The 55641-nt window shown below is 69.4% G+C and carries 60 protein-coding genes, 1 tRNA gene and 1 pseudogene (1 of these 62 only partly in view); 35 read left to right on the top strand and 27 right to left on the bottom strand.

Annotation, left to right across the window (positions count from 1 at the left end; all coding sequences use genetic code 11):
• The 9 genes and pseudogenes from P0W64_RS05325 to P0W64_RS05285 all read left to right on the top strand — a co-directional run.
• Positions 1 to 605: the 3' portion of an acyl-CoA dehydrogenase family protein gene (locus tag P0W64_RS05325; protein WP_275479035.1), read on the top strand. The gene continues 565 nt to the left of window position 1, outside the view; the window shows 605 of its 1170 coding nt (coding positions 566–1170); the start codon falls outside the window, past its left edge; the stop codon is at positions 603 to 605.
• Complete coding sequence (locus P0W64_RS05320; RefSeq protein WP_275479034.1) at positions 602 to 1390, top strand: SDR family oxidoreductase; 789 nt, start codon at positions 602 to 604, stop codon at positions 1388 to 1390. Before P0W64_RS05325 ends, P0W64_RS05320 begins: the two co-directional genes overlap by 4 nt.
• 16 nt (positions 1391 to 1406) lie before the next feature.
• Positions 1407 to 2558: an acetyl-CoA C-acetyltransferase gene (locus P0W64_RS05315; protein ID WP_275479033.1), complete on the top strand. Its 1152-nt coding sequence runs from the start codon at positions 1407 to 1409 to the stop codon at positions 2556 to 2558.
• 21 nt (positions 2559 to 2579) lie between these two features.
• Positions 2580 to 3485, top strand: a complete 906-nt coding sequence (locus tag P0W64_RS05310) for an SDR family oxidoreductase (RefSeq protein WP_275479032.1) — start codon at positions 2580 to 2582, stop codon at positions 3483 to 3485.
• The gene (locus P0W64_RS05305) at positions 3482 to 4366 is read left to right on the top strand and encodes a MaoC/PaaZ C-terminal domain-containing protein (RefSeq protein WP_275479031.1); all 885 of its coding nucleotides are present in this window, start codon (positions 3482 to 3484) and stop codon (positions 4364 to 4366) included. Before P0W64_RS05310 ends, P0W64_RS05305 begins: the two co-directional genes overlap by 4 nt.
• A complete protein-coding gene (locus P0W64_RS05300) occupies positions 4363 to 5118 on the top strand; it encodes an enoyl-CoA hydratase family protein (RefSeq protein WP_275479030.1) in 756 nt (251 codons plus the stop codon). Before P0W64_RS05305 ends, P0W64_RS05300 begins: the two co-directional genes overlap by 4 nt.
• Positions 5119 to 5142: 24 nt before the next feature.
• Positions 5143 to 6254 (top strand): annotated as a pseudogene (locus P0W64_RS05295) (nitronate monooxygenase).
• A gap of 13 nt (positions 6255 to 6267) precedes the next feature.
• A complete protein-coding gene (locus P0W64_RS05290) occupies positions 6268 to 6906 on the top strand; it encodes a TetR/AcrR family transcriptional regulator (RefSeq protein WP_275479029.1) in 639 nt (212 codons plus the stop codon).
• Positions 6903 to 8615 carry a serine hydrolase gene (locus P0W64_RS05285; RefSeq protein ID WP_275479028.1) on the top strand — a complete coding sequence of 571 codons (1713 nt, stop codon included), beginning with the start codon at positions 6903 to 6905 and terminating at the stop codon, positions 8613 to 8615. Before P0W64_RS05290 ends, P0W64_RS05285 begins: the two co-directional genes overlap by 4 nt.
• A gap of 88 nt (positions 8616 to 8703) precedes the next feature.
• On the opposite strand, the gene P0W64_RS05280 is transcribed toward P0W64_RS05285, so the two are convergent.
• From P0W64_RS05280 to P0W64_RS05270, 3 genes are all read right to left on the bottom strand, one after another.
• Positions 8704 to 9507, bottom strand: a complete 804-nt coding sequence (locus P0W64_RS05280) for a class I SAM-dependent methyltransferase (RefSeq protein ID WP_275479027.1) — start codon at positions 9505 to 9507, stop codon at positions 8704 to 8706.
• A gap of 38 nt (positions 9508 to 9545) precedes the next feature.
• Complete coding sequence (locus P0W64_RS05275) at positions 9546 to 10247, bottom strand: DUF2334 domain-containing protein (protein WP_275479026.1); 702 nt, start codon at positions 10245 to 10247, stop codon at positions 9546 to 9548.
• Positions 10248 to 10337: 90 nt separating this feature from the next.
• The gene (locus tag P0W64_RS05270; protein WP_275479025.1) at positions 10338 to 10829 is read right to left on the bottom strand and encodes a glutathione peroxidase; all 492 of its coding nucleotides are present in this window, start codon (positions 10827 to 10829) and stop codon (positions 10338 to 10340) included.
• Positions 10830 to 10958: 129 nt separating this feature from the next.
• Here P0W64_RS05270 and P0W64_RS05265 point away from each other — a divergent pair, with 129 nt between their 5' ends.
• Positions 10959 to 11447, top strand: coding sequence for a MarR family transcriptional regulator (locus P0W64_RS05265; RefSeq protein ID WP_275479024.1), 489 nt, complete (start codon positions 10959 to 10961; stop codon positions 11445 to 11447).
• Positions 11444 to 13057, top strand: coding sequence for a DHA2 family efflux MFS transporter permease subunit (locus P0W64_RS05260; RefSeq protein ID WP_275479023.1), 1614 nt, complete (start codon positions 11444 to 11446; stop codon positions 13055 to 13057). Before P0W64_RS05265 ends, P0W64_RS05260 begins: the two co-directional genes overlap by 4 nt.
• Before the next feature lie 143 nt (positions 13058 to 13200).
• Here P0W64_RS05260 and P0W64_RS05255 read toward each other — a convergent pair whose 3' ends face one another.
• Together P0W64_RS05255 and P0W64_RS05250 are read right to left on the bottom strand one after the other, a co-directional pair.
• On the bottom strand, positions 13201 to 14412 hold the full coding sequence (locus P0W64_RS05255) for a hypothetical protein (protein WP_275479022.1): 1212 nt from the start codon (positions 14410 to 14412) through the stop codon (positions 13201 to 13203).
• An 8-nt stretch (positions 14413 to 14420) separates the two neighbouring features.
• Complete coding sequence (locus tag P0W64_RS05250) at positions 14421 to 15605, bottom strand: hypothetical protein (protein ID WP_275479021.1); 1185 nt, start codon at positions 15603 to 15605, stop codon at positions 14421 to 14423.
• A 173-nt stretch (positions 15606 to 15778) separates the two neighbouring features.
• Between P0W64_RS05250 and P0W64_RS05245 the strand changes: the two genes are divergently transcribed.
• Entirely contained in the window at positions 15779 to 16621 is an 843-nt protein-coding gene (locus P0W64_RS05245) for a class I SAM-dependent methyltransferase (protein WP_275479020.1), read from the top strand.
• On the opposite strand, the gene P0W64_RS05240 is transcribed toward P0W64_RS05245, so the two are convergent.
• The gene (locus P0W64_RS05240; protein ID WP_275479019.1) at positions 16609 to 17217 is read right to left on the bottom strand and encodes a class I SAM-dependent methyltransferase; all 609 of its coding nucleotides are present in this window, start codon (positions 17215 to 17217) and stop codon (positions 16609 to 16611) included. The genes P0W64_RS05245 and P0W64_RS05240 overlap by 13 nt on opposite strands.
• A 74-nt stretch (positions 17218 to 17291) precedes the next feature.
• Here P0W64_RS05240 and P0W64_RS05235 point away from each other — a divergent pair, with 74 nt between their 5' ends.
• Positions 17292 to 18128, top strand: a complete 837-nt coding sequence (locus tag P0W64_RS05235) for an AraC family transcriptional regulator (protein WP_275479018.1) — start codon at positions 17292 to 17294, stop codon at positions 18126 to 18128.
• Positions 18129 to 18138: 10 nt separating this feature from the next.
• On the opposite strand, the gene P0W64_RS05230 is transcribed toward P0W64_RS05235, so the two are convergent.
• Genes P0W64_RS05230 through purD form a run of 5 tightly spaced genes read right to left on the bottom strand, consistent with a single transcriptional unit; the run spans position 18139 to position 24546 of the window.
• Positions 18139 to 20307, bottom strand: a complete 2169-nt coding sequence (locus tag P0W64_RS05230; RefSeq protein ID WP_275479017.1) for a S9 family peptidase — start codon at positions 20305 to 20307, stop codon at positions 18139 to 18141.
• The gene (locus tag P0W64_RS05225; protein ID WP_275479016.1) at positions 20304 to 21197 is read right to left on the bottom strand and encodes a phosphoribosylaminoimidazolesuccinocarboxamide synthase; all 894 of its coding nucleotides are present in this window, start codon (positions 21195 to 21197) and stop codon (positions 20304 to 20306) included. Before P0W64_RS05225 ends, P0W64_RS05230 begins: the two co-directional genes overlap by 4 nt.
• Positions 21198 to 21200: 3 nt before the next feature.
• Positions 21201 to 22622 (bottom strand): adenylosuccinate lyase, encoded by a 1422-nt coding sequence (purB, locus tag P0W64_RS05220; RefSeq protein WP_275479015.1) that lies wholly within the window; start codon positions 22620 to 22622, stop codon positions 21201 to 21203.
• A 28-nt stretch (positions 22623 to 22650) separates the two neighbouring features.
• Complete coding sequence (locus P0W64_RS05215) at positions 22651 to 23250, bottom strand: TetR family transcriptional regulator C-terminal domain-containing protein (RefSeq protein WP_275479014.1); 600 nt, start codon at positions 23248 to 23250, stop codon at positions 22651 to 22653.
• A 60-nt stretch (positions 23251 to 23310) separates the two neighbouring features.
• Positions 23311 to 24546 carry a phosphoribosylamine--glycine ligase gene (purD, locus tag P0W64_RS05210; protein ID WP_275479013.1) on the bottom strand — a complete coding sequence of 412 codons (1236 nt, stop codon included), beginning with the start codon at positions 24544 to 24546 and terminating at the stop codon, positions 23311 to 23313.
• 88 nt (positions 24547 to 24634) lie between these two features.
• Between purD and P0W64_RS05205 the strand changes: the two genes are divergently transcribed.
• The 3 genes from P0W64_RS05205 to P0W64_RS05195 are packed head-to-tail and all read left to right on the top strand — an operon-like array spanning position 24635 to position 26611.
• On the top strand, positions 24635 to 25639 hold the full coding sequence (locus P0W64_RS05205; protein ID WP_275479012.1) for a serine hydrolase: 1005 nt from the start codon (positions 24635 to 24637) through the stop codon (positions 25637 to 25639).
• Between the two features lie 19 nt (positions 25640 to 25658).
• On the top strand, positions 25659 to 26162 hold the full coding sequence (locus P0W64_RS05200) for a helix-turn-helix domain-containing protein (RefSeq protein WP_275479011.1): 504 nt from the start codon (positions 25659 to 25661) through the stop codon (positions 26160 to 26162).
• A gap of 41 nt (positions 26163 to 26203) precedes the next feature.
• Positions 26204 to 26611 (top strand): HIT family protein, encoded by a 408-nt coding sequence (locus P0W64_RS05195; protein ID WP_275479010.1) that lies wholly within the window; start codon positions 26204 to 26206, stop codon positions 26609 to 26611.
• Positions 26612 to 26665: 54 nt separating this feature from the next.
• Here P0W64_RS05195 and P0W64_RS05190 read toward each other — a convergent pair whose 3' ends face one another.
• Together P0W64_RS05190 and P0W64_RS05185 are read right to left on the bottom strand one after the other, a co-directional pair.
• Positions 26666 to 28168 (bottom strand): HAMP domain-containing sensor histidine kinase, encoded by a 1503-nt coding sequence (locus P0W64_RS05190; protein ID WP_343232838.1) that lies wholly within the window; start codon positions 28166 to 28168, stop codon positions 26666 to 26668.
• Positions 28169 to 28172: 4 nt separating this feature from the next.
• Entirely contained in the window at positions 28173 to 28877 is a 705-nt protein-coding gene (locus P0W64_RS05185) for a response regulator transcription factor (RefSeq protein WP_275479009.1), read from the bottom strand.
• A 251-nt stretch (positions 28878 to 29128) separates the two neighbouring features.
• Between P0W64_RS05185 and P0W64_RS05180 the strand changes: the two genes are divergently transcribed.
• Positions 29129 to 30067, top strand: coding sequence for a permease (locus P0W64_RS05180; protein WP_275479200.1), 939 nt, complete (start codon positions 29129 to 29131; stop codon positions 30065 to 30067).
• The gene (locus tag P0W64_RS05175; protein WP_275479008.1) at positions 30064 to 30810 is read left to right on the top strand and encodes a TIGR03943 family protein; all 747 of its coding nucleotides are present in this window, start codon (positions 30064 to 30066) and stop codon (positions 30808 to 30810) included. Before P0W64_RS05180 ends, P0W64_RS05175 begins: the two co-directional genes overlap by 4 nt.
• Here P0W64_RS05175 and P0W64_RS05170 read toward each other — a convergent pair.
• Both P0W64_RS05170 and P0W64_RS05165 read right to left on the bottom strand, forming a co-directional pair.
• Positions 30807 to 31124 carry a GNAT family N-acetyltransferase gene (locus P0W64_RS05170; protein WP_275479007.1) on the bottom strand — a complete coding sequence of 106 codons (318 nt, stop codon included), beginning with the start codon at positions 31122 to 31124 and terminating at the stop codon, positions 30807 to 30809. The genes P0W64_RS05175 and P0W64_RS05170 overlap by 4 nt on opposite strands.
• Positions 31121 to 32101 carry a pirin family protein gene (locus tag P0W64_RS05165; protein WP_275479006.1) on the bottom strand — a complete coding sequence of 327 codons (981 nt, stop codon included), beginning with the start codon at positions 32099 to 32101 and terminating at the stop codon, positions 31121 to 31123. The genes P0W64_RS05170 and P0W64_RS05165 overlap by 4 nt, the downstream gene beginning before the upstream one ends.
• Positions 32102 to 32120: 19 nt before the next feature.
• Between P0W64_RS05165 and P0W64_RS05160 the strand changes: the two genes are divergently transcribed.
• Positions 32121 to 32588: a carboxymuconolactone decarboxylase family protein gene (locus P0W64_RS05160; RefSeq protein ID WP_275479005.1), complete on the top strand. Its 468-nt coding sequence runs from the start codon at positions 32121 to 32123 to the stop codon at positions 32586 to 32588.
• A gap of 66 nt (positions 32589 to 32654) precedes the next feature.
• On the opposite strand, the gene P0W64_RS05155 is transcribed toward P0W64_RS05160, so the two are convergent.
• Genes P0W64_RS05155 through P0W64_RS05145 form a run of 3 tightly spaced genes read right to left on the bottom strand, consistent with a single transcriptional unit; the run spans position 32655 to position 34743 of the window.
• Positions 32655 to 33326, bottom strand: a complete 672-nt coding sequence (locus P0W64_RS05155) for an MBL fold metallo-hydrolase (RefSeq protein ID WP_275479004.1) — start codon at positions 33324 to 33326, stop codon at positions 32655 to 32657.
• Positions 33327 to 33347: 21 nt separating this feature from the next.
• Positions 33348 to 33836, bottom strand: coding sequence for a GNAT family N-acetyltransferase (locus tag P0W64_RS05150; RefSeq protein WP_275479003.1), 489 nt, complete (start codon positions 33834 to 33836; stop codon positions 33348 to 33350).
• A gap of 22 nt (positions 33837 to 33858) precedes the next feature.
• Positions 33859 to 34743 carry a crotonase/enoyl-CoA hydratase family protein gene (locus tag P0W64_RS05145; protein WP_275479002.1) on the bottom strand — a complete coding sequence of 295 codons (885 nt, stop codon included), beginning with the start codon at positions 34741 to 34743 and terminating at the stop codon, positions 33859 to 33861.
• Between the two features lie 109 nt (positions 34744 to 34852).
• Here P0W64_RS05145 and P0W64_RS05140 point away from each other — a divergent pair.
• Both P0W64_RS05140 and P0W64_RS05135 read left to right on the top strand, forming a co-directional pair.
• Positions 34853 to 34924, top strand: a tRNA-Thr gene (locus P0W64_RS05140).
• Positions 34925 to 34958: 34 nt separating this feature from the next.
• Positions 34959 to 35315: an S-adenosylmethionine decarboxylase gene (locus P0W64_RS05135; RefSeq protein WP_275479001.1), complete on the top strand. Its 357-nt coding sequence runs from the start codon at positions 34959 to 34961 to the stop codon at positions 35313 to 35315.
• Positions 35316 to 35322: 7 nt separating this feature from the next.
• Here the strand turns inward: P0W64_RS05135 and P0W64_RS05130 are convergent, their stop codons facing one another.
• Positions 35323 to 36195, bottom strand: a complete 873-nt coding sequence (locus P0W64_RS05130; RefSeq protein ID WP_275479000.1) for a LysR family transcriptional regulator — start codon at positions 36193 to 36195, stop codon at positions 35323 to 35325.
• Positions 36196 to 36316: 121 nt separating this feature from the next.
• On the opposite strand from P0W64_RS05130, the gene dmpI reads away from it, so the two are divergent.
• On the top strand, positions 36317 to 36499 hold the full coding sequence (dmpI, locus tag P0W64_RS05125) for a 4-oxalocrotonate tautomerase DmpI (protein WP_275478999.1): 183 nt from the start codon (positions 36317 to 36319) through the stop codon (positions 36497 to 36499).
• An 80-nt stretch (positions 36500 to 36579) separates the two neighbouring features.
• Here the strand turns inward: dmpI and trpS are convergent, their stop codons facing one another.
• Positions 36580 to 37599, bottom strand: a complete 1020-nt coding sequence (gene trpS, locus P0W64_RS05120) for a tryptophan--tRNA ligase (protein WP_343232840.1) — start codon at positions 37597 to 37599, stop codon at positions 36580 to 36582.
• Between the two features lie 240 nt (positions 37600 to 37839).
• On the opposite strand from trpS, the gene P0W64_RS05115 reads away from it, so the two are divergent.
• Positions 37840 to 38106, top strand: coding sequence for a F0F1 ATP synthase subunit C (locus P0W64_RS05115; protein ID WP_275478997.1), 267 nt, complete (start codon positions 37840 to 37842; stop codon positions 38104 to 38106).
• Between the two features lie 68 nt (positions 38107 to 38174).
• Positions 38175 to 39335 carry a glycerate kinase gene (locus P0W64_RS05110; protein WP_343232837.1) on the top strand — a complete coding sequence of 387 codons (1161 nt, stop codon included), beginning with the start codon at positions 38175 to 38177 and terminating at the stop codon, positions 39333 to 39335.
• Here P0W64_RS05110 and P0W64_RS05105 read toward each other — a convergent pair.
• Entirely contained in the window at positions 39325 to 40383 is a 1059-nt protein-coding gene (locus P0W64_RS05105) for an SLC13 family permease (protein ID WP_275478996.1), read from the bottom strand. The genes P0W64_RS05110 and P0W64_RS05105 overlap by 11 nt on opposite strands.
• 41 nt (positions 40384 to 40424) lie before the next feature.
• On the opposite strand from P0W64_RS05105, the gene P0W64_RS05100 reads away from it, so the two are divergent.
• The 4 genes from P0W64_RS05100 (at position 40425) to otsB (ending at position 44438) form a co-directional block, all read left to right on the top strand.
• Positions 40425 to 41903 (top strand): threonine/serine exporter family protein, encoded by a 1479-nt coding sequence (locus P0W64_RS05100; protein WP_275478995.1) that lies wholly within the window; start codon positions 40425 to 40427, stop codon positions 41901 to 41903.
• A 99-nt stretch (positions 41904 to 42002) separates the two neighbouring features.
• On the top strand, positions 42003 to 42164 hold the full coding sequence (locus P0W64_RS05095; protein WP_275478994.1) for a hypothetical protein: 162 nt from the start codon (positions 42003 to 42005) through the stop codon (positions 42162 to 42164).
• Complete coding sequence (locus P0W64_RS05090) at positions 42161 to 43663, top strand: trehalose-6-phosphate synthase (RefSeq protein WP_275478993.1); 1503 nt, start codon at positions 42161 to 42163, stop codon at positions 43661 to 43663. The genes P0W64_RS05095 and P0W64_RS05090 overlap by 4 nt, the downstream gene beginning before the upstream one ends.
• Positions 43664 to 43682: 19 nt before the next feature.
• The gene (gene otsB, locus P0W64_RS05085; RefSeq protein WP_275478992.1) at positions 43683 to 44438 is read left to right on the top strand and encodes a trehalose-phosphatase; all 756 of its coding nucleotides are present in this window, start codon (positions 43683 to 43685) and stop codon (positions 44436 to 44438) included.
• Between the two features lie 10 nt (positions 44439 to 44448).
• Here otsB and P0W64_RS05080 read toward each other — a convergent pair whose 3' ends face one another.
• The 3 genes from P0W64_RS05080 to P0W64_RS05070 are packed head-to-tail and all read right to left on the bottom strand — an operon-like array spanning position 44449 to position 47496.
• On the bottom strand, positions 44449 to 45282 hold the full coding sequence (locus P0W64_RS05080) for a transglutaminase-like domain-containing protein (RefSeq protein ID WP_275478991.1): 834 nt from the start codon (positions 45280 to 45282) through the stop codon (positions 44449 to 44451).
• Positions 45252 to 46445: an Ig-like domain-containing protein gene (locus tag P0W64_RS05075; protein WP_275478990.1), complete on the bottom strand. Its 1194-nt coding sequence runs from the start codon at positions 46443 to 46445 to the stop codon at positions 45252 to 45254. Before P0W64_RS05075 ends, P0W64_RS05080 begins: the two co-directional genes overlap by 31 nt.
• 10 nt (positions 46446 to 46455) lie before the next feature.
• Positions 46456 to 47496, bottom strand: a complete 1041-nt coding sequence (locus P0W64_RS05070) for a UDP-N-acetylmuramate dehydrogenase (RefSeq protein WP_275478989.1) — start codon at positions 47494 to 47496, stop codon at positions 46456 to 46458.
• Between the two features lie 24 nt (positions 47497 to 47520).
• Here P0W64_RS05070 and P0W64_RS05065 point away from each other — a divergent pair, with 24 nt between their 5' ends.
• The 6 genes from P0W64_RS05065 to P0W64_RS05040 all read left to right on the top strand — a co-directional run bounded on the left by P0W64_RS05065 (position 47521) and on the right by P0W64_RS05040 (position 52409).
• A complete protein-coding gene (locus P0W64_RS05065) occupies positions 47521 to 48024 on the top strand; it encodes a DUF2505 domain-containing protein (protein ID WP_275478988.1) in 504 nt (167 codons plus the stop codon).
• 67 nt (positions 48025 to 48091) lie between these two features.
• Positions 48092 to 48601 carry a DUF2505 domain-containing protein gene (locus P0W64_RS05060; protein WP_275478987.1) on the top strand — a complete coding sequence of 170 codons (510 nt, stop codon included), beginning with the start codon at positions 48092 to 48094 and terminating at the stop codon, positions 48599 to 48601.
• A 6-nt stretch (positions 48602 to 48607) separates the two neighbouring features.
• Entirely contained in the window at positions 48608 to 49378 is a 771-nt protein-coding gene (locus P0W64_RS05055) for a class I SAM-dependent methyltransferase (RefSeq protein ID WP_275478986.1), read from the top strand.
• A 105-nt stretch (positions 49379 to 49483) separates the two neighbouring features.
• Complete coding sequence (locus tag P0W64_RS05050) at positions 49484 to 50293, top strand: carbon-nitrogen hydrolase family protein (protein ID WP_275479198.1); 810 nt, start codon at positions 49484 to 49486, stop codon at positions 50291 to 50293.
• 17 nt (positions 50294 to 50310) lie between these two features.
• A complete protein-coding gene (locus P0W64_RS05045) occupies positions 50311 to 51108 on the top strand; it encodes a DUF2993 domain-containing protein (protein ID WP_275478985.1) in 798 nt (265 codons plus the stop codon).
• On the top strand, positions 51105 to 52409 hold the full coding sequence (locus P0W64_RS05040) for a cytochrome P450 (protein WP_275478984.1): 1305 nt from the start codon (positions 51105 to 51107) through the stop codon (positions 52407 to 52409). Before P0W64_RS05045 ends, P0W64_RS05040 begins: the two co-directional genes overlap by 4 nt.
• A gap of 57 nt (positions 52410 to 52466) precedes the next feature.
• Here the strand turns inward: P0W64_RS05040 and deoC are convergent, their stop codons facing one another.
• Positions 52467 to 53171 carry a deoxyribose-phosphate aldolase gene (gene deoC / locus P0W64_RS05035; protein ID WP_275478983.1) on the bottom strand — a complete coding sequence of 235 codons (705 nt, stop codon included), beginning with the start codon at positions 53169 to 53171 and terminating at the stop codon, positions 52467 to 52469.
• A gap of 89 nt (positions 53172 to 53260) precedes the next feature.
• On the opposite strand from deoC, the gene purU reads away from it, so the two are divergent.
• Entirely contained in the window at positions 53261 to 54142 is an 882-nt protein-coding gene (gene purU, locus P0W64_RS05030; RefSeq protein WP_275478982.1) for a formyltetrahydrofolate deformylase, read from the top strand.
• 4 nt (positions 54143 to 54146) lie between these two features.
• Here purU and P0W64_RS05025 read toward each other — a convergent pair whose 3' ends face one another.
• The gene (locus P0W64_RS05025; RefSeq protein ID WP_275478981.1) at positions 54147 to 55196 is read right to left on the bottom strand and encodes an alpha/beta hydrolase; all 1050 of its coding nucleotides are present in this window, start codon (positions 55194 to 55196) and stop codon (positions 54147 to 54149) included.
• A 73-nt stretch (positions 55197 to 55269) separates the two neighbouring features.
• Positions 55270 to 55569 (bottom strand): DUF2516 family protein, encoded by a 300-nt coding sequence (locus P0W64_RS05020; protein ID WP_275478980.1) that lies wholly within the window; start codon positions 55567 to 55569, stop codon positions 55270 to 55272.
• Positions 55570 to 55641: the final 72 nt, after the last annotated feature.

Here is a 55641-nt window from a genome sequence, read left to right as displayed (position 1 = left end):
GGCTCTCCTACCTCCTGGTCCCGATGGACCAGCCCGGCGTCGAGGTACGGCCCATAGTGCAGCTCACGGGCACGTCCGAGTTCAACGAGGTCTACTTCAGCGGTGCGCGCACCGAGGGGGGCCTCGTCGTGGGCGCTCCCGGCGACGGATGGCGTATCGCGATGGCCACGCTCGGTTACGAACGGGGCGTCTCGACCATCGGACAGCAGATCGGGTTCGCACGCGAACTCGCCGCCGTCGAGTCGCAGGCTCGCGCGAACGGGACGGCCGACGATCCCGTCGTGGCGGACCGGATCGCCCGGGCGACCGTCGGACTAGAGGTCATGCGCGCGCACGCGCTGCGCACCCTGGACTCCCAGGCCGGCGGTGCCGAGGTGTCGGTAGCCAAGCTCGTGTGGTCCCGCTGGCACCGTGACCTGGGTGAACTCGCGATGGCGGTCCGGGGGCCGTCCGCACTCACCACCGGCGACCACTACCGCCTCGACGACCAGCAGGCCATGTATCTGTTCAGCCGCGCCGACACCATCTATGGCGGCTCCGACGAGATCCAGCGCAACATCGTCGCCGAGCGAGTGCTCGGCATGCCCAAGGAGCCCCGCCCGTGAAACCCTCGGCACCCGAATGCCCGTCGCCCCACGGCCTGCTCGACGGCCGGGTCGCAGTCGTCACGGCCGCGGCTGGCGCAGGTATCGGCGTGGCCACCGCCAGGCGGTGCCTGGCGGAAGGGGCGCGGGCAGTGGTCGTCAGCGATACGCACCAGCGGCGCCTGGCCGAGACCGCGGCAGAACTGGGCGAGGAGTTCGGTGCGGACCGGGTCCCTTCCATCCGTTGCGACGTAACGGATCCGGAGCAGGTCGAGGCGCTGCTCGATGAGGCGGAGCCGTTCGGCGGCGTGGACCTGATGATCAACAACGCCGGTCTAGGCGGGACCGCCTCGATCCTCGATATGACCGACGAGCAGTGGTCGACGGTGCTGCGGGTGACACTGGACGGGACGTTCCACTGTGTCCGCGCCGCCGGGCGTCGCATGGCCACCTCCGAGAAACGCGGCGCGATCGTGAACAACGCGTCGGTGGTGGGCTGGCGAGCCCAGGCGGGGCAGGCGCACTACGCCGCGGCGAAGGCCGGCGTCATGGCCCTCACCCGCTGCGCGGCCATGGATCTCGCGGAGCACGGCATCCGGGTCAACGCGGTCGCACCCAGCCTCGCCATGCATCCCTTCCTGGCGAAGGTGACCTCCGAGGAGCTGTTGGCGGAGCTCGAGGCGCGGGAGGCGTTCGGCCGCGCCGCCGAGCCGTGGGAGGTCGCCGGCGTCATCGTGTTCCTCGCCAGCGGGTACTCGTCCTACATGACCGGCGAGGTCGTGTCGGTGAGCAGCCAGCACCCATAGACCTGAAAGGCCGACCATGTCAGAGGCGTTCATCATCGATGCAGTCCGAACCCCGACGGGGCGGCGCGGCGGCGCACTGGCCGGCATGCACTCGGCCGACCTCGGCGCGCACGCCCTCACCGCATTGATCGATCGCACCGGTGCGGATCCTGATGCCGTCGACGACGTGATACTCGGATGCTGCGACACGATCGGCCCGCAGGCCGGCAACATCGCCCGCACCGCGTGGCTCGCCGCGGGCCTGCCTCAGCACGTCCCCGGGATCACCGTCGATCGGCAGTGCGGATCCGCTCAGCAGGCAGTGCATTTCGCGGCGCAGGGCGTGCTGTCCGGGACCGCGGACCTGATCGTCGCGGGCGGCGTGCAGAACATGTCCGCCATCCCCATATCGGCAGCGATGTCGGCCGGACACGAGTACGGGTTCACGACTCCGTTCGCCGAGTCGGAGGGCTGGCGCGCTCGATACGGGGACGTCGAGGTCTCCCAGTTCCGGTCCGCGGAGCTGATCGCTGAGAGGTGGGGCATCACCCGCGAGGCCATGGAGGCGTTCGCGCTCCGCAGCCACCGACTAGCGGTCGCGGCCATCGACGAGGGTCGGTTCGATCGCGAGATCAGCCCCGTCGGAGGTTTTCTGGTGGACGAGGGCCCGCGCCGTGACACCTCGCTGGAGAAGATGGCTGCGCTGGCGCCACTGACCCAGGGCGGACGCGTGACGCCCGCAGTGGCGTCGCAGATCTCCGACGCGGCAAGCGCTCTGCTCGTGGCGTCCCCCCGCGCCGTCGCCGAGCACGCGCTCACCCCGCGCGCCCGCATCCACCACATCAGCGTCTACGCCGACGACCCGGTATGGATGCTGACCGCCCCGATCGCCGCCACCGAGCGCGCACTTCGACTGGCGGACATGAAGATCGACGACATCGACCTGTTCGAGGTCAACGAGGCCTTCGCGTCCGTGGTGCTCGCGTGGATCTCCGAGCTGCGCGCGGATCCGGAGCGCGTCAACGTCAACGGCGGCGGCATCGCCCTCGGGCATCCGATCGGTGCCACCGGCACCAAGCTCATGGCGACCCTGTTGCACGAGCTCGAGCGCACCGGCGGCCGGTTCGGCCTGCAGGTCATGTGCGAGGGCGGCGGCAACGCCAACGTCACGATCATCGAACGGCTCTAGAGAATCCGACCGGAGGACACCATGACCGGAATCCTGAGCGGGCGCGTCGCCATCGTCACCGGCGCGGGCGGCGGCCTCGGCCGCGAGCACGCGCTCGAGCTGGCGCGCCAGGGCGCGCGCGTCGTCGTCAACGACATCGGGACGTCGCTGGACGGCGAGGGAACCTCCGCGGGCCCGGCCGCCGAAACCGTCGAACTGATCCGCGAGTCCGGCGGCGAGGCCGTCGCCGATGACGCCGATGTCGCCGACGCCGACGCCGTGGGGCGCACGATCGCGACAGCTGTCGACGCCTTCGGTGGCCTCGACGTCCTTGTCAACAACGCAGGTTTCGTGCGTGACAGGATGCTGGTGAACACCTCCGAGGACGAGTGGGACGCCGTCGTGCGGGTCCACCTCAAGGGCCATTACGTGACCACTCGACTCGCCGCCGCATACTGGCGCAGCGAGTCGAAGGCCGGGCGGCAGCGGGCGGCGCGCATCGTGAACACCACGTCGGGTGCCGGCTTGCAGGGAAGCATCGGACAGGCGTCGTACTCGGCAGCCAAGGCGGGCGTCGCGGCGCTCACGACGGTGGCGGCGGCCGAGCTGGCCCGCTACGGCGTCACTGTCAACGCCATAGCGCCGGCCGCACGCACACGCATGACCGAGGGGCCCTTCGCCGAGCGGATGGCAGCGCCTGCAGACGGTTTCGATGCTATGCACCCGGGTAACGTCTCCCCCGTCGTCGCCTGGCTCGCGAGCATCGACTCTGTAGATGTCACCGGGCGCGTCATCGAGGTCGAGGGCGGCGCCGTGTGCGTCGAGGAGGGCTGGCGCCACGGCCCACGCTTGGATCTCGGGCGCCGATGGGACGCGGCCGAGACCGGTGCGCTCGTACGGAGCCTGTTGTCGACGGCAGCTGAGCCCGAGCCGGTGTACGGCGCATGAGCGCACCGACCGCGCTGCCGTCGCCCGGGGCGTCGCCATCGGAGTGGCTGGGCTGCTCACTCGGCGAACGCACCGTGGCGTGGACGTCACGCGACGCGATCCTGTTCGCGCTCGCCGTCGGTGCCCGGGCTGACCAGCTCTCGCTCGTCTACGAAGACCGCCTGCGGGTGCTGCCCCCGTTCGCGCTCACCCTCGCACAGTGGGCTCCCGACGTGCTCGGCGCCGCAGGCGCTTTCGACATCGCGTCGGCCCTGCACGGCGCGCAACGCCTGGATGTGCACCGGCGGCTGCCGTCCGATGGCGAAGCGGTCCTGTCCGCCCGCGTCGACGCCGTGTGGGACAAGGGCTCGGCAGCGGTCTACGACGTGACGGCCTCCTGCGAGTACTTCACCGCCACGTGGTCGCTGTTCGCCCCGGGACACGGCGGGTTCGGTGGCGAGCGCGGGCCCGGGAGACCGGCGGCACCGTCAGCTGAGCCCGACTGGGGGACGGAGGTCTCGATAGCCCAGAACGCCGCGGCTCTGTATCGCCTACTCGGTGACCGACACCGGATCCACATCGATCCGGCGGCCGCCCGGGGTATCGGGCAGCCCCGGCCGATCCTGCACGGGCTCGCGACTCTCGCCGCCGGGTGCCTCGCGGCAGCCGAGCGTCTCGGCGTACACCCGGCCGATCTGTGCAGCGTCTCAGCGCGATTCAGTGGCGTCGTGTTCCCCGGCGACTCGATCACCGTGCGCGGTTGGGACGCCGACCGCGCCGGGATCGGCGCCAGGGGCCCGGCGGCCGATTTCGACATCCACACCGGACGTGGTCCCGCGGTATCCGGCGGCCACCTCACCTTCGACCGACCGGCGCAGCCAGAGCAGAGGACGAAAACATGAGTGTCAGCACAGAACTCGTCGACGAGACGATCGCCGTAGTCACCGTCGCCTATGCCCCCGTCAACGCGCTGCCGGTAGCCGGCTGGTTCGGTATCGCCGACGCCGTCGTCACCGCCGCGGCCGACGGAGCGCGAGTGGTGGTGCTGCGTGCCGAGGGCCGCGGCTTCAACGCCGGTGTCGACATCAAGGAGATGCAGAACACCGACGGTTTCACCGCCCTGCTAGGCGCCAACAAGGGCTGTTACGCGGCGTTCAAGGCTGTGTACGAGTGCCCCGTCCCCGTCGTCTCGGCCGTCCATGGATTCTGCGTGGGCGGCGGTGTCGGGCTCGTGGCCAACAGTGACATCGTGGTGGCCAGCGACGACGCTTACATCGCCGTGCCCGAGATCGACCGCGGCGCACTGGGAGTCGGAACCCATCTTGCGCGGCTGGTGCCGCAGCACCTCATGCGCGCCCTCTATTTCACAGGCAGGCGGATCACGGCTGCCGAGCTGGCACGGCACGGTTCGGTCCTCGAGGTCGTCCCGCGCGACCGACTGGACGGTGCCGCGCTCGCCGTCGCCCGCGAGATCGCAGCCAAGGACCCGCGCGTGTTGCGTGCGGCCAAGGAGGCCCTCAACGGCATCGACCCCGTGGACGTGAACCGCAGCTACCGATTCGAGCAGGGGTTCACGTTCGAGCTCAACCTGGCGGGCGTATCGGATGAACACCGCGACGAGTTCGTCGCCACGGGTCGTGCACTGCGCACCTAGCCCCGCGACAGCAGAAGGAGATCCATGACCGGCCCCCTGTCCACGCCACTGACGCGGCTGACCGGCGTCGCGCACCCCGTCGTGCAGACCGGCATGGGCTGGGTCGCCGGGCCCCGCCTCGTCACCGCCGTCGCCGAAGCGGGTGCTCTAGGCATCCTGGCGTCGGCGACGATGACCACGGGCGAGCTCGACACCGCCATCCGGAAGATCAAGTTCCGCACCGACAAACCGTTCGGCGTCAACCTTCGGGCCGATGCGTCGGACGCCGGCGACCGCGTCACGCTGCTGATCGAACACGGTGTCAAGGTCGCGTCGTTCGCCTTGGCACCCAGGCCCGAGCTGATCGCGCGGCTGAGAGAACACGGTGTCGTCGTCATGCCTTCGGTGGGTGCGGCCAAGCACGCACGCAGGGTCGCATCGTGGGGCGCGGATCTGGTGATGGTGCAGGGCGGAGAGGGCGGCGGGCACACCGGTCCCGTTCCCACATCGCTCCTGCTGCCGCAGGTGCTCGACGCCGTCGACATACCGGTCGTCGCTGCCGGCGGCTATTTCGACGGCCGCGGCCTCGCCGCCGCACTCGCCTATGGCGCCGCCGGGATCGGTATGGGCACAAGGTTTCTGCTGACCGCGGACAGCTCGGTCCCCGAGCACGTCAAGCACCGCTACCTGGAGTTCGGCTGGACGGCACCGTCGTCACCACCAAGGCCGACGGCATGCCACACCGCCTGCTGCGCACCGAGTTCGTCGAGGACCTGGAAGACGAACGACCGTTGCACCGGTTGCGCCGCAGCGCCTTCCATGCACTGGAACTCCGGCGCGCACAGCGCACCCCGTGGCGCGAGTTCCTCGCCGACGGCCTACGCCTGAGCCGCTCGGGCGACCGCACCGTCGCGCAGACCGCCATGGCGGCCAACACACCCATGCTGCTCAAAGCGGGCCTCGTCGACGGCGACCTGTCGGCGGGGATGCTCGCCTCCGGCCAGGTGGTCGGCGCCCTCGACGACCTGCCTACGTGCGCCGAGTTGGTCGAACGCGTCGTCGCGGGCGCCGTCGAGCGGCTCGCGGAGCTCGCGCGCCTCACGACATCCGACCCACAAACAACTGCTAGGTTGGCGGAGGACGATTCTCGAGGGTGAAGGCAGGTGGGCGATGGCGCCGCGCGGTACGACGAGGGCACGGCGTGAGTCCGGGACGGACCGGCGCGAGGAGTTGCTCGGCATCGCCGCAGAGTTGTTCGCCACCAAGGGATACGCGCAGACGACGGTGCGGGACATCGCCGAAGCCGCCGGGATGCTGTCCGGCAGTCTCTACCATCATTTCGCCTCCAAGGAGGCGATGCTCGTCGAGGTGCTGCGCGACTTCATGGAGGGGCTGCTGCGGCGCTTCACCGACATCGTCGATGCCGGTGGCCCGCCGAGCACGGTGCTGGAGCAGCTGATCCGCTCGTCTTTCCAGACCATCCACGAGCAGCCGCACGCGGTTGCGCTGTACCAGAACGAGACCAGCCTGTTCACGCACCAACCCGAGTTCGCGTTCGTGCTGCGCACCGGCGAGCGGATCAACAAGCTGTGGTTGCAGGTCTTCGCGGCCGGGAGCGAATCCGGTGAGTTCCGCGCGGGCCTGGACCACAGCGTGTCGTACCGCTTCGCCCGCGATTCCATCTGGTCCACGGTCGAGTGGTACCGCCCTCGCGGTCGGCTCCGCCACGACAAACTCGCCGAGCAGTTCATCGATCTCTTCTACGGTGGGCTCCTCGCAGAGCGCGGGGAATCGGGGCGGTTCGTGTGAACACCGGGATGGAAGGCCTGACGGGGGCGCTCGAGCGCGAACGGCAGCGCTTCGCTGCGCCGGCTATGGCGGTGGCGGTGGTCCGGGACGGCCGCGTGGAACTGGCAAGGGGCCTCGGACTGCGTGATGTCGATGCCGGTCTACCGGCGACCGAGCACACGCTGTTCGCTATCGGCTCGACCACCAAGGCCTTCACCGCAACACTTCTCGCCGCGCTGGTCGGTGACGGTCTGCTCGAGTGGGATAGGCCGGTTCGCGAGTATCTGCCACGATTCCGGCTCCGCGATCCCATCGCGACCGAGTTGATCACGCCACGCGATCTGCTCTGCCACGATTCAGGACTCCCGCGCCACGACTTCACCTGGTATGCGAATCCGGACTTGAGTCGGCGGGAGATGGTGGAGCGATTGCGCCATCTCGAACCGAACAGGACGTTCCGACAGACGTGGCAATACAACAACCTGATGTATCTCGTCGCAGGCTATCTGGCAGGCGAACTGCTTGGATCCACGTGGGAGGAGGCGGTTCACGAGCGTCTGCTCGCGCCGCTCGGGATGACCGATACCTGCTTCTCGCCGGCGGCGGCGCGGCTCTTCGACGACTGCAGCCGAGGCTACCGCGAACGAGAGACCGGCCCCGAGGAGTTGCCTCCCAAAGACTTTCCGGTGTGCGGGCCCGCCGGCAGCATCTACTCGTCCGTGACCGATCTGGCCCGCTGGATGGTGGCCAACCTCGGTGACGGGTGCATCGACGGACGGGAGGTCGTCCCGCCGTCGGCCCTGAAGACGCTGTACGCGCCAGCCATGGCGGTCGCCGAGCAGACCGCCTTGTGGCCTGAACGTTTCGGAATCGGATACGGCCTCGGATGGGCGCTGGAGAGCTACCGCGGTCATCGCGTGGTCCATCACGGCGGCGCGATCGACGGTTACACGGCGAAGGTGGCCATGGCGCCATCGGTCGGTGCAGGCGTAGTGGTCCTCACCAATCAACACGGTTCCCCACTTCCCGATGTGGCCTGCGACCTCGTCCTGGACGATCTTCTGGACCTGCCGGTACTCCCCTGGGGCGAACGCCTTCGGGGCCTGCAGCAGGCGGCGCGGCAGGGCGGCCGGGAGGCGATCGACCGCAGGCGGGCGACAGCGGTCGATGCTCCACCCTCGCACGGCCTCGGTGCGTACTCCGGCGAATACCGGCACCTCGGCTACGGGACGCTCTCGGTCACGGTGGACGAGGACGGACTGCACGCGCGGCTCGGCGAGCTCGACTTCGACGCGACGCATCGCCACTTCGACACGTGGGATCTGCACTACGGTGCGATCGAGGTGCCGCTTCCGCTGACTTTCACGGCCGATGCCGACGGGGAGATCGCCTCTCTCGCAGTATCTCTCGAACCGGCTGTGCCACCCATCGTGTTCGTACGGCAGACCTCGGACGAGTTGTCCGGCCCCGAGCGCCTCGCGGCGTTCGTCGGGCGGTACACCATGGGCGAGCTGGAGGTACAGGTGCGGCTGCAGCAGACCCACCTCCACGCCGATATCGCGGGCGCCCGAACGTTCACGCTGGAGCCGAAGACCGAGACGGGCTTCACGGTGCGGGGACTGCCGTCGATCCGCGCCGATTTCGTGATGTCACACGGCCGCGCAACGGAACTGGAGATCCAGCCCGGGGTCGGCGTATTCACCCGCGACGACGGCGCGGCGACCACCTGACAGCGCTCTCAGCGGCGCGGAACCCGGCGCGATCCACACCGGCCGCGCGGAGCGAACAGGCGGCCCGAGATGCGGGCGGTCACCGGGATCACTCCGGGATATCGAAGAGGTTGAGCTTATAGGTGGTGACGAACGGGGCCCAGCGGAACGCCGACGCGAACAGACGGTACTTGAGCGGCCAGCGGCGCGCGACACTCGCCTGCGCCCGGCCGAAGTCGCGGGACTCGCGGAGCTTCAGGCCCAGTGACTCCAGCGACGACGGGTCGTCGCACACCCACGCCATGCGCGCGCGGATGGAGTCGAACACAGCGTTGCGGTCCTGGTTACGCATCATCAGCGAACCGCCCGTGTCGAACGCGACCGGGCTGCCCGGAAAGCGTGCCCCCCAGCGGCGCAACACATCCCGTACCTCGTCATCGGGGAAATACAGGAGGACGGCCTCGCTCAGCAGGAACACCGGCCCCTCCCCTCCCGAGACGACGTCCCACCAATCCTCGCCGAACAGTGAGCCGTCGAGCATCGCATACCGGTCGTGATCGCCGAAGAACGTGCGGCGCAAGGCCATGGTGTCGGGCATGTCCAGGTCGAACCAGCGAACGCGCCCGTTGTCGAGGCGGTCGAACCGGGTGGACAGGCCACAACCGAGATCCACGACGGTACCGTCGGGATGCCGCGCGAGGAAATCGCGTACGTACTGGTCGAAGATCGACGCCCGCAGCACCGATCCCATCAACGACGGGCCGCGGAACCTCGTGAAGTCGTAGTCGAGCGCGTCGACCAACTCGACCGCCTTCTGGTCCCCCAGGATGCTCTGCTTCGCCTCAGCGTCCAGCGCTCGGCCCAGCAACGGGATCAGCAGGGTCTCCTGCACGTCGCCCAGTTCGACAGCCATGCAGGCACCGTAACTTAGGTGATCCTAAATCGGAACCCTCAAGCCGCGCCGGCATGAACATGCGGCTGCCAGCGGTATGCGACCGGCTCGGCGCCGTGGTGCAGGGCGAGATCGACGGCGTCGAGGATGCTGCGGCGCGGCGCCGAACCAGACAGCCGCTTGCCGTCGACGGCGAGGCGAACGATCCCGCCCCGGCGGGCTACGCGGTTCGCGGTGGCGATGAGCGCCCGGCACCACCACGGTTCGGCGAGGAAGCCGTCGCCGATACCGAGCAGTCGCGCCTTCACCTCGATATCGCGCTCGAGGTCGAGGACGGCGGTGTAACCGACGTTCATGCGGAACCCGAGGCCGGGCAGCGCTGCTATCGCGCCGGGCGATGCGTTCCACCGCGGTGCGGCGAAGACGCGGGTCCGCAGGCCGACCTCCTCGAGGACTCGATCGGCGGCCGTGAGGCGCAGACGGGCCTCATGCTCGCCGATGGTCGCGAACTCGGCGCGCCGCCGCTTCGTCGCGGCCTGATCGAAGCCGTGCAGAACCATCGAGTCACCGGCGGCGCGGCGCTCGCGCAGGAAGGCCTGGGTGCTCGAATCCTCGAGCAGCCGGTACTTGCCCTTCAGACGAGGCGCGACGAGCAGGGACAACGGCACGCCACGCTCGTCCATCGCGGAGGCGAAGGACGCGACGTCGGCGCGGGTCGCATCTGAGATCCCGGAGACGGAGACATACAGCAGACCGGACATGGCTTCAGTGTGACCCCCGGAGGTGGCCCGAAGGTCACCTCCGGGTTGCGTGTCGCTGAACTGGCTCGGCACGGGAGCTCGGCGCCGGACTCAGCGCGGCAGGGCAGCCTCGACGGCAGAGACCACCTCGTCGGACTCGGGCTCGGTCCGCGGGCGGAATCGGGTCACCGTCGCGTGGTCGGGCGCGATGAGGAACTTCTCGAAGTTCCACTGCACGTCCCCGGCCTCGCCTCCGGCGTCCGCGACCTGGGTGAGTTCGGCGTAAAGAGGGTGGCGGTCGTCGCCGTTGACGTCGGCCTTCGCGAGCAGCGGGAACGTCACGCCGTAGGTCGTCGAGCAGAATGTGGCGATCTCGTCGGCCGTGCCGGGCTCCTGCCCGGCGAACTGGTTGCAGGGCACGCCCAGCACCGTCAGCCCCCGGTCCCCGTACTTCTTCGCGAGCGCCTCGAGGCCGGTGTACTGCGGCGTGAGGCCGCACTTGCTGGCGACGTTCACGACGAGGACCGCGTTGCCCGCGTAATCGGCGAGGGAGGCGGAGCCGCCGTCGAGGGTGGTCAAGGAGATCGAATCGAGAGTGGTCATGTCCTCGACCGTAACCGCGTGGCACCCCGTTCGCTGTCGAGTTCGGGCCGCGGGACGATTCCGGTGCATGAGATGTATCCCACATCTATCTCGATGGCGCAAAGATTGCATTGGAGTTAGTATTTCCGGGTGCAAGCAACTCCAGTCTCCGCCGATGCGTGCGGCAAGGTCCTCACGGAGTTCATCGGTCGTCTGATGCAGGGTGTGGCTCAGCGCTGCCTGGGCGAGATGCTGTCGTCCGATCTGACCGCATCGCAGTTCCATCTGCTGCTGCGACTCGCATCGACCGACCATCCGCTCCCGATCAACCGCATCGCCGACGAGCTCGGCCTGTCGGTCGCGGCCACGGGGCGGAACGTGGAGAAGCTCGTGCAGCAGGGGCTGGTCGACCGCAGAGAAGACGCGAACGACCGCCGGATCAAGAACCTGACCGTCACCGACATGGGCCGAAAATCCATTGCGGAGGCCACCGCCGACAAGCATCGTGAGGTGCAGGCGTTGGCCGAGGAGCTGCCCGCGGACGTCCGCGAGCGACTGCACGACGTGCTGGACGAGATCCTCCGACTCGGGATCCTCTCCCCCAACCCGCTGTTCACCGCAACGAAAGTGACCTCATGACTTCCGACCAACCCGTCGAGCAGGCCGGCGCCACTCACGCCGACCAGGGGCTCGACCGCCGCGTCCTCCTGGTCGCCGGCGTCGTGGTTCTAGGCGCCATCATGTCGATCCTGGACATGACCATCGTGGGCGTGGCCCAGAACACCTTCCAGTCCCAGTGGAACGCCACGCCGGCGACGGTGGCGTGGACCATGACCGGCTACACGCTCGCGCTGGCCGCCGTCATCCCCGTAACCGGCTGGGCCGCGGACAGATTCGGTACCAAACGGCTGTACATGATCTCGACGGCACTGTTCGTGCTCGGCTCGGTCATGTGTGCCATGGCCGGCGGCATCACCGAGCTGATCATCTTCCGCGTGATCCAGGGTCTCGGCGGCGGCATGCTGATGCCGCTCGGCATGATGATCCTGACCCGCGCCGCGGGCCCGGAGCGCATCGGCCGCGTCATGGCCGTGCTCGGGATCCCGATGCTGCTCGGCCCGATCGGCGGCCCGATCCTGGGCGGCTGGCTGATCGAGTCCTACTCGTGGCACTGGATCTTCCTGATCAACCTGCCGATCGGCGTCATCGCGATCATCTACGCGGCGATCGTGCTCGACAAGGACGAGACCTCACCGTCGGAGTCGTTCGATATCGTCGGCTTCCTACTGCTGTCGCCCGGTCTGGCGCTCTTCCTGTTCGGCGTCTCGTCGATACCCGAGGCGCAGGCCACCGAGGGCACGATGTTCACGGCGCGTGTGCTCGTATCCGCGATCATCGGCGTCGTGCTGATCGGCGCGTTCGTGTTCTGGGCGCTGCGTGCCAAGCTCCCGCTGCTCGACCTGCGGCTGTTCAAGAACCGGAACATGACCGTCGCAATGATCACGTTCACGTGTTTCGCGATCGCGTTCTTCGGCTCGATGCTGCTCTACTCGCAGTACTTCATCGGTGTCCGCGGAACCACGACCCTCATGGCCGGCCTGCTGCTGGCGCCGCAGGGCCTGGGCGCGATGGTCACGATGCCGATCGCCGGCACCCTCACCGACAAGATGGGCCCGGGCAAGTTCGTCATGTCCGGACTCGCGCTCATCGTCGTCGGCCTCATCGCATTCGCCACGATCGATGCCGACACGAGCTACTGGATCGTGTGCGGTTCGCTGTTCGTCCAGGGCCTCGGCATGGGAATGACGATGATGCCGACCATGTCTGCCGCGATCCGCACGCTCGAGCCACACTCGATCTCGCGCGGCTCGACGCTGACGAACATCGTGCAGCAGATCTCCGCGTCGATCGGCACCGCTGTGTTCTCGGTGATCTTTACGAACCTGCTGAAGAGCGCCGGCCCGCTGATCCCGGCCCCGGGACAACCCGCGCCGGTGGCCCAGGGCGCTGCGGCATTCGGGTTCAACTCCAGTCCAAGCGCACGCGAACAGGGCGCCAAGCTGCTCGGCGGGCAGGACAAGTTCGACGCCTTCCTTCAGCAGGCCCTGCCCGACGCGGCGCACGCGTTCGCACACAGCTGGGTGGTCGCGGCTGCGCTCGTCGCGATCTGCCTGATCCCCGCGTTCTTCCTGCCCCGCTCCCACGACGCCGACACCGGCGCCGCAGAGCGCGCGGTGATGGTGCACTGACGCCGTAACGCAGACAGACGGGGGCCCCTCCGCATCGCGCGGACGGGGCCCTCGTCGCTGCCACTCCGTATGTGTGCAGCAATGGCAGCCCGCAGACCTGGACACAGCAGCCATTGCTGCATCCACCGATCCCCGATCGCCGACTACCTCGGAGCCGACTGCAGGATCAGATAGCTGGCGGCGGCCTGCTGGCGCGCCTTCGCCGAGAACGGAGCAGCGGTCTCGTGGACGTAGCGGCCGACCTGCACACCGCACATCGACACCCGCGTCACCTTGGTCTCGTTGATCGGACTCGGGATCTGCACGTCGATCATGCAGCGCCCCGCCGTCGGCGAGACCCCCGGGATCTGCCAGTCGCTGCCCGTGGCGGGCAGCGCGTACTGACCGTCGAAGTACTTCTTCGCGGCCGCGGACGTAGCGAACCGGGTCACATAGCTCGTGTCACCTGAGCTCGCGACCGCCTGCGCATCAGCGCCCTGAACCAGCGCGTACCGCGAATCGTCGGTAGACCAGAGGTGGAGTTCGGCGCGCGCGCTCCGATAGCCCGTCGCGAGGTTGCGATCCTCGCTCAGCCCGTATTCGACGACCCGCTTGTCGGCACCCGCGGGGAGCACGAGGCTCATCATCGACTCCGAGTCCATCGGGTAGCCGTCGGTGCGATCGAGGGCCGATGGTCTGTAGTCCGGGAATCTGGCTGCCTGAGCCTGCAGCGCTCTCTCTGCCACCGCCGAAGCCGACCTCGCGTCCGGCATGAAGGCCGCCGCGACCGCCCATACCTCCCCCTTCTGCGCGACGAGACTCACGAGGTCGCGGCCGCCGATCCGCTCGGCGCGCACTCGCGAGACCCGCGCGCCGGGCACCGACGGTGCAGGGAAGGCGCCAGCAGGCGTGATCGCCGTCAGCGCGCGCTCCGCGGACGCGGCGTCCTTGAATCGCAGCAAGCCGGCCGATCCCCACCGGCCGGTGGTGGCGGCGACATCTCCGCGGTTGTCGACATAGCCCGCCAGCCAACCCGAGCGCCCTAGTTCGGCGGCCTGGTCCGCCGTGAAATGGGGCAGCAGAGACGGCGCCAGCTGCTTCGTCGAGATCAACGGGAACGCCCTGGTCACCGTCTTCACCAGGCTGCCGTCCACATCGGTCATGGTGATGACGGCGTCCGCGATGCGCCAGCCCTCCTGCTGGTACGCGTCGGCGGGGCGGGCGGCGGGAAGCACCGTGCGCGGCGAAGTCGGGTAGTTCCCCACGTCCAGGCGGACGGCGCGGGACGGATCTGTGGTCGGGGTGCCCGGCACCGTCGTTGCGCAGCTCCCGATACTGCACATCGCGGCCAGCGCCAGCACTCGGAGGAGTCTCATCTTCCGTCCTACTCGGGTGCGTGCTGCTGGATCAGGTAACCCGCGGCGGCCCGCTGATATGCCTCGGCCTGCGCCTTGGCGACGGTCAGGCGCATATAGCGGCCGACCCGCACGCCGCACATCGTTCCTTTGCCGACGGACTGCAGGCACCTGGCCGAGTCGTTCGGCACTCCTTTCACACTCGCGGCGGCACCCGGGACGAAGAACCGGCCGAACAGCCGCTCGGCGTCGCCGGCCGTCTTCATCCGATACACCGCGTCGAAGTCCGACGCGCCGTTGCTCGCGACCAGTTCCACGCCGGGATCGAGGGACAATTCGTGAACCACCGAGTCGGTGTCCCACATATGCGCCTCGGCGCGGCCGGTGCGGTACCCGCGCGCCATGCCTCCGTCGGCGCTCAGGCCCATCTCGAGGAGCACCGCCTCGGGCTTGGCGGGGAGCAGAAGCGTCATGATGCTCCCGGAGTCCATCGGATAATCGGCTGTGTCTGCCACCTGCGTGGGCGAATACGACCTGACGCGGTCGAACTGCGCCTTGAGCGCCTTGATCGAGACGTCGGCGGCGGTCTTGAAGTCCTGGTCGATCATCGCGGCGACCACCCAGAGCGAGCCGACGGGGATCACCAGGCTCAGCACCGACTTTCCGGAGGACTTCAGCGTCCCGCCCCGGACCGCCGTGATCTTGCCGCCTGGTACCGAGTCGTTCTTGATGACCAACGCGTTCGGCGGAGTGACCGCGGCCAGGGCGCGCGTGGCGGAATCGGCGTCCTGGAACCTCAGGATCCCGGCGCCGGCCCATGCACCGGTGTTCTTCCCGTCCACGCTCCGGCTGTCGATGAACCCCGTGAGCAGGTGGTACCCGGCCAACGCCGTAGCCTGGTCATCGGTGAAATTGGGCACCGGATTCACCGGGAACAGCGCGGTCGACACGATCGGGACCCGCACCCCGACGTTCTTCACCAGCCGCGGGTCGATGTCGCGGACCGTGATCACCGAGTCGGCGATCTTCCAGCCCTCCTGCTGATACGCATCGGCGGGGCGCTTCGCTACGGGGACGCGAGCTGTAGTCGTCGGGTAGTTGCCGACGTCCAACCGCGTGACCGACGGGTCCGCGACCGGCGTGCCGGGCACCGTCGTCGCGCACGCCGCGGTCGCTGCGGCGACGAACAGCGCGCATACCGCGCCCGACCTCACCGACCCGCCCATCCGCACGCCCCCGTCTCGACCGTGTCCGGTTTCTGCCCTTAACCGTATTCCTCCTGCTTGTTTCGCGCTTTCGATCCGATAGGAACCGACACCTGGGTTACCTTATTGCGGTTTCGGCAAGATTGTTTGCCACACAGGCAGGGAGTGGGCACGGTGGAGGTATGCATGAACACGACATCGACTGGGCGGGGATGGCGGAGCGACTGATCACGGAGGGCGAGGCACTGCTGCCGTTCGTGACCGGTGCGGCGGCGAGTCTCGCAGAGCGGATCGCTCCGCGGCGGATCATGGATATCGGCGCCGGCCCGGGCGTCGCCGCCTGCGCTCTCGCGCAACGCTTTCCGGACGCGGAGGTGATCGCGGTCGACGGTTCCGAGCAACTGCTGGAACGCGCGGCCGAGCGGGCCCGGAGCATGGGCATGCGGCTCACGACCCGCGTCGCCGAGTTCCCCGATGGTTTCGCGGATCTGCCCGAGGCGGATCTGATCTGGACCTCGCATGTCCTCCACCATGTCGGTGACCAGGCCGCCGCCGTGCGCGCGCTCGCCGGGAAGCTCCATCCCGGCGGGATTCTGGCCATCGCCGAGGGCGGTCTCACGACACGCTTCCTGCCGCGCGACACGGGACTGGGCCGCCCCGGGCTGGAGGCCCGGATCGAAGCCGCGGCGACGGAGTGGTTCTCCCGCATGCGAGCCGGGCTCCCGCACGCCGCCGACGTCGTCGAGGACTGGCCGACGATGCTCGCGGCCTCCGGCCTCGTGGAGGCGGGCAGCCGCTCCTACCTCATCGACCGCCCGGCACCGCTGCACGACGGCTTCCGCGCCTTCGTCCGCTCCCAGTTCGTCCGCGCCGCGGAGACACTCGCCGAAGACCTGGACGCCGAAGACCTCGCGACGCTCACAACGCTCGCCGGCGACGGGCAGGACTCGATCGCGCATCGCAGCGACGTCTACATCCTTGCGGCGCGGACGGTGCACAGTGCGGCGAGGCCTCAACCGCGGTAGTACGCGATGCGGCCGAAGGGCCACATCCGCGCGGTACGTACGACACCGAGATCCACTCCTGCCGTGTCGAATACGCGGGGCACCGCGTATTCGTCGACCGCGAACGTCGCACCCTCTTCTGCGCCGTGCCGGTGGCCCATCACGTCGACGATGTGCACACTGCCGCCGGGACGCAACGCCCTGCGCACCTCGGCGGCCACCTCACGCTGCACCTCGGGAGACAGGTGGTGGAACATGAACGCGGACAGCACGCGATCGAATGAATCGTCGCCGTAGGGCAGGCGCTGAGCGTAACCCTCGTCGAGCCGGGCGCCGGGTACCTTACGTCGCGCGATGCGCAGCGCGAGCGGATCCGGATCGATCCCCACCGCGCGCACCATGGGCTCGCCGCGGAGGACCGACCGCAGGAGATTGCCGGTGCCGCATCCGATCTCGAGAACGTCCATGCCGGGCGCCGAGGCCGCATCGGCCAGCAGACGACGATGCACACGCCCGATGCGGAACACGGTGGACATCGGGTCGTAGAGCCGCAGCCTCCGGTCGGAGCCGGCAGCGGGTAGGTAGTCACGAGTACCGATTGGATGATTCTTCGTCATGAAGTCCACGATGGCGATATTCCCCTGTTCGAAGTCCTCCTATCCGACGGATGTCTTGGACTATCCTCGGATCGATGACCGACACTCCCGCCATCGGGCGATATCGGAGCGGTGTGCCGGTATACGAGTACCGTCCGCAGCCCGACGAGCTCCCGATCACCGTCCTGCGGCTCGGCTCGCACGGACCACCTCACGGCACGCCACACATCCACGACTTCCCGATGGTGCAGGTGTGCGCCCTCGGTAACCGACACGAGGCCCGGCTGGTGACCCCGGGCGCGATCGTCGACCCGCGGGAGACGCCCACCGCCGACGACGCCTCGGCCGTGCTGTTCGATCCGCTCGTCCTCGGCCTCGACCATGCCGGGCCACGGCACCCGCTCATCGCGGCGTTTCGGCACACCGACCCGAACGGCATTAGCCGGCTGCCGCTCACTACACAGGACGCCGGCCGCTGGCGGGCTTCGATCGATGCCATCGAGAGTGAGATCGGCCGCACTGGAATCGGTTACGCCGAAGCAGTGACCGCGCGCCTGATCCTGCTGCTGGTCGAGGTGGCGCGTGCAGCTCCCGCCCCGGCGGCGGGCGACGCATTGATCGAAGCAGTCGTCGACGTCATCGACGCCCGGTTCGCCGAAACCCTCACGCTGGCCGACGTGGCCGCCGAGGTCGGGCTGTCCCCCGGCTATCTCACGACGCTGATGAGGCAGCGGACAGGACGCACGGTTGTGGACCTCCTCACCGAACGCCGGATGGCCGCCGCACGCCGCCTGCTGGCGACCACCGGCGAGCCCGTAGCCGCAGTGGCACGCCGCTGCGGCTACCCCGACCCCGCGTACTTCTCACGAATGTTCCGGCGCAACCACCGCATGTCGGCCCGCGAGTGGCGTGCCCGAACCGGGCTCCGCTAGCTCGGCGCCCCTACGCACAGCCGAGTCTGCCGAGGATCCAGGAGTATTCGAACGCCGTCTCCTCCCAGGCGCGGTAGCGGCCGCTGACGCCGCCGTGACCCGCGGACATCTCCGTCTTCAGCAGGATCTGTTCGCCGGAGGTGGTGTGCGCGAGCAGCTTCGCCACCCATTTCGCGGGCTCCGTCGGCAGCACGCGAGTGTCGTTGAGCGACGTGGTCACCAGCATCGCGGGATAGGCCGCATCGCGGACGTTCTCGTACGGCGAATAGCCCCGCATGTAGCGGTACACATCGGGATCTTCCAGCGGATTCCCCCACTCCTCCCACTCGCCGACGGTGAGCGGCAGCTCCGGATCGAGGATCGACGTCAGCGGGTCCACGAAAGGGACGTCGGCGACGACACCGCAGAACAGCTCCGGCGCGAGGTTCGCGACCGCCCCGACAAGCAGGCCGCCCGCGCTACCGCCCATCGCGACCAGCCGATCCGGCGCGGCGCGGCCGGTGTCGACGAGATGGCGTGCTGCGTCGACGAAATCGGTGAACGTGTTGTTCTTCCGCAGCATCTTGCCGTCGTCGTACCAGCGCCGGCCGAGTTCGCCGCCGCCGCGGACGTGCGCCACCGCGAAGACCACACCGCGGTCCAGCAGCGACAGCCTGGCGACCGAGAACCACGGGTCCATGCACGCCTCGTACGAGCCGTATCCGTACAGCAGGGTCGGGGCCGGTCCGCCGGCTGCATTCGCGTCCGCCGCGCCATCGGAACGCCGGACGATCGAGACGGGCACCTGCTCGCCGTCGCGCGCAGTCACCCAGACCCGCTCGGCCACATAGCGATCCGGATCGTACCCCGGCACCGGCTGGCGCTTGAGCACCGTCTGCTCGCCGGTCGCGGGCTCGAGATCCAGGATGGTCGCCGGATTCACGAAGGACTCGTAGCCCACTCGCAGCCGCGGCGCATCCCACTCCGGGTTGCCCGCGAGCCCCACGGAGGCCAGTTCCTCGCCCGGATCCCATTCGGAGAACACGGGTTCGAGTTCGGTGGTGCCGAAAGCGATACGCGGAAGGCCTGCGCGCCGGTATTCGAGAACCAGCCGCCGGGCGAACACGTCGACGTCGAGCAGCCGGACATCGTCCCGGTGCGGGACCAGCACGGTCCATTCCGACGGCTCGTCCACCGGCGCTGTCGCGAGCTCGAAGTTGATGCCGGCTCGGTTGTGCAGCACCAGGAACCGATCTGCTCCGGCCAGCACGGCATGGTCCACCGAGTACTCGACACCCTCCTCGCGCGGCCGGACTATCGAGAACTCACCCGTCGGGTCCGACGCGTCGAGCACGCGCATCTCGCTGGTGAGCGTCGAGGACGAGGCCAGAACCAGGAAGCGGTGGCTGCGCGTCAGGCCCACGCTCACGCCGAACCGCTGATCGGTTTCGTGATAGACCTCGACATCTGAAGAACCCGAGCCTATCTCATGCCGCCACACGCGGTCGGGGCGCCAGGCTTCGTCGGGCGTCGTATAGAAGAGGTGACGGGAATCGGGGGCCCAGCAGACTCCGGCGAATACGTTCTCGACGACGTCCGCCAGCAGTTCGCCGCCCTCGATATCCTTGACACGCAGCGTGTATCGCTCGTCTCCCGTGACGTCCAGGGAATACGCCAGCAGCCGACCGTCGGGCGAAACGGCTGCCGCACCGACCGACAGGAACTCGTGCCCCTCCGCCTCGGCATTGAGGTCCAGCATCACGATCTCACCCGGCAGCGGATCGTCGGACAGGGTCGGCGGGTTCCAGTCGTCCTCGCCGGAGATCGGCGCGCGGCACTGCACACCGTACTGCTGCCCCTCGATGCTACGGCCGTAGTACCAGAAGCCGTTGCGGCGCACCGGCACCGACATATCGGTCTCCTGAGTGTGCGACTTGATCTCGCTGTACACGTTCTCTCGCAACAAGGCCTGATCCGCGGTCGCGGCGGCGGTGAACGCGTTGTGCTGTTCGAGATAGTCGATCACCTCGGGAGCGGAGGTGTCCGCCAGCCACGCATAGTCGTCGACGACGGTGTCGCCGTGGAACGTCCGCGGTGCCGGTCGCCGGTCGGCGACCGGCTGCCGCGGGCTCCCGGCGCCCGGTTCGACGGGCCCGCTCGCTCCGCTCCCGGCGCCGGGTTCGACAGGTCCGACCGTCACGCGTCGCCTCCCGGCCAATCCGCGAACGACAGACCCGAAATGCGTTCGTACGCCTCGATGTATCGCGAGCGCGTGCGCTGGACCACCTCGTCCGGCAAAGGTGGCGGCGGCGCATCGGAGTCGGTGCTCCATCCGGAATCCGGCCCCGTGAGCCAATCCCGCACGATCTGCTTGTCGAAGCTGGGCTGGGCCCGCCCCGGCTCATAGTCGTCGACGTCCCAGTACCGCGACGAGTCGGGCGTGAGGACCTCGTCGGCGAGGAGAAGGTCGCCGTCCGGAGATATACCGAACTCGAACTTGGTGTCCGCCAGCAGGATCCCCCGCCCGCGTGCGATCTCGGAGCCCGCCGAGTAGATCTCCAGGGTCTTGTCTCGCAGCCTCCCCGCGAGATCGACGCCCACGGTCTCCGACACCTGCTCGAACGATACGTTCTCATCGTGATCGCCCAACGCCGCCTTCGTGGCGGGCGTGAAGATCGGTTCTTGCAAACGACTTCCGTCGACCAGTCCCTCCGGCAGCGGGATCCGGCATACCGTCCCCGACGCCCGGTACTCCTTCAGGCCCGACCCGGTCAGGTAACCGCGCGCCACGCACTCTACGGGGACCATATCGAGGCGCCGTACTACGAGCGCGCGCCCGAGAACCTCCTCGGGGATCCGCGGGTCGAGCGCCTCGCCCGCAAGATGGTTCGGCACCCCCAGTGCGTCGAAGAAGTACACCGACATGGCCGTGAGGATGCGCCCCTTGTCGGGAATCGGCGTCTGCAGGATGTAGTCGTAGGCGCTGAGCCGGTCGCTCGCGACCAGCAGCATGTGCTCGGCGTCGATCGCGTAGAGCTCACGCACCTTGCCTGAGTAGAGCGGCTCGTAGTCCGAGAGTGTTGGGCTCATACGTCAGAGGATAGGCGCCGGCGCGTACGTGGCGGCTTCGGGGAAGCGCGCCAGGAGCTCCTGCACCTGCGCGACCACCGAGGCGACCTGCTCGCTCGCTGCTCCTGTGAAGGCGGCCTTATCGGCCAGCGCGTCGTCGAGTGCGTCCCTCGTGAGTCCGAGGCGCGGGTCTGCGGCGAGGCGATCCATGAGGTCCGGCTCCCGGCCCGCCTCACGCATGGCGAGCGCCACGGCCACTGCATGCTCCTTGATCGCCTCGTGCGCCGTCTCGCGACCGACGCCTGCGCGCACGGCAGCCATCAGCACCCGGGTGGTGGCGAGGAACGGCAGGTATCTGTCGAGCTCGTTCGCGATCACCGCCGGATACGCGCCGAACTCGGTGAGCACCGTCAGGAACGTCTCGACGAGGCCGTCGATCGCGAAGAAGCTGTCCGGCAACGCGACTCGACGGATAACGGAGCAGAACACGTCGCCCTCGTTCCACTGCGCACCGGCCATCTCCGCCGCCATCGAGCCGTATCCGCGCAAGATCACCTGTAGGCCGTTGACGCGTTCGCACGAGCGGGTGTTCATCTTGTGCGGCATGGCCGACGAGCCGACCTGGCCGGGCTGGAAGCCTTCGGTGACCAGCTCGTGGCCCGCCATCAGCCGGATCGTGGTGGCCAGGGAAGAGGGACCCGCCGCCAGCTGGACCAGGGCACCCACGACGTCGTGGTCCAGGGACCGAGGATAGATCTGCCCGACAGAGGTCAGCGTGGAGGTGAAGCCCAGGTGCGCAGCGACCTTCTGCTCCAGCGTCGCGAGTTTCGACGCATCACCGCCGAGGAGGTCCAACATGTCCTGCGACGTGCCCATCGGCCCCTTGATACCGCGCAGCGGATAGCGCGCGATGAGGTCGTCGAGGCGCGCGATAGCGATGAGTAGCTCGTCGGCGGCGGATGCGAAACGCTTGCCGAGCGTCGTCGCCTGCGCGGCGACGTTATGCGACCGGCCCGCCATGACGACGGTGGCGTACTGCGCGGCGCGGTCCGCGATCCGTGCGGCGACGGTGACCGCATGCGACCGGACGTACTCGAGCGAGCGCAGCACCTGCAGCTGCTCGACATTCTCGGTGAGGTCCCGGCTCGTCATGCCCTTGTGGATCTGCTCGTACCCCGCGAGGGCATTGAACTCCTCGATCCTGGCCTTGACGTCGTGACGCGTCACGCGCTCCCGCGCAGCGATCGATTCCAGATCGACCTCGTCGATTGCGGACTTGTATGCGGCGACGGCCCCGTCGGGCACCTCCACGCCGAGCTCGGCCTGGGCCTCGAGGACCGCGATCCAGAGCTGCCGTTCGAGGACGATCTTGTGCTCCGGCGACCACATGCGGCGCATCTCGGGGCTTGCGTAGCGGTTGGCGAGGACGTCGGGGATCTGCTGCACGACGCCCATTGTCCCACGCCACGAATGCTCAGGACGCAGGCGCCAGGGTGTCGATCACGTCGCTCAGTGCATCACGGACCGCCTTGTGCGGGTCTCCGTCCGGCCGGGTGAACGCACCGAGGGCGGCGCCGTCCTCGACTGCGATGAGCCGCTGCACCTTCCGGCGATCGGCGACCCGCCCCGAGCGCTCGAGCACCTCGACGTGCAGTGCCAGCAGCTCCTCGCGCAGCCGTGCCTGTAGATCCATCAGCCGCGGATCACGGGTCGACACGACGAGGCGCTCGTAACGCGAGACCACCTCCCGCCGTTCCTCGCTGTCGTCGGTCGGGAAGAAGACGGTCGCGAGGATGTCGGCGGTGGCGCCTGCGCCCCGTCGCCGGCGGGTCACCGCGTCCGCGCGCGACCGCACGCCGGCCACGTCGTGATCACCCGCATACGCCACTGCGTTGGAGAGGAGGTCGCCCAGCGATTCGAAGTAATAGGTGGTGGCGGCGAGGGGAATCCGTGCGCGCTGCGCCACCGACCGGTGCCGGACGCTGTCGAATCCGCCTTCCACCAAGAGCTCCCCCGCGGCCGCCACCAACGCGGCGCGACGGCGCTCCCCTTTGGGTGTCGTGGCGGCTGTCACCTACGACATGGTGCCAAAGCGGAGGCCCGGCGACGGGCGGTTTCGCGCAAGTCGGAACGGTTACAGCGCCTGATGGCCGATGTCGGTGCGGAAGTGGCTGCCCGGCAGCTTGATCCGCTCGAGTTTGCCGTACGCGTCCGCTCGTGCGGCTGCGAGGTCGGCACCGGCGCCGACGACGTTGAGAACGCGCCCGCCGGCCGACACGAGGCGGCCGTCGTCGTCGACTGCGGTGCCCGCGTGGTAGACGCCGGGCTGCTCCGCGCCGGCGATCACGTCGCCCTTGCGAGGACTCGCCGGGTAGTTCTCGGCCGCGAGGACGACCGTGATCGCCGCGCCGTCACGCCACTGCAGCGGCGGCAACTCGGCCAACGCTCCCGTCGCGGTCGCGTACAGCGCCTCACCGAGAGGCGACTCGAGGAGGTTCAGCACGGCTTGCGTCTCGGGGTCGCCGAAGCGACAGTTGAACTCGACGACCGCGGGCCCCTCCGCGCCCATCGCAAGGCCCGCGTACAGCAGCCCACTGAACGGGGTTCCGCGGCCGGCCATCTCTTCGGCGACGGGCCGCACGATCACGTCGACGATCTCGTCGACCGCGCCGTCGGGCAGCCAGGGCAGCGGCGCGTAGGCACCCATGCCGCCGGTGTTGGGCCCGGTGTCTCCGTCCCCCACACGCTTATGGTCCTGTGCGGGCAGGAGCGGGACGACGGTGCCGCCGTCGACGAGGCAGAACAGTGAGACCTCGGGCCCGTCGAGGAACGATTCGAGCAGGGCCGGCCGGCCGGATTCGAGGAGATCCGCCGCATGCGCGCGGGCGGCTGCGCGGTCCGAGGTGACGACGACCCCCTTGCCTGCCGCGAGGCCGTCGTCCTTGACGACCCACGTGGGACCGAAGCGGTCGAGCGCTGCGTCGACGTGCGCAGGGTTGTCGACGACCTCGCTGCGCGCGGTCCGGACACCGGCCGAGGACATCACGTCCTTCGCGAAGGCCTTCGAGCCCTCGATCTGCGCGGCCGCTGCGGACGGACCGAACGCGGCGACGCCCGCTGCGCGGACTGCGTCGGCGACGCCCAGCACCAGGGGCACCTCGGGACCGACGACGACGAGGTCCGCCTCCACCTGCTTCGCGAGGTCCGCAACGGCTTCGCCGGAGGTCTGGTCGACGGAGTGCAGCGTCGCCTGCGTCGCGATACCCGGATTGCCGGGCGCGGCATGCAGGTCCGTGACCGAGGGGTCACGGGACAGCGCGTCGACGAGGGCGTGTTCGCGGCCGCCGGAACCGATGACGAGTACTCGCACAACTGGAGACCCTACCGCGGGGGTTGCGCCTGCGACCTAGCCCGTACTACGGTATTCCGTAATTCCGTAATAATTGGAAGGTGCTCTCATGCGAAACTTCGTCGCCGCCCTGGCAGCGGCACTCGCCGTGGCGGCCGCCTCCGTCACTGCCGGTTGCTCGTCGCCGGCAGCGAAGACCAGTCCGGCGTGCGCCCCCGGGAACCCCGGCACCGGCACCGTCGACGGCTGGCTGGGCTACCTCGGCGCGCACCGCGCCGACTGGGGTGCAGTCATCGACGACGGCAGCGGCGGGACGCTCAGACACGCCGCGGACTCGCCGCTGCCTACCGCTTCAGCGCTCAAACTCATCCACCTCGCCGCATACGCGCGAGAGGTGGCGACGGGCAGGCTCGACCCCGCCCGGCGCATCCCCCTTGCCGACTGGCAGCGCTGGTACCTGCCGACCGATGGCGGGGCCCATGTGAAAGCCCTTCAGTACCTGCATATCCCCGCCAAGGGCGGTGTACCCACCGACCCGGCGAGGCACACCGTGACCGTCGACCAGCTCGCAGACGTGATGATCCGGTTCTCCGACAGCGCCGCGCCCGACGCGTTGCGCGCCGTGATGGGCGACGGGCCCCTACGGCAGGTGATGGACGACAACGGGATCGGCGGCCCGGTGCCCAGCCTCGTCGGGCTGTACCGGTCGATCACCGAGAGCGGCGCGCGCACCGACGCACAGGTCGTCGCCGCGGCCGACCGCACCTACGCGCTGAGCCCGGCGCAGCTGTTCCGGCTCATGCGATCGCTTGCTTCGGGGAGCTTCGGAGCCGGATCCGACGTGGCGCGCCGGCTGCTCGAATATCAGCCCGCGCCGCCCGGGCTGACCGGTTTCGGGTTCAAGGGCGGCTCACTCCCCGGCATCCTCACCGAGGTCTTCGAAGCCCGGCGGACGGACGGCTCAGTCGCCGTCGGGGTGCTGATGGTCCACCGCGCCGCCCCGTCCGATCTGCAGCGTGACGTGGCCGCCGGCATGCCACATCAGAAGCTGCTCCTCCAGGCGATGCTCGAGAGCGGGATGCGGAACCGGATGGCCTGCGCCGCCGGGAACTGAGGGTGGCAGGCTGGACGGCGTGACCGGATCCGACGACCGAATCGCCGCCCTCGAGGCGCGCGTCGCCGCACTCGAGGCCGCGATAGGCGGCGATCCCGATGGGACCCCCGCCGCAGCTGAGGGCGGGCGTCCCGACAGGCACGATCCGGCCGGCGCCGGTGTCCTCCGCTACGGCGGCGACGTCACGCTGAACGGTGAGGTGCGATGGAACATCACCTACTCTGCAGCCGCGACTGCGGCCTTATCGGCTGAGCGGGTCTCCGCCGTACTCGGCGCGCTCGGCCACCCCGTACGGCTCGCGGTGGTGCGCGAGTTGCTGCACCGCCCGCTCACGGCGGCCGAGTTGACGGAGCGCCTCGACGCGGAATCGACCGGCCGGCTGTACCACCACCTGGGGACGTTGTCAGCGGCCGGCGTCGTCGTCAAGGCCGCCCGCAACACCTATGCCGTGGCGCCCGAGCGCGTCGTACCCCTGCTGGTCGCGATGCTCGCGGCGGGCGACATCGCAGACCTGCTCCGGTGACGGCGGGTCACCCGGCGTCCGCACCCCTATCCTTGAGGACCATGGCAACAGTGTTCTCGAAGATCATCAGCGGCGAGCTCCCCGGGCGGTTCGTGTACGAGGACGACGCCGTCGTCGCGTTCTTGACGATCGCGCCCCTGACTCAGGGCCACACCCTCGTGGTGCCGCGCGCCGAGGTCGACCACTGGGAGTCGATCGACGACGAGCTGTGGGACCACCTCAGCGCCGTGGCGCGCAGGGTCGGGAGGGCGGTGAAGTCGGCCTTCGACGCACCCCGGGCGGGACTCATAGTCGCCGGCTTGGAGGTCCCGCACCTGCATTTGCACGTCTTCCCCGCATACGCCCTCAGCGATTTCAGCTTCGACTCGGTGGATCCGAATCCCACGCCCGAGTCCCTCGACGACGCACAGGCGAAGATCAAGGCCGAACTCGAGAGACTCGGGAAGTAGGCCCGGCCCGACGTCTCCTAGGCGGACCAGCCGCTCCGGGAAAGGCCGACCCGCTCAGGGGTACGTTCCAGGGGCCGTCGGCGCGACCGTATCGATGGGCACGGCGGCGAGTTCGGCTTCGGAGACGTGGGGCCGCACGCGGGGCAGCCGCACGATGAAGGCCGCGCCCTCGCCGGGCGCGGTCTCGACGTGCACAGTGCCCTCGTGCGCCTGCACGATCCCGTGCACGATCGACAGTCCGAGCCCGGCACCGCCGCTGCCGCGGCTGCGGCTCGAATCGGTGCGGTAGAAGCGTTCGAAGGCGCGCGCGGCCTCGTCGGGCGTCATTCCGTCACCCGTGTCGCGGACCTCGATGATCGCGGAATCGGGTTCGGCCGCTACGCGCACGGTGATGTGGGCGTCGTCGGGCGTGTGCCGCAGCGCGTTCGAGACGAGGTTCGTGACGACCTGGACGATGCGGTCCTGGTCGCCCGGCACGGTGACGCCGACGGCTGCGGGCTCGACGTTCAGGGCTATGTCGCGCTCGGGCTCACGCGCCTGCGCGGCGTGGACGACGTCGGTCGCGACGCTCATCAGGTCTACGGGGCGGTGCGCGAGCGGGCGCCTCGCGTCGAGACGGGCGAGCAGTAGCAGATCCTCGACGAGCAGGCCCATCCGCTGTGCCTCGGACTCGATGTGCCGCATGAGGAAGTCGACGTCGTCCGTGGCGCCCTGGCGATACAGCTCCGCGAACCCGCGGATGGAGGTGAGGGGCGTCCGGAGCTCGTGTGACGCGTCGCCGATGAATCGGCGCATGCGCTCCTCGCCGCGGCGGGCGCTCTCCTCCGATGCCTCGACCCGCGCGAACGAGTCCTGGATCTGGTGCAGCATCGCATTGATCGATTCCGACAGGCTGCCGACCTCGGTGCCGCTCGGCGCGGCGGGGACGCGGCTGGTGAGGTCGCCGGCGGCGATCGCCTCTGCTGTGCGCTCCACGTTCTCCAAGGGGGTCAGCGACTTCCGCACGACGAGGTAGCCGAGGCCGCCCGCCACCAGGAGGACACTGACGCCGATGAGCACCTCGAGCACCATGAGCTGACTCATGGTGTCGGTGACATCGCTGAGCTTGACCGCCACGTACGCATAGCCGTACTCGGACCGCGATTCGACGACGCGCCACAGCGGGCCGCCGCCGCCCTCGGAGTGCACCGTCGTCGCGTCGTCGCCGAGCTCGCCGATGCGCGACAGGTCGGGTCGGACGGTGAAGTCGGGGTTGCCGCCGATGTTCACGGACGTGCCGTCGGTGCGGTAGGTGACGACGTAGTAGCGGGTCGGCGGGCGGTGATCGTTCTTGGGGACCGGCGGCAGCTTGTCGGGGTTCCGTGGGCGGGCGAAACCATCGGCGACCTGCCGGAGGTTCTGGTCCTCCCGCGCGATCAACCGGTCCTTCATCGAGGTGGTGAGCGCGGCACCCGACGCCAGAAGGCCGGCCGCCATCAGCCCGACGATGAGCACGACGAGCGAGAATCGGAGCGGGATGCCGGTGCCGGGGCCCCGCAGACGTTCGCCGAGGTCCACGTTCCTACCGGGGCTCCCTCAGTACGTAGCCGACGCCGCGCAGTGTGTGGATCAGGCGCTTGTCGCCGGTGTCGACCTTGCGGCGCAGATACGAGACGTAGGATTCCACCACGTTGACCTCGCCGCCGAAGTCGTAGTGCCACACGTGGTCCAGGATGCGCGGCTTGGACAGCACTACACCCGCGTTGACCATGAAGTAGCGGAGCAGCGTGAACTCGGTCGGCGACAGCGATACGAGTCTGCCCGCCTTCCAGACCTCGTGGGTCTCGTCATCGAGCTCGATATCGGCGAACGTGATCCGGGTGCGCTCCTCGTCCTCGCCGAAACCGCTGCGGCGCAGCAGCACGTTGACCCGCGCCACGACCTCCTCGAGGCTGAACGGCTTCGTGACGTAGTCGTCGCCGCCGAGCGTCAGGCCCGCGACCTTGTCCTCGACCGAGTCCTTGGCGGTGAGGAACAGAGCGGGAGCCTCGACACCGTCCTGTCGCAGGCGCTTGAGCAGGCCGAGGCCGTCCATCCCCGGCATCATGATGTCGAGGATCATCACGTCGGGCTTGAACGTCCGCGCGCGGTCGATCGCGGCGGGTCCGTCCTGCGCCGTCGTCACATCGAACCCCTGGAACTTGAGGCTGACCTGGAGCAGTTCGACGATGCTGGACTCGTCGTCCACCACCAGGACACGCGGCCTATGTTCATTCACGACGACCATCGTCTGCCCTTTCACTGCGTCTCGTCTGACCGGAACCTGGACGGTTCCTGTGAACGGTAGTCGAGGTGCCTGCCGAATCACTGGCATACGGGGTTCGGTCCGGTGTCGCTCGGCGCCGCCTGGCACCCCGGCCGCGGGCGGCCGCCTGGCACCCCGGCCGTGGGCGGCCGCCTGGCACACTGGGCGCCGTGGTTTCCAGGGTGTCCCCGCGGCAGTGGTCGTTTCCGGCCGTGACGGTACTGGTAACGCTGGTGTGCCTGGCCGCGGTCTTCGGACGCGCGCTCTCGAGCGGCGTGGACGGGTCGGCCGAGCTGCGCACCGCGGCCACGGTGTTCGTCGGCATATTCGTGCAGGCGACACCGTTCCTGGTGCTCGGGGTGCTGGTGAGTGGGCTGATCGCGGGCTTCGTGTCGCCGCGGGTGCTGGAACGCGTGCTCCCGCGTCGGGGCGCGTCGGCGGTTGCCGCCGCCGGCCTCAGCGGCGTGGCACTGCCCGGTTGCGAGTGCTCGGCGGTGCCGGTCGCAGGGCGTCTCATGGACCGCGGCGTCCCGGCGGCTGTGGCGGTGACCTTCCTCCTGGCGGCGCCGGCGATCAACCCCGTGGTGGTCGTCGCGACCGTCGTCGCGTTCCCAGGGCAGCCCGAGGTGGCCGGGGCGCGCGTCGTCGGATCCCTCGCGACAGCAGTCGTGACCGGCTGGATCTGGCTCGCGGTGGGCCGCCCGGAATGGATCAGGCGCCCACGCACCGCCGCACCCGACCAACTGCCCGACGGCGCTTTCGCCCGCCTCTCGGTCGCCGCCGCGACCGCGCGCGAGGACCTCGTGGAAGCCGGGTCGTTCCTCGCCGTCGGGGCCGCGTTCGCCGCGGCGCTGCACGTGCTCGTGCCGGCGTCGTGGTTCGAGCACCTGGCGTCCGACATGCTCCTCGCCGTCGTGGTCATGGCAGTACTCGCCGTGGTACTCGCGCTGTGCTCAGAGGCGGACGCGTTCGTCGCCGCCTCGCTGTCCGCGCTCCCGCTGCTGCCGCGCATCGTCTTCCTGGTGGTGGGTCCCGCCGTGGACGTCAAGCTGATGACGATGCAGGCGGGTGCGTTCGGGCGCAGGTTCGTCGCTCGGTTCGCACCCCTGACGATGGTCGTCGCGGTCGGCTGCGCCCTGGGCGCCGGAACGCTGCTGGTGGGGTGGCGATGAGCACCCGCGCGCAGAACCTGCTGCTACTCCTGTTCGGGTCGGCCGTGCTACTGGCCGCCGGCACGGGGACCTATCTGAACTACGTACGGCCCGTGATGTTCTGGTTCCTGCTGGCGTCGGGACTGGTCATCTGCCTGCTCGCGGTGAGCGGGATGGCGGAGGACGTGCGTTCGATGCAGGTCGAGGATTGGAACGACCCCGACCCCGGCGATTCGCCTGCGGACCATGGTCATCCGCACGGACACGCACACGGCGCCACGCGGGTCGCGTGGGTACTGGTCGTGCCGGTTCTGCTCCTGCTGTTCGCCGCCCCACCGCCGCTGGGCGCAGACGCCGCGTCGACGGTGTCCGTCGCCTCCGCCGAACCGGCGGACATGCGGGCGTTCCCGCCGCTACCGTCGGGGGCGGCGCCGGCCATGTCGCTGTTCGACTTCCAGGACCGCGCGGTGAGCGATTCGACCGGCGCACTCGACCATCGCGACGTCACACTGACGGGCTTCGTACAGCGCCGCGGGTCGCAGGTATTGATGGGCCGCTTGATGATCTGGTGCTGCGTCGCGGACGCGCGGACGATCCTAGTGTCCCTGCAGGGAGATCACGTGACCGCCCGGCCAGGCTCATGGGTGACGGCCGTGGTGCGGCTGGTCCCGGGCACCGCGACACGGAACAACATGTACACGCCGACCGCGAAGGTGGCGTCGTGGCGCGAGGTCCCCGTTCCGCGAAACCAGTACGACTACTAGGCCTTCCGCAGGTACACGAGCACGTCGCCGGTAACCGGGTCGGCGATGTCGTCGTACTCGGAGTGCTTACTCAGGAACCCGGCGACCAATGGGCAGACCGGGACGGCGCGTAGACCTCTCGCCCGGACATCGTCGAGGGCGCCGGTGACGAGAGTGGAACTCAGGCCCCGCCCACCGAACTTCGGGAAGACCTCGGTGTGGTAGAAGATGCGCTGCTGCTCCCGGTCTTTGAATACGGTGAAGCCGGCGAGCTCGCCGTCGACCGCGATCTCGTACCGGTGCTCGCCCTCGTTGAGCGTGACGGTCTCGCTCATGAATTCCTCCTTCTGCGGGGTTTCAAGTGGGTGCTCGGCAGCGGCGGAGCCGGCAGCGCATCCTCGGGGGCCCAACCCCCGACGGTGCCGAACCTGCCGGGGCGCTCGTCGCGCGCCTCCCAAGCCGCGCGGTACTCGACGATCTCCTCGTGCGTACGGCCCACGAAGTTCCACCACATCACTATGTCCTCCTCGAAAGGCGTTCCGCCGAGCAGGATCACGCGCGCAGTGGTCGACGCGGGATTCTCCAGGTGCAGCGACGAGCGCCCGGTCCCGACGTAGCCGAGATCGCCCCTGCGCAGCGGAGTTCCGTCGAGCACCAGTGCATCCGTATCGAGGAGCACGCCGTGCTCGTAGGCCGGGTCGACGTCGAGGTCGACCTCCGCGCCGCCGGGTATGTGCACCTCGGCGCCGAGCAGCGGCGTCGCTGTCTCGACCGGGGACGACGCGCCGGCGACGGATCCGACGAAGACGTAGGCGGTAGCGTCCCCGATCCGGATCGGGCTCGGGGCGTGGTGCTGGAAACCGTTGCGGCCGTTGCGCGCCGCGTCGGGAAGCGCAACCCAAAGCTGGACACCGTGCAGTACATCGGTCCCCGGCGTGGAGACCTCCGAGTGACTGATACCGCGGCCGGCGGACATCAGGTTGAGCTCGCCCGGGAGCACCATGGCGTGCACGCCTGCACTGTCACGATGCTCGATCTCGCCGACGAAAAGCCAACTGACGGTCTGTAAACCGGTGTGCGGATGTGGTGGCACATTCATTCCGCCGGTGGCCTCGACGGTGTCGGGGCCGTAGTGGTCGGCGAAGCACCACGCACCGATCATGCTGCGGTCACGCGTCGGAAGTGTGCGATGCACCGTCATGGCGCGCGGCCCTCCCAGGGGCACGTCGCGAGCCTCGATCACCTCGACTCCGCCGGCGGCAGTCCCCGCTCCGCACGTCATCTCCCCGGGGCGGGGCTCGACGTTGCTCACGTGAGCTAGCCTACAGGTCATGCCAGCGAGCAGAGCGGCCATCGACAAGGCGCACCCGGGCATCTACCACCGGTTCGTCGCGGCGTCCGACGAGGCCACTGCCGCAGCCGAGGCTGCGGGATTCACGCGGGCACAGATCGAGCTGCTGAACGTGCGCTGTTCACAGATCAACCGCTGCGCCTTCTGTCTGTCGCTGCACACCGGACGCGCGCTGAAGGCCGGCGTCACCGCACAACAACTCGCCGTGCTACCGGCCTGGCGCGACGCACGCGACCTGTACGACGAGGCGTCGTGCGCACTCCTGGAGATCGCCGAACTGGTGACGACCCTGCCCGATCACTGCGCAGACCTCGCCTACGATTCGGCGGGCGACATATTCACCGAAGAGCAGATGTCCGCCGCGATCTGGACGGCCATCACGATCAACTCGTTCAATCGGGTCTCGATCCTCTCCCACCACCACGTGCGCCCGCGCGACCTGATCTGATCCCCGGCGGGCGCGACCGGGGACGACGCGGGCGCCGGAGGTCGTCGCCGCGCAACGCAGCGCGCTCTACAGCTCGACGGAGGCCCCGTCGGCGAGCGATGAGAACGGTACGTTCGTGAAGCCGCCGCTCGCGTCCAGGTACTTGTCGGACACCTGCCGGCCCAGCTCGCTCGCGAGGTACTCGTGGATCTGGATCGCCCTGCGCGGACTCACGTCGACGACGAACTGGACGGCCTCGCCGAGTTTGGTCCACGGCCCGCTGGTGGGCACGAGCAGCGTGTCGACGGCGGCGTCGGGCACGAAGTACGTATCGCCGGGGTGGTAGACGGACGTGCCGTCGGCCGTGAGCAGGAAGGCCGCGTTCGGGGTCTGCGGCTGGTCGGCATAGATGAAGGCGTGGGGCTGGACATAGACGCGGACGGAGATCGCGCCGACCGTGAACTCGTCGCCCGTCCACACCGCGGTCACGCCGTCCACGCGCCCAGCGATGCTCTCGGGCGCATACACGGGCAGCCCTGGGCGCTGGGCGATCTCGGTGCCGATCGCATCGGCGTCGTAGTGATCGAAATGATCGTGCGTGATGAGCACCGCGTCGGCCGCGCGCATCAGTTCGGCACGCTCCGGGTTGAAGGCCCCGGGATCGAGAAGCACGGTCGCCCCGGCGGATTCGACGGTCACACAGGCATGCGCATACTTCGTGAGCTTCACTCGTTGCTTACCCTTCGAGGTTCTCAGCATCGGACGCGGGTGACTCTACCCTCACAGGATCCGTTGCATCAGAACCAGATCCAGCCAGCGTCCGAACTTGACACCGACCTCGGGCATCTGCCCCACTACGCGGAACTCGAGCTTGCGGTGCAGCGCCACCGAGGCTAAATTACTTGCCTCGATCGCGGCGACGATCACGTGGACGTCCGACGCCTCGGCACGCTCGATCAACGCGCGCATCAGCGCTTCCGCAATGCCTCGGCGGTAGAAGTTCTCGCTCACGTACACCGAGTTCTCAACAGTGTGGCGATACCCCGACTTCGCACGGTACGGGCCGAACGTCGCGTACCCGGCCACCGCGTCGTCGACGATCGCCACCAGCACCGGGAAACCCGCCGCCGTACGCTCCTCGAGCCACCGGTGACGACCGGCGAGATCGGACCGCTCGTCGGTCCAGATCGCCGTCGAATCCGCCACAGCGTCGTTGTAGATGGCGAGAATGGCCGGCAGGTCGTTCTCGGTCGCGTCCCGGATCTCCATGCGGCAACGATATGCCGCGCGGTTACTGCACGCTCGGGTAGATCCGCGGCAGCTCCGACGCGCTACCCGTGTACTCGGGATCCCGCTTCTCCAGGAAGGCGGCGACGCCCTCCTTGCCGTCGCCGATGGACGTGTAGTACATCGCGAGCGAATCCGCCAGGTGCGCGTCCAGCGGATGCGGCGCTGCGCCGTTGCGCCGCAGCATCTGACGCGCCAGGCCCAGCGCTGTCGCCGACCGACCCGACACCCACTTCCGTGCCAGCTCCTGTGCGGCCGGCACAAGCTCGTCGGGCTCGTGGATCGAGCGGACGAGCCGGCCGCGCAGCAGCTCGTCGGCATCCAGGATGTCGGCGGAGTAGACCCACTCGAGGGCCTGCGCCAGCCCGACGATGCGCGGCAGGAACCACGTCGACGCCGCCTCCGGGACGATGCCCAGGCGGCCGAAGACGAAGCCGACCCGCGCCTTCGACGACGCCAGCCGCGCGTCCATGGCCAGCGTCATCGTGGCCCCGATCCCGACCGCCGCGCCGTTGACAGCGGCGATGACCGGCTTGGGAAGCGCATCGATCGCGAGCGTGACCTTGCCGCCGGTGTCGCGGACGCCGGTCTGATAGGGCTCCTCGTCGTAGTGCGCGTAGAACTCCTCCGGCGTCGGGCGCAGTGTCTCGTCGAGCCCGAAGACGTTGCCCTCGGCGCTGAGATCCATTCCGGCGCAGAACGCCCGGCCAGATCCGGTGACGACGACCGCACGGATGCCGTCGTCCCATGCGTCCTCGCCGAAGAAGCGCAGCAACTCGCGCGCCATCGTCAGGTCGAATGCATTGAGCGCGTCCGGCCGGTTCAGCGTCAGCGTCGCGACGCCGTCACCGTCGATCTCCACCGCCAGGGTCTCGTACTCGAAGTCCATCGCACCTCGCCTCGTTCGCGCGGCGCCCCGTCGCGCCGTCACCTCCCAGCGTGGCATGCTCGGCGTCCGTCGCTGCTGCTAGGCTCTGATCCGGCCGCTCGCCGGCCACGCCTCCGTAGCTCAGTGGTAGAGCACCGCTCTTGTAAAGCGAAGGTCGTCGGTTCGATCCCGACCGGGGGCTCGTCCCGAACCCGACCCGATTGCTCGGTGCAGCCATGCGAGACCTCGCCCCCTCCATCACCCGCCAGCGGCTACTCCTCGAGGGGTTCTTCACGGTCGACGTCGGCGAGGAGACCGTGCGCGACTTCCTACTCGGCCTGCCGCGGTCGCTCGATCTGCGCACATACGGGGAGCCCGCCGTGTTCGCGCCGCAGGGGCGTAGCGAGAACGGCAACGAGGGGTTCGACGCGTTCATCCCGCTCGTCGACTCCGGAATCTCCCTGTACGTGTGGCAGACGCAGCGATTCCTATCGCTGATCGTGTTCACCTGCAAGGCGTTCGACGCCGCCGCGGCCGTCCGTTACACCCGTGACTACTTCCGGATGACCGAGACCGAGCAGGAGGCGTTCTAGGGGCGTCTCAGTACCTGCATGCGTGGAGCAACTGGCCCAGGTACCGCGGCGGGTTCGCCTCGGACACCGCGAGCAGGGTCTCCATGACGATCGGCGTCGCGGTCGGCCGCATGGCGACCCGCGAGGTGCGCACGCTGTGCGCAAAGGGCTCGTAGAACACCGTCCACGCGTCGTCGCTGCTGCCGATTGCGGCCAGGTTGTCCTGCAGAGTAGTGGTCGGCGGCCCGAGGACGGGTTCGAAACCCGCGTCGCGACAGGACGCCACCACCAGATCGTGGAGCGGCGCGTTCCGGGTGCGCTCGACGATACGCAGAGGCATCCGGGCGAGGTCCGCGAGGTCGATCTCGTCGCCCGCGGCTGCGGGATGGGCGGCGGGCAGCGCGACCAGGAGGCGGTCCCGCCACAGCGGGATCAGCCTGAGCTCGGGACTGTCCGCCACGCCGCGCACGAAGGTCGCGTCCAGCGTGTGGGCGCGAACCCGGTCGAGCCTCTCCTGCGTCGCAGCCGCGACCAGTTCGACGCTGAGCCCCGGCACGAGCGAGACCAGGGCGTCCAGAACCCGGTCCAGGTGCTCGCCGAGTCCGTGGCTCGTCCCGAGCCGTAGGGCGGTGGGCGCGCCACCCACGAAGCGTGCGACCGAGGCACGTGCCCTGCCCTCTGCCGCCAGCACGGCACGAGCCTGCGGCAGGAAGAGCCTGCCCGCGTCGGTGAGGCGCACCGTCCGGGGTGTGCGGTCGAAGAGTTCGACGCCCAGGTCCCGCTCCAGGCGGCGGATCTGCTGGCTCACCGCGGCCTGGACGATGTGCAGGCGATCCGCGGCGCGGCCGAAGTGCAGTTCCTCCGCGACGGTGACGAAGTACCGCAGTTGCCGCAGCTCCACCCCGACAGTATGCGCGATCACGATCGGTGATCGCTGCGAATACGGATCGGGCCTTGGTCACGGCGGTTTCCGTGTGTGGACTGTTGGAGACCGAATCATCAACCACACCAAGGAGAATCAGATGCCGATCGTCACCGTGCAGCAGGGCCCGCGCAGCGTCGAGCTCAAGCGTGAACTGGTCCGCAGGATCACGGACGCGTTCGTCGACGCCTACGAGATGCCCGCAGAAGCCGTCCAGGTCTGGATCCACGAGGTACCCGCCGACAGCTGGGGCGCCGCGGGGAGGCTGACGGCCGACAAGTAGCCGGAGGGGAACGATCAGGTCGCGCCTCTGGTCGTCTGCCCTACGGGATCCGCGGGCAGACGGTCAGAGGTCACCGAACCTCAGTACACCGTCCCCATCGCAGCCCGAACCTCGTCGAGGGTGCGGCGTGCGACAACCGCCGCGCGCCGGTTCCCGTCGCGCAATACATCGCGCACTCGATCCGGATCCCGTGCGAGTTCGTCGCGGCGCAGGCGATGCGGGGCGAGAAGGCCGTTGACTGCATCCGTGGTCAACCGCTTCAACGCCCCGGCGCCGCCATCGCCGAGTTCGTCGGCGATGGCGTGTTCGTCCCGTCCGGTACACAGCGCGACGGTGGTCAACAGGGCCGACACTCCGGGCCGCCGGGCCGGATCGAACGTGATCCGCCGGTCCGCGTCCGTCGGCGCACGGCGGATCACGTCGGCGGTCTGGTCCGCGGTCATCGACAGGGCTATGGCGTTGCCGTAGCTCTTGGACATCTTGCGGCCGTCCAGACCGGGAACCTCGGGCGCGTCCGTGAGCATCGGCCGCGGCTCCGGGAAGACCTCACCGTACCGGTTGTTGAAGCGCCGGGCGATGGTGCGAGCCGCCTCCACATGCGGCAGGTTGTCCTTGCCGACAGGCACCAGGCCCGCCTTGCAGAACAGGATGTCGGCCGCCTGGTGCACGGGGTATGTGAGCAACAGGCCGCTCAGTGCCCTGCCCGACACGGCGTGCTCGGCCTTGACGGTCGGATTCCGGTGCAACTCGGCCTCGGTGACGAGGCTCAGGAACGGAAGCATCAACTGATTCAGAGCCGGAACGGCCGAGTGGGTGAAGATCGTCGCGGTGGTCGGGTCGATACCCGCAGCCAGGTAGTCGAGGACCGCGCCGTAGACGTTCGCGCGGACCTCACCGGTCACGTCCCGGTCCGTCACCACCTGGTAGTCGGCCAGGACGACGAAGGTGTCGACGCCCAGACGGTGCAGGCGGACGCGCTCGCGGATCGTGCCGAAATAGTGCCCGAGGTGCAGCGGCCCGGTCGGCCGTTCACCGGTCGAAAGGCGGTAGTCGCGCGGGTGATCGTCGACCTCGGCACGCAGCGCGTCGCTACGGGTCACGGTTGCGGAGAAGGTGTTCAACGTGTGCTCCTGAGAGTTCAGGGCTGCACGAGAACGCGCTCCAGACGGGTCGGCACGCGGGCTGCGTACAGCCCGCGGACGTGGTTAGACGGGCTGCCTACGCAGCCGCCACCAGGCCTGTCGGATGTCCATCACCGGGCCAGGATAGCCCGTTGGTCCCGTGTTGCGTCTTTAGATCAGTCGATCTATATTTAGATCAATCGATCTAAAGGAGAAGGTATGGCTACCGACCCAGCACTCATAGACGGGCTGGTCCGAACCGGATCGATGGTGGCAGGCGGGATCACGCTGGCGGGCGGTGCGATCGGCGCCGGCATCGGCGACGGCATGGCCGGGGCACAGCTGATCGCCGGAGTCGCGCGACAGCCTGAGGCTCAGCAGCGGATGTTCGGGCCGTTCCTCATCACGGTCGGTCTGGTCGAGGCGGCATTCTTCATCAACGTCGCGTTCATGGCGCTGTTCGTCTTCGCCACACCAGGAGGGTGACCCGGTGGTCGTCGACCCGGCGGGCTCCGCGAGTGGACGGCCACAACCGGTCACGCCATGCTTGACACGTGCGCGAGCCCCGATACACCGACACCCCGGCGCGGCGGACCGTGCGCGCGCTCGTCGCCCCTGACAAGTTCAAGGGCAGTCTCACCGCAGCGCACGTCGCCGATGCACTCGCTCTCGGCCTGGCCACCGCAGGCGTCCAGGCCGAGACACTCCCCCTCGCGGACGGCGGTGATGGAAGCGTCGCGGCGGCGGTGGCTGCCGGTTTCACCGCGATCCCGGTCCAGGTGGTGGACGCACTGGGCGCCCCGCGGGAGTCTCGCATCGCGCTCTGCGGAGACGATGCGGTCGCCCGCACCACCGCGGTGGTCGAGGTCGCCGACACCTGCGGCCTCGCAACCCTCCCTGCGGGCGTGAGAGACCCGCTCGGCGCGTCCAGCCTGGGATTCGGCCGAGCGGTCGCGGCCGCGATCGACGCTGGAGCCACCCGCGTCGTCCTCGCGCTCGGCGGCAGCGCGTCCACCGACGCGGGGCTCGGGTTGCTGAGCGCGCTCGGCTACCGGCTCCTCGCGGCCGACGGCGAGGCGCTCCCGGCGTGCGGCGCGTCCCTCGGCTCGATCGCCGAGGTGCCGGCCGGCCCGGACCTGACAGGTGTCGAGTTCGTGGTCGCCGGAGACGTACTGAACCCGCTGACCGGGCCCGGCGGCACTGCCGCCGTCTACGGGCCGCAGAAGGGCGCCACCTCGGAGCAGGTCGAGCGACTCGACGCCGGCATGCACTCGCTCGTGCGCGCGCTCGAACCGACGTTCCCCCGGGCCGCCGAACTCGCCGCGGCGCCCGGCGCGGGCGCCGCGGGCGGGCTCGGTTTCGCGGCCCTGCTGCTCGGCGCGCGAATGACCTCGGGCGCCGAGTTCTTCCTCGACCTGCTCGGGTTCGACGAGCGCGCTGCCGGGGCGGACCTCGTGGTCACCGGCGAGGGCAGTGTCGACGACCAGACGGGGCACGGCAAGCTGCTGTCGGTGCTGGCGGCCCGCGCGACAGTCCCGGTCTCGGTCGCCGCCGGCCGCTGCACGCTGCCCGAATCCGATTGGGCCGACGCCGGATTCGCCCGCGTCTACGTGCTGAGCGAATACACGGACGGCGACACCGAACACGATCCGCAGCTCACCTACGAGGTGCTGAAGCGGATCGGCCTGGACATCGGCGCAGAACTCACAGGCTGAGCACCGCGAGCGGGATCACGCAGCACGCCAGCAGCAGCCCCTGCCAGGCGAACGGCCACAGGCGGATCGGCACACCCGCGCGCGCGCATCGCTGACGCCACAGCACCGTCGCCAGCGATGCCCACAGCGTGACCACCGGACCCAGGTTCACGCCGATCAGCAATGCGACGAGCCGCTCCGGCGACCCGATCGCTGCGGGCTCGAGCGCCAGATACGCGGGTAGATTGTTCACGCCGTTGGCCGCGGCCGCGCCGAGCCCGGCCAGCCGCAGCAGATCAGCTACCGACGAACCCGCGCCCGCAGCGGCGCGCACCGCCCCGTCGAGACCGAGCGAGAGCAACCACTGCGCGGCGGCGAACACGGCCGACAGGACGAGGACCATGCGCCACGGCACTGCGAGCCGACGCAGCGCCGCCGGATCCCGCCAGGCGACGAGTGCGACCAGCACCACCGCCGCAACGGCCGCGGGGATGGCGGGCATGACGCCCGAGACGAATGCCGGCGCGAGCGCCAGACACACCCCGGCCGCCGACCACAGCAGCACCCGGTCCGCGATGACCGGGGCGGCCACCGGACCGTAGCCGCCCCGCAGCGAACGACGGTGCAGCGCGAACAGCACGGCCACCGTCACCGCTACCGCGACCAGAGCCGGCCGCCACGCGACGGCGATGTACGCGCGCACACCGGGCAGGTGGTAGACGGCGAGCAGGTTCGTCAGATTCGAGACCGGCAGCAGCAGCGAGGCGGTGTTGGCCAGCCACACCGTCGTCATCGCGAACGGGAGCGCGGGCGCGCGCACGCGCCGCGCGGCCGCGAGGACCACCGGGGTGAGCAGCACGGCGGTCGTGTCGAGGCTCAACAGCACCGTCGCCGCGCACGCGAGAGCGACCACCAGCAGCCACAGCAGCCGCACCCGGCCACCACCCGCGCGCACCGCCGCGTACCCCGCGACCTCGAACACCCCTGCGAGGTGGGCGATCTCGGCGACGACGGTGATCGCGAGCAAGAAGGCCAGAACGGGACCGACCTGTTCGGCGAAGGACACCACCGCCCTATCCTTGCGTGAGTATCGATACATAGCGAGAGGGGGTGCCCGCGGTGGAGCTGCACGAGCAGGTCGGGCGGTTGCGTGACGCGGTTTTCGGGGGGCGGCAGGCCACTGTGGACACCGCGGCCATTCCGGCGGTAAGCCTGCTGCAACCCATCGACCTCACCGACGAGGCCGCGGTCACCGAGATCCTGGACGTCGCGGTCACCGTCGGTGAGATCCTGCTGGACGCGGGCACCGGAGCGATCGACACGAGTGCGCAGGTCCGCATGGTCGCGTCCGCGTACGGCCTGGACGCCGAGGTCGACGTCACCTACGACTCGATCCAGATCTGGGCGGGGCGCGGACGCACGCTCCCGGCGGTGACGGCGATGCGCCGGGTCACCAAGCGATCGCTCGACTACACCCGACTCGGGCACGTCGACGGCGTGGTGCGCAGGATCGTCGACGGCCGCCTCGCACCCGACGAGGCCTCCGAGCGCCTCGCGGAGATCGTGTCGGCACCGCACCCGTATTCGCGCTGGGTGGCCGTGCTCGGCTGGGCGGCGATGGGCGCGTCGATCACCTTCCTGGTCGGCGGGTCGGCCCCGATCGCCGCGGTATCCCTCGCGACCACCGCCCTGATCTACGCGATCAACAGGGGCCTGGGCCGGCTCGGCCTGCCGTTCTTCTTCCAGCAGGTCGTGGGCGGCTTCTTCGCGACGTTGCCCGCGATCGTCGTCTACCGGCTGTCCATCGCGTTCGACTGGGACGTCGAGCCCTACCGGATGACCGTGGCCGGCATCGTCGTCCTGCTGGCGGGGCTCTCGCTGGTCGGTTCGGTGCAGGACGCGATAACGGGTGCGCCGGTGACCGCGGCGGCACGATTCTTCGAGGTGCTGGTGTTCACGGGCGGTGTGGTCGCCGGCGTCGGCCTCGCACTGAAGGTGGGCTCTCAGTTGGGAGCCAGCCTGCCGCCGCTGGATCAGTCGGGCCTGTCGTTCGCACCGTTGCCCATCGCGGTACTCGCGGGCGGCGCCACGGCGACGGCGTTCGGCGTCGCCTCTTACGCCCAGCGCCGAGCGCTCGCAGCGTCGTTCCTGTCCGGCGGCGTCGGCGCTCTGGTCGCGGGAGGAATGATGAACACGGGCTTCGGCCCGGTGGTCGCGTCCGGCACGGCCGCCGTGGTCGTGGGCTTCGCCGGTGGCCTGCTCGCGCGCCGCGCGGTGGTGCCGCCGATCATCGTCGCCGTCGCAGGCATCACCCCACTCGTGCCGGGCCTCGCGGTGTACCGCGCGATCTCGCAGATCCTGGAGGATCAGACCTCCGCCGCACTGTCCTCCATGGTCTCGGCACTCGCCATCGGCTGCTCGCTCGCGGCAGGGGTCACCCTCGGCGAGTGGATGGCCCGCACCGCGCGTCGCCCGAGGATCACGATGAGCCTCGGCGATATCCACCGGCCGCGCGTCGTCCTCGACCGCCGACGAGGACGGCCGCGCCGGCTGCGCGTCGTGGACGCCGAGCCGGAGGACCTGGCGTGACGATCCGGCCGACTCGGCGCGACCGCGCCTCACGCGGTAAAATCGGCCCCGATGCGCCCATCCGGGGCGCGAACGCGCAATCGATACGTTAGGTGCCAGATGCCCCCCAAGACCACGCCGGAGATCAGCGACGACGAGCTCGTACCGCTCGCGGACGAGACCGCCCGGCAGGCGCAGCGCGTCGTGGCCGCGTACGCGACCGACGCCGACGAGTGCCGGACGCTGCTCGCGATGCTGGGGATCGGCCCGAAGGAGGCGTGACCGACTCCGCCGCCTCGGGCGACTTCGCCCCCTCGGGCGAGGCCGCTCCGTCCAGTGACGCCGCCGACTTCGTCGTCGTCGCCAACCGGCTGCCCGTGGACGTCGTCCGCGATGCGGACGGCACACTGACCTGGAAGCAGTCCCCCGGTGGTCTGGTGACCGCGCTGAAGCCGATCCTCGCCGCCCGGCAGGGTGCCTGGGTCGGATGGCCGGGAGCCCCCGACGTGGGCGACGGACCCGTCGTCGGCGACGGCATGACGCTCGTTCCCGTCCAGCTGTCACAGCAGGAGGTCAACGAGCACTACGAGGGCTTCTCCAACGGCAGCCTCTGGCCGCTGTACCACGACGTCATCGTCAAACCCGAGTACCACCGCGAGTGGTGGAACACCTACGTCGACGTGAACCGCCGTTTCGCCGAGGCGACGGCGTCCGTCGCGGCCGAGGGCGCCACCGTCTGGGTCCAGGACTACCAACTGCAGCTGGTCCCGAGGATGCTGCGGATGCTGCGCCCCGACCTGCGCATCGGTTTCTTCCTCCACATCCCGTTCCCGCCCGTCGAGCTCTTCATGCAGATGCCGTGGCGGACCGAGATCATCGAGGGGATCCTGGGCGCCGACCTGGTCGGCTTCCACCTGGCGGGCGGCGCGCAGAACTTCCTCTACCTGGCCAAGCGGCTCTGCGGCTACAACACCTCGCGCGGCCAGGTCGGGGTGCGCAGCAGGTTCGGCGTGGTCAGCGTGGGGTTCCGGTCCGTGCGGGTCGGCGCCTTCCCCATCTCCATCGACTCGGCCGAGCTCGACCGGACCGCACGCACCGCAGAGACCAAGGCCCGCGCCAAACGACTGCGCCGCGAGCTCGGCGACCCCGCGAAGGTCATGCTGGGCGTCGACCGGCTCGATTACACCAAGGGCATCGACGTGCGGCTACGTGCGATCGGCGAACTCTATGCCGAGGGCCGCCTCGATCCCGCCGAGCACGTGTTCGTTCAGCTCGCCACGCCGTCGCGCGAACGCGTCGAGTCGTACCGCACCATGCGCGACGACATCGAGCGGCAGGTCGGCCGCATCAACGGCGAGTACGGCCGCGTCGGGCATCCCGCGGTCCACTACATCCACCGCCCCGTGCCGCGCGACGAGCTACTCGCGTTCTTCTCCGCCGCGGACGTGATGCTCGTGACCCCGTTGCGGGACGGCATGAACCTCGTGGCCAAGGAGTACCTGGCGTGCCGGCCCGATGGCGGCGGCGCGCTGGTGTTGAGCGAATTCACCGGCGCTGCAGCGGAACTCAAGCAGGCTTACCAGTGCAACCCGCACGACCTGGACGGCGTCAAGAATGCCATCGACGACGCCGTGCACCAGGACCGGGAGGAGGGCCGCAAGCGCATCCGCGCGATGCGCCGCCAGGTCCTGCAGTACGACGTGGACTTGTGGGCGCGGTCGTTCCTGGACACGCTCTCCGGTCACATCGATACCGTGCGCGATACCGGGGACGGGCAGTGACGGTCGCTGAGGCCGCGCGATGACGGTCGTCGAGGGGGCGCTGCGCGCGTTCGCAGAACTTCCCACGATCCTGGTAGCAACCGACTACGACGGCGTGGTGGCGCCCATCGTCACCGATCCCGCACGGGCGTTCCCGCTGCCGGGCACCGTCGAGACACTGCGGGAACTGGCCGCACTGCCGGGCGTGACAGTGGCGCTGATATCCGGGCGCGACCGCGCCACGCTGCTGTCCCTCTCCGGCGCCGGCGACGGGATCATCACCGTCGGGAGCCACGGCGCGGAGTTCGACGACGGTTTCGCAGGCGAGACGCTCACCCCGAACAAGCGGGCCCTGCTGGCTGCCGTGATCGAGCGGCTGGAGGCGGTCGCCGCCGAGTACGCCGGTGCAGCCGTCGAGATCAAGCCGACGAGCGCCGCGTTGCACGTGCGGAACGTGGCCACCGGTGCCGAGGCCGCCCTGGACGAGGCGCGCCGAGGCCCCGCAGCACTGGCGGGCGTGCAGGCGACGGAGGGCAAGGCGGTGCTGGAGCTCGCCGTCGTCGAGGCCTCCAAGGGGCGCGCGCTGGAGACGCTGCGGGCCGCGACCGGCGCCGACGGCGTGCTCTACCTCGGCGACGACGTCACCGACGAGAAAGCCTTCGCGGTCCTCGCACCCCCGGATGTCTCCGTGAAGGTCGGGCCCGGCGATACCGTCGCGAAATACCGTGTTCCGGACCCGGATTCCGTACTGGACGCGCTGCACGAGCTGCTGCGTCTGCGCCGGTCCGAGGGCTGAGGGCCACGCCTCAGCCCAGAGTCACCAACGACCTCCCGTCGTCGACCGGCAACCGGCCGGCCACGACGGCGGTGACCGTCATCGAGTCGAGCCGGATGGCTCCGCCGTGGTTGTCCAGGAAGGCCGTATCGGACGAGTCGCGACCGGTCACCATCCGCAGCATCGACTGCCGCGGCGCCAGGCCGGTGGCATCGACCACGTACCAGGTGTCGCCGATGAGTGCCTCCGCGACGGCGTGGAAGTCCATCGGACTGCACCCCGGTGCGTACACGGCCGCGAGCCGCGCCGGGATCTTTACCGCACGCAGCAGCGCGATCACGAGGTGCGCGTAGTCGCGGCACACGCCGGCGGCCGCGAGCAGGGTGTCCGTCGCCCCGTCGATGGGGTCGGACGAGCCGGGTATGTAGTCCAGCCGCTCCGATACGAACTCGACTATGGCCGTGAGCAGTTCGTACTCGTCATCGATGCCGCGGAACTGCTTCGCGGCGTATCCGTAGAACTTGTCGCACTCGGCGTAGCGCGAGGGGCGCAGGTATAGGGACCGGTGGAACTCATCGAGCGGCGCTGGTTCCGGCGTGCCCGCGATGCGCGCGCGGTACTCGGCCCGCACCTGCGACGCGGCCGCCTCGAACCGGTGGATCCGCCCACCGTGCTCGCCGACGACCGACGTGGGATCGACCCGCTCGCCGTCGACGGTGAACTCGAGCGTCTCGTCGACCTCGACGCCGCGCAGGTGCGCGACCGAGATCTGGAACTCGAGCACCGTCGGCCTGAGGACCGTCACGCTCAGCTCGGACGAGACGTCGGTGCGGACTACTTCTTCAGTGCGCTCATCGACAACCACGTGGGCCAGTCTATGGTCCAGTCGTAGATGTCACCGTCGGCGCTCGACAGCGGGATCGACGTTCCCGTCACCTCGACCGGATCGCCGTAGACCGCGCCCTGGAAGTACGCTTGCGCATTGTCCAGCGACAGGTTGATACAACCGTTTGTCACATTCGAATTGCCCTGGTCGCCAATAGTGTTCGGGTTCGCATGGATGAACTCGCCGTTGTTGGAGATCCGGACCGCGAAGCGCTCGTGCACGTTGAAGTACCCGGCCGCGGGGTTGGACATGTAGAAGTCCTCGTGCTTCTCGCTCACTACGTGGACGCCCGTGCGCGTGATATTGCGCGCCAGGTCACCTTCGCCGTACGAGCACGGGAACCGCTGGTAGACCTGGTCACCCCGCATCACCACGATCTCGTGCGACGGGGCGTCGGCCTTGACGATCTGCGAGCGGCCGATGACGAAGTTGGAGGTCACATCGGAATCGCCGAAGGCGTCGTTCCCGTAGTCCAGACCGTACAGCTTGCCCGTCATGCTCACCTTGGTGCCCGGCTGCCAGTACTCCTTCGGCCGCCAGTGCACGCGCGAGCCGTTGTCGTCCGGAAGCCACGCCCACGCGCCCTCGGTAGCGGGCTCGGCGGTGATGGTGAGCGCCTTCTCGACCGCAGCCTTGTCCTCGATGGACTGGTCGAACTGCAGCATCAGCGAGGCCGCGATGCCGACCTCCTGCCCGTCTGCGATGTTGATCACAGCGGACACCGTGCCGGTGGGCTGATAGGTGGTGAAGCTGTGGTCGAGGGTGACGGTCTTACCATCCGTACCCGCAGCCTGCCCCGACCACTGGTACTTCACCCCGTAGCCGAGGGGCTCGTCGACGGTGTACTTGGTCTTGTCCGCCGACCCGCGGAGCGCGACCTGCTTGCCACTCGACGCGTTGGTCAGCTTCACTCCCGGAGAGAACGTGCCGTTCTTCACGGCGACGGATATCTCCGCGGTCGGCGACGGCGCCTTGGCCCCGTCGGCGGGGATGAATACGAAGGTCGCGGCGGGCTTGGTCGGCTCCTTCTTCGAGAACCCGTCCTTCCCGCAGGCGGCGAGGAGGGAGATGCCGCCCGCTGCTGCTGCGAGCGCGGCGAGCACCGTCCGGCGCCCCACCTCCGCCGGAGAGTGTTGTTGCATGGGGTCGATCCTACTGCCCCCGAACGCTTTCCCCGACCAGCACCGGCTCCGGCAGCAGGTTCACAGCAAACCGGGAGGCGACCCCGCGTTGCACTTCCGCAGCCAGGGCCAGCAGGTCGGCGGTGGTCGCGCCCCCGCGATTGGTCAACGCAAGGGTGTGTTTCGTAGACAGAGATACGGTTTGCCGACCGCCCGAATAACCCTTCGGGAAGCCGGCACGCTCGATGAGCCAGCCGGCCGAGAGCTTCACCCCGTCCGGAGCGGGGTAGCGCGGAGGCTCCATGCCGGTAGCAGCTGTGATCCGTTCCAGCACCGCTTCCGCATCGGCGGCCGGGACTACCGGGTTCGTGAAGAACGAGCCGACACTCCACGTGTCGTGGTCGGCCTCGTCGAGCACCATCCCCTTACCGCGGCGCAGCGCCAGCACCGCCTCGCGCACCCGGCCGGGCGACGCGGTGTCCCCCGGCCCGACGCCCAACGTCCGCGCCAGCTCCGCATACTTCACCGGCGCGCTCGCGCCCGCAGTGAGGCGGAAGCGCACGGCGAGCACCACCTCGTCGTCGGAGTGCTTGAGTCGCGACGAACGATAGGTCAGCTTCAGCTCCGCGGGCTCTACCCAGCGGTCCCGACCGGTAGACCGGTCCAGTAGGCGCGCACCGATCAGCCGGTCCGCGACCTCGACCCCGTACGCGCCCACGTTCTGGACGGGCGTCGCTCCCGCGGACCCGGGGATACCGGACAGGCATTCGAGCCCGCCCAGCCCCGCCTCGACGGTCCGTGCGACGACGTCGTCCCACGTCGCGCCGGCGTCGGCGGTCACCATGTCGCCTTCGATCCGCACGTCGCCCCCGGCCAGGTGCACGACGGTGCCGCGGAAGCCCGCGTCCGACACGACCAGGTTGGACCCGCCCGCGACGAGCAGCACGGGCGTCTCCGCAGCGTCGAGGCGGGTGACGGCGTCGACGATCTCCGACGCGGTCTCTGCTCGCACGTAATCGTCCGCGGGCCCGCCCAGACGCAGGGTGGTCAGCTCCGATATCAGCTTCGGCACCCGGCAACGGTAACGTGTCCGCCCATGGCTACCCGTCTCGAGCGCTCGCTGGACTACCCCATCGCAGCCCGCGCCCTCATCTCCGCATACCTCACCGAGGAGTACTGGCACGCGCGTGTCGCGGAGGTCGGCGGCGAGGGCGCGCGCGTCGAGGAGCTGGCGATCTCGGACGGCGGCGTGCAGGTACGCGTGGTGCATACGATCGGAGAGGACCGGCTGCCTCCCGTGGTCACGGCGATCCGCCCCGGCGGGCTGGAGATCCACCGCACCGAATCCTGGGGGCCGCTCTCCGAAAGCGGCTCGACGTGCGATTTCAGCGCCAAGATCGACGGAGCTCCGGCGCAGCTCAGCGGTACTGCAGTGCTCGAGCCGGTGACCGACGACTCCTCGCGCATCACGGCGACCGGATCCGCCGAGGTGGGCATACCGTTCGTGGCGAAGAAGGTCGAGTCACTCGTCGTCGAGAACCTGCAGGAGCTCATGGAGCGCGAGCGCGACTTCACCGTGGAGTGGGTGAAGGCGCACTGAGCCGGAAGCCACACCCGGGCGACGCCGATTTGTGGTGCGCGGGTACGGGTCCGATAACGTACCCCGCATGGCTAGACGGCTCAGCTACTCTGCGCGCTTCCCGTTCCCCGCGGAGGTCATGTACAAGGCGTACTCGCAGAAGGAGTACTGGGACGAGAAGATGACCGATTTCCGGAACGTCACGCCGCTCTCCGAGCTGGCGGAGTTCGAGGTCACCGGCGAGGGCGTCACCGTCGTCCAGAAGCAGAACCTGCCGCACGAGTACCTGCCCCCCGTCGCGCAGTCGGTGATGAAGAAGGACATGATCATCACCCGCAACGAGTTCTACGGCGCGTGGGACGGCGAGCACTCGGAGGGCGAGTACTCGGCGTCGGTGCCCGCGGGACCGGGCTCGCTGAAAGGCGACGTCGACCTGTTCGACACCGAGACCGGCTGCACCATGCGATACACCACGGTGGTCAAGGTCTTCGTGCCCTTCATCGGGCACAAGCTGGAGCAACTGATCCTGATCAACCTCGTGGATCTGTTCCGCGCCGAGGCCGAGTACACGAAGTACTGGGTCGACAAGAGCCTCTGACGAACGGTGTCGGATAGGGCGCCCGCGCCCGAGGGCCGGATCACGCGCGGTACGACCGGCCCCAACCGCCTGCGCCGCAGCGATCGTTGGACGGCACACCACCCCGACGTCGCGCGGACCCTGTCCGGGGCGTCGCCGCTGGCCGTGGACGTCGGCTACGGCGCCCGTCCGGACACCACCCTCGAGTGGGCCGGGTGGCTGCGCCGGATCTCACCCGGTGTGCACGTGGTGGGCCTCGAGATCGACCCCGACCGGGTCGTTCCGGGCCGCGGCGGCGTCGAGTTCGCGCGCGGCGGCTTCGAGCTCGCCGGCTTACGACCGAACCTGATCCGCGCGTTCAACGTCCTGCGCCAGTACGACGAGGACGAGGTCGCCGATGCCTGGGCGACGATGCTGGCGGGCCTGCGGCCCGGCGGGCGGCTGATCGAGGGCACATGCGACGAGCTCGGCCGCCGCTGCTGTTGGGTGCTGCTGGGGCCGTCCGGCCCGATCTCGCTGACCCTGGCCTGGGCGCCGGGCTTCACCGACCGCCCGTCCGAGCTCGCCGAGCGCCTGCCGAAGGCACTCATCCACCGCAACGTCTCCGGTGAACGCATCCACACCCTGTTGCAGCAGGCGGACGAGTGCTGGGACCACGCCGCGGGATACGCGCCCTATGGGAACCGCCTGCGCTGGCGCGCGGCAGCCGCCATGCTCGCCGAGCACACGGGGATCCCCGCGACGCACCCTCGCCGAGACAGCGTCCTGACCGTCCCCTGGCGGCTGGTCGCACCCTGATCCAGGACGGCAGATCGTCCGCCGCACCCCCCGGCATCGCGGATATCGCAACACCGCACCCGCACAGACGCGATCCGTACACGTACGCTCGACGGCATGACCGAACTGCGGATCGCGCTGGCGCAGGTCGCCGCGTCCGACCGCCCGGGGGACAACGCCGATCTGGTCGCCGACTACACCGCGCGCGCCGCGCAAGCCGGGGCGCGGTTGGTCGTGTTCCCCGAGGCCACGATGTGCCGGTTCGGCGTGCCGCTGGCCCCGGTCGCCGAGCCTCTGGACGGGCCGTGGGCGGACCGGGTGGCGCAGAGCGCCCACGAGCACGGCGTGACCGTTGCGGCGGGTATGTTCACACCGTCGGGTGACCGTGTCGCCAATACACTCCTGGTGGCGGGCCCGGACGGCCGCACCGGCTACTCCAAGGTGCATCTCTTCGACGCCTTCGGTTTCGTCGAGTCGCGCACCGTCGCGCCGGGTGACGAGGCCGTCACCGTCGAAGTCGACGGGGTGCGGGTCGGCCTGACGATCTGCTACGACATCCGCTTCCCCGCCCTGTTCACGGCACTGGCCGACGCGGGTGCCGACGTGATCGCGGTGGCCGCGTCGTGGGGCGCCGGCCCCGGCAAGCTCGACGCGTGGACCACGCTCGCCCGCGCCCGCGCGCTGGACACGACGACCTACGTAGTGGCCTGTGACCAGGCCGATCCCGGGGAACCGGATCCGCGCGGCGCGCCCCGCGGTGTCGGCGGGTCCCTCGCCGTGGGCCCCGACGGCGAGATACTCACACAGGCCGGGCCCGGCCCGGACCTGCTCGTGGTCGACATCGACACGGACCGCGTGGCCGCGGTCCGTGAGACGTTGCCCGTCCTCGCGAACCGCCGTGACTTCCGACACCCACACCGGTCTGTCAGACCCTGATGTAAGAATGGCGCCCGATGGATACTCCGCCGAACAACCCCCAGCAGACCCCGCCCGCGGGCGGGGTCACCTCGCGTGTAGCGAAGCCCGGACGTAAGCGCTCCACCGGCAGGATCGTCGGGCTGTCCGCCGTCGGGCTCGTCGCCCTCCTCGTGATCGTGCTCGTCGGATCCGAGCTGTGGTTCCGCCACAGCTCCACATCCTGCATCGCCGACATGGTCAAGAAGGGCACAGGCGCCGACGCCAAGGTGTCGCTGTCCAAGAAGCCGGTGCTGCTGCAGTACGCCAGCGGTACGGCGCCGTCGATCGACATCGACATACCCGACAACCTGAACAACACACCCGGACTGTCCGCCAAGCTTCACCTCACCGACGTGCAGGTCAAGGGCGACAACAAGATCGGGTCCGCCACAGTCGTGGGTTCCATGTCGTCGGACGGCATCCTGTCCCGCGTCAAGAGCGTCCCGCTGGTCGGCGACCCCAAGGTGAAGCTGGACAAGGGCGCCGGCACCATCGACATCACCGGCACTATGTTGTTCGCGCCGCTCGAGATCAATCTCAAGCCCGAGCTGAAAGGCGGCAAGCTGCAGCTCACCGCGGGCAAGGTGAACGTCATGGGCTTCGGCGTGCCGGACGACCTGGCGCAGCAGCTGATCGACGCCGTCGACGGCGGGCTGCCGACGCCCAAGGGGCTGAAGGCGGACGATGTCGACGTGACCGACCAGAACGTCTCGGTCACCTACAGCGGGCAGAACGTCACACCGGCGGACCTCGCGAGCGGCAGCAACGACCTGGGTGGCGGCTGCTCGGTATGACGGCCGCACTCGCCTCGCGGTGGGCCGTCATGCACGGTCTGCCGCGGGCGGTGCTGGGACGTCGGGCGCGCGGCGGCGACCCGCTCGCCCGCCTTGCACTCGGGGTCGGCGGCTGGAGCGTGCGGCACGAGGCACAGGAGGCGCTGCGCCTCCACGGCCCGGTCGTCACGACCGACCTGGGACGCGTCGTGGTGGGACACGCCGCCTGCCGGGAGATTCTGCGGGACCGTCGCTGGTCGACGGTGACACCGAGCGACTTCGGCATGCCACGTCCCCTTCAGTGGCTGCTCGACCACACCGATCCGGGGCTGCCGAATCCCGTCGAGCCGCCGTCCATGCTGGTCACCGAGCCGCCGATGCATACGCACTACCGGCAGCTAGTGGCCCGCAGCTTCACTCCCCGCGCCATAGAGGGCATACGCGGGCGCGTACAGGACGTGTCGGACCGGCTGCTCGACTCGCTCGCGGCGCGCTCACGCTCCGAGCGCACACCGCATGCCGGTGCCGAGTTGATCGCCGAGTGGGCCACGCTGCTCCCGGCCGACGTGATCGCCGAACTGCTGCGGCTGCCGGAGGGCGCCGTGCCCGACTTCGTCCGCTGGGGCGAACAGGCGGCACCGCTCCTCGACGCGGGCCTGCCGTGGCATACCTTCCGAATGGCGCACTCAGGCCTGCGTTCCCTGGACGAGTTCTTCGCCCGGCATTTCGCGCAGCTGCGCCGCGAGGAGGTCGATGAACATCCCTTCGCGCGCCTGGTCGGAGACCGCGAACTCACGGATCGCGAACTCGCGACCAACGCGACGCTGCTCGTCGGCGCGGGGTTCGAGACCACGGTGAACCTGCTGGGCAATGCCGTCGTCCTGCTGCTGAATCGACCCGACGACCTGGCCGCCCTGCGCTCCGACCCCAGCGGCTGGCCCAATGCGATCGAGGAGGTACTGCGCCTCGAGAGCCCGGTGCAGTCGACCGCCCGGCTCGCGACCGAGGACATCGATGTGGCCGGGACCCGCGTCCCGCGTGGGGCGATCGTGACGCTGCTTCTGGCCGCCGGCAACCGCGACCCCGAGGTGTTCGACCGGCCGACCGACTTCGACATCAGGCGCGCGAACGCCCGCGACAACCTCGCCTTCGGCACTGGCATCCATGCGTGCATCGGCTCCGCGCTCGCACGCATGGAAGCGGCGATCGCGCTGCCCGCGCTCTTCGAGCGCTTCCCCGATCTCGCCCTCGACGGCCCCCCGACGCCCCGTCCGCTCGTCAACCTGCACGGCTACGAGCGGATCCCCGTGCGACTGCGCTGACCCGGGTCGTGGTCCGTGCAGCGGGCGGCAGGTGGTGGCTCGGATGCGACCGAGGCCTCAGGCGCCGAAACCGTCGAGCACCGCGCGGGTTCCGGAGAGGCCCAGGCGATCCGCCCCGGCGTCGAGCATCGCGGCGGCGGCCTCGGCGGTGCGGATGCCGCCGGACGCCTTCACGCCGATGTGCGGCGAGACGGAGTCGCGCATGATTCGCACGGCCTCCACGCTCGCGCCGCCGCTGGGGTGGAAACCGGTGGAGGTCTTGACGAACGACGCCCCGCCCCGCTCCGCCACCTGACAGACGGACTTCAGCAGGTCGGCGTCGCCGAACCCGAGCAGCGCAGCGGACTCGACGATCACCTTGAGCACCACGTCGGCGCCGATCGCCTCACGCACCGTGAGCACATCGGAGAACACACGCTCCAGCTGGCCAGACAGGGCATGGCCGATGTCGATCACCATGTCCACCTCGTCAGCGCCCTCCTCGACGGCCATCCGCGCCTCGGCCGCCTTGACCAGTGTGTGATGCTTGCCCGACGGAAAGCCTGCCACCACACATGTTTTGAGGCCTGCCCCAACCCGCGCCGGCCCGCTCGCCGCACGTCCGGCGCCGACGTCGATGGGCAGCATCGACGGCGACAGGCACACCGCGTACACGCCGAGGTCGACCGCCTCGGCGACGGCGCGCGCGGCATCCTCGTCGGTGGCCTCGGGCTTGAGCAGGGTGTGGTCGACGAGGGCGGCTACTTCGCTGCGGGTTGGCATGGACCTACTCTCGCACAGGCTGGGCGAGGCCCCACCCAGCCCACAACCACGTGCACACCCCGGGCCGCCGAGTGAGACACTTGTCCCCCGTGACGACTGCGCGCTATGTCCTGACCCTGGGCTGCCCCGATACGACGGGAATCGTGGCCAAGATCTCGACCTTCCTCGCGGAGGAGGGTGGCTGGATCGTCGAAGCCGCGTACCACTCCGATCCGGACACCGGATGGTTCTTCACACGGCAGGCCGTGCGCGCCGATTCGGTCCGCGTCCCCATCGAGGAGTTGCGCGCGCGGTTCGCGCAGCGGGTTGCGGCGCAACTCGGCCCCGAGACCGAGTGGCGGCTCACGCCGAGCGATCAGCCGCGCGACATCGTCGTCCTGGTGAGCAGGGAGGGGCACTGCCTGCACGACCTCGTCGGGCGGATCCGCACCGGCGAGCTCGACGCACGTATCGCCGCCGTCGTCGGCAATCACACCGACCTCGAGGACTTCTGCGTGCGCCTGGACATCCCGTTCCACCACGTGCCGTTCCCGAGGCCCGGCGCCGGCGCCGACGAGAAGGCCGCCGCATTCGCACGGGTCGCGGAGCTCACCGACGCGCACGCGCCCGATGCTGTCGTGTTGGCGCGATTCATGCAGGTCGTGCCGCCGGAGCTGTGCGAGGCGTGGGCCGGCCGGGCGATCAACATCCACCACAGCTTCCTGCCGTCATTCGTCGGCGCACGCCCGTACCATCAGGCGTTCACGCGGGGCGTGAAGCTGATCGGCGCGACCTGCCACTACGTGACGGCGGACCTGGACGCGGGACCGATCATCGAGCAGGACGTGATCCGCGTGGATCACTCCGACTCGGTGAGCGATATGGTGCGGCAGGGCCGCGACATCGAGAAGCTGGTGCTGTCCCGGGGGCTGCGCTGGCACCTGGAGGACAGGGTGCTGGTGCACGGACGCAAGACCGTGGTCTTCTCCTGAGACGCTAGACCGCGGGCGCCGGAACCGGCTTGCCGAGGATCGCATCGATCAGGTTGTTCACCTTCTCGGGCTGCTCGATCGGCAGCATGTGCCCGGCGTCGCGAATCACGGCGAAACGGTCCAAGTAGCCGGTCAGACGCAGCTCGGCGGCCATGCGCTCGGCGTGCACCGGCGGGGTGAGATGGTCGAACTGTCCCACGGCGACCGACGTCGGTACATTCAGCGCGCGCAGACCGTCCGTCACGTCGACGTCGACGAGGGCTCGGCCCCACGCGCCGCGAATCCGCGGCGGACACTGCGAGACCATGTCCTCGGTGTACTTGACAGCACCGTAGGACGCGTAGCCGCACAATGCGGCGTACCGCAGGATGCCGAGGTCCAGCCGGTTGTGCCGCAGCCGTACGGGCCGGCCGAGCACCGAGCTGCCCAGGTCGTGCACCACGCGCGGCGCGCGGTTCAGCACGCCGAGGCCGCGGGCACGCACGAACGAGGGCACCGCTCGGTCCGCGAAGGTGGACACCAGGAGCGCGTGGTGAGCGCGCTGCGCGACCTCGCCCGGATACTTCGCGGCCCAGGCCATGATGCTGATAGCGCCCATGCTGTGCCCGACGAGGAGCGCGGTGCCCCCGGACTCGCCCAGCGCGTCCGCGAGCACGGCGCGCAGGTCGTCGGCGAGCACGCCGGCGCCGTAACGCGACGGATCCCCCGCCTCCGACGAGCCGTGGCCGCGCTGGTCGTACGTGACGACGCGGTAGCCGCGCCCGACGAGGTGCTCGACCTGACGCGGAAAGTTCCCGACGTTGCACGTCCAGCCGTGCACGAGCACCGCGACCGGCCCATCGGCCGGGCCCCATTCGCGGACGTGCAGCGCCACGCCGTCGCCGGACACGACGATGCGGTCCGTGCGGACCCCGTCGAAGTCCTCGATCAGCACCGCGTTCGTCGGCTCCGACGGGCGCCCGAGGGCGAACGCCGCGAGACCCGCGGCGCCGGCGGCGACGCCGGTGACGGCCGCGGCCGATGCGCCCAGCGCCAGCTTCGTGGAAGTCTTCATCGTCTCTTCTCGCCTGTCTGGATCGGGTGGGCCCGGGGCGCGGGCCGCTCTACAACGACGGTGATGCTACCGGTCAGTACCGCGAGCGCTTCTGCACCTCGTCGACCTTGGGCCGGACGTCCACCATGTACAGGATGACCGCGATCGCACCGATCACGAGGCCCATCACGCCGAGGGCGATGTCCACCAGTACGGCACCCACCAGGATGAGCAGCCAGTACTTCTTCTCGAGCTTGCCCACGGCCCGGAACGCGTCCTCCCGGGTGCGTGCGCAGTGGACGAGCGCGAACACGCCCACGACCAGAACCACCGCCTGCAGAGCGAGGAAGATCAGATTCTGGATGTTCGCGAGGTTGTAGGCGAAAGTGCTCATGCGACCAGAGTAAACGGGTCGGAAAGCAGAAGCCCGGCGGGGTGGTGACCGCCGGGCGTCTGTGCATGCGCG

Origin of the sequence: Tsukamurella sp. 8F (assembly GCF_029167375.1) — a bacterium.
Taxonomy (GTDB): Bacteria; Actinomycetota; Actinomycetes; order Mycobacteriales; family Mycobacteriaceae; genus Tsukamurella.
The sequence above is the reverse complement of the archived record's forward strand: the minus strand, read 5'-3'. Positions and strand labels throughout refer to the sequence as shown.

Coding starts and splice junctions, on each gene's coding strand:
- P0W64_RS05245 (WP_275479020.1), top strand. CDS start 15,779: ATGCATGAACACGACATCGACTGGGCGGGGATGGCGGAGCGACTGATC.
- P0W64_RS05170 (WP_275479007.1), bottom strand. CDS start 31,124: ATGAGCGAGACCGTCACGCTCAACGAGGGCGAGCACCGGTACGAGATC.
- P0W64_RS05160 (WP_275479005.1), top strand. CDS start 32,121: ATGCCAGCGAGCAGAGCGGCCATCGACAAGGCGCACCCGGGCATCTAC.
- P0W64_RS05305 (WP_275479031.1), top strand. CDS start 3,482: ATGAGCGCACCGACCGCGCTGCCGTCGCCCGGGGCGTCGCCATCGGAG.
- P0W64_RS05260 (WP_275479023.1), top strand. CDS start 11,444: ATGACTTCCGACCAACCCGTCGAGCAGGCCGGCGCCACTCACGCCGAC.
- P0W64_RS05115 (WP_275478997.1), top strand. CDS start 37,840: ATGGCTACCGACCCAGCACTCATAGACGGGCTGGTCCGAACCGGATCG.
- P0W64_RS05065 (WP_275478988.1), top strand. CDS start 47,521: ATGGCTACCCGTCTCGAGCGCTCGCTGGACTACCCCATCGCAGCCCGC.
- P0W64_RS05290 (WP_275479029.1), top strand. CDS start 6,268: ATGGCGCCGCGCGGTACGACGAGGGCACGGCGTGAGTCCGGGACGGAC.
- P0W64_RS05280 (WP_275479027.1), bottom strand. CDS start 9,507: ATGGCTGTCGAACTGGGCGACGTGCAGGAGACCCTGCTGATCCCGTTG.
- P0W64_RS05155 (WP_275479004.1), bottom strand. CDS start 33,326: ATGCTGAGAACCTCGAAGGGTAAGCAACGAGTGAAGCTCACGAAGTAT.
- dmpI (WP_275478999.1), top strand. CDS start 36,317: ATGCCGATCGTCACCGTGCAGCAGGGCCCGCGCAGCGTCGAGCTCAAG.
- P0W64_RS05075 (WP_275478990.1), bottom strand. CDS start 46,445: ATGCAACAACACTCTCCGGCGGAGGTGGGGCGCCGGACGGTGCTCGCC.
- P0W64_RS05270 (WP_275479025.1), bottom strand. CDS start 10,829: ATGACCACTCTCGATTCGATCTCCTTGACCACCCTCGACGGCGGCTCC.
- P0W64_RS05185 (WP_275479009.1), bottom strand. CDS start 28,877: ATGGTCGTCGTGAATGAACATAGGCCGCGTGTCCTGGTGGTGGACGAC.
- P0W64_RS05205 (WP_275479012.1), top strand. CDS start 24,635: ATGCGAAACTTCGTCGCCGCCCTGGCAGCGGCACTCGCCGTGGCGGCC.
- P0W64_RS05135 (WP_275479001.1), top strand. CDS start 34,959: ATGCGAGACCTCGCCCCCTCCATCACCCGCCAGCGGCTACTCCTCGAG.
- P0W64_RS05175 (WP_275479008.1), top strand. CDS start 30,064: ATGAGCACCCGCGCGCAGAACCTGCTGCTACTCCTGTTCGGGTCGGCC.
- P0W64_RS05025 (WP_275478981.1), bottom strand. CDS start 55,196: ATGAAGACTTCCACGAAGCTGGCGCTGGGCGCATCGGCCGCGGCCGTC.
- P0W64_RS05235 (WP_275479018.1), top strand. CDS start 17,292: ATGACCGACACTCCCGCCATCGGGCGATATCGGAGCGGTGTGCCGGTA.
- P0W64_RS05195 (WP_275479010.1), top strand. CDS start 26,204: ATGGCAACAGTGTTCTCGAAGATCATCAGCGGCGAGCTCCCCGGGCGG.
- P0W64_RS05275 (WP_275479026.1), bottom strand. CDS start 10,247: ATGTCCGGTCTGCTGTATGTCTCCGTCTCCGGGATCTCAGATGCGACC.
- P0W64_RS05040 (WP_275478984.1), top strand. CDS start 51,105: ATGACGGCCGCACTCGCCTCGCGGTGGGCCGTCATGCACGGTCTGCCG.
- P0W64_RS05255 (WP_275479022.1), bottom strand. CDS start 14,412: ATGAGACTCCTCCGAGTGCTGGCGCTGGCCGCGATGTGCAGTATCGGG.
- otsB (WP_275478992.1), top strand. CDS start 43,683: ATGACGGTCGTCGAGGGGGCGCTGCGCGCGTTCGCAGAACTTCCCACG.
- P0W64_RS05150 (WP_275479003.1), bottom strand. CDS start 33,836: ATGGAGATCCGGGACGCGACCGAGAACGACCTGCCGGCCATTCTCGCC.
- P0W64_RS05020 (WP_275478980.1), bottom strand. CDS start 55,569: ATGAGCACTTTCGCCTACAACCTCGCGAACATCCAGAATCTGATCTTC.
- P0W64_RS05095 (WP_275478994.1), top strand. CDS start 42,003: ATGCCCCCCAAGACCACGCCGGAGATCAGCGACGACGAGCTCGTACCG.
- P0W64_RS05145 (WP_275479002.1), bottom strand. CDS start 34,743: ATGGACTTCGAGTACGAGACCCTGGCGGTGGAGATCGACGGTGACGGC.
- P0W64_RS05240 (WP_275479019.1), bottom strand. CDS start 17,217: ATGACGAAGAATCATCCAATCGGTACTCGTGACTACCTACCCGCTGCC.
- deoC (WP_275478983.1), bottom strand. CDS start 53,171: ATGCCAACCCGCAGCGAAGTAGCCGCCCTCGTCGACCACACCCTGCTC.
- P0W64_RS05045 (WP_275478985.1), top strand. CDS start 50,311: ATGGATACTCCGCCGAACAACCCCCAGCAGACCCCGCCCGCGGGCGGG.
- P0W64_RS05060 (WP_275478987.1), top strand. CDS start 48,092: ATGGCTAGACGGCTCAGCTACTCTGCGCGCTTCCCGTTCCCCGCGGAG.
- P0W64_RS05310 (WP_275479032.1), top strand. CDS start 2,580: ATGACCGGAATCCTGAGCGGGCGCGTCGCCATCGTCACCGGCGCGGGC.
- P0W64_RS05225 (WP_275479016.1), bottom strand. CDS start 21,197: ATGAGCCCAACACTCTCGGACTACGAGCCGCTCTACTCAGGCAAGGTG.
- P0W64_RS05300 (WP_275479030.1), top strand. CDS start 4,363: ATGAGTGTCAGCACAGAACTCGTCGACGAGACGATCGCCGTAGTCACC.
- P0W64_RS05315 (WP_275479033.1), top strand. CDS start 1,407: ATGTCAGAGGCGTTCATCATCGATGCAGTCCGAACCCCGACGGGGCGG.